The 57,671-nt window shown below is 38.4% G+C and carries 50 protein-coding genes, 14 tRNA genes, 3 rRNA genes and 1 pseudogene (1 of these 68 cut by a window edge); 52 read left to right on the forward strand and 16 right to left on the reverse strand.

Translation table 11 applies throughout. From position 1 onward, the window contains the following. From ACZ5OK_RS01325 to ACZ5OK_RS01385, 13 genes are all read left to right on the forward strand, one after another. Window positions 1-707 carry the 3' portion of a LolA family protein gene (locus tag ACZ5OK_RS01325; RefSeq protein WP_343843141.1) on the forward strand. The gene continues 316 nt to the left of window position 1, outside the view, so the window shows 707 of its 1,023 coding nt (coding positions 317-1,023); its start codon lies off the left edge, out of view; its stop codon occupies window positions 705-707. 194 nt (window positions 708-901) lie between these two features. Continuing rightward, the gene (gene alr / locus ACZ5OK_RS01330) at window positions 902-2,083 is read left to right on the forward strand and encodes an alanine racemase (RefSeq protein ID WP_343843142.1); all 1,182 of its coding nucleotides are present in this window, start codon (window positions 902-904) and stop codon (window positions 2,081-2,083) included. Between the two features lie 139 nt (window positions 2,084-2,222). Next, window positions 2,223-2,543, forward strand: a complete 321-nt coding sequence (locus ACZ5OK_RS01335; protein ID WP_464758278.1) for an antitoxin — start codon at window positions 2,223-2,225, stop codon at window positions 2,541-2,543. A gap of 6 nt (window positions 2,544-2,549) precedes the next feature. Then, window positions 2,550-2,900, forward strand: coding sequence for a type II toxin-antitoxin system PemK/MazF family toxin (locus ACZ5OK_RS01340; RefSeq protein WP_044164397.1), 351 nt, complete (start codon window positions 2,550-2,552; stop codon window positions 2,898-2,900). Between the two features lie 245 nt (window positions 2,901-3,145). Beyond that, window positions 3,146-4,012 (forward strand): RsbT co-antagonist protein RsbRA, encoded by an 867-nt coding sequence (locus ACZ5OK_RS01345; RefSeq protein WP_343843144.1) that lies wholly within the window; start codon window positions 3,146-3,148, stop codon window positions 4,010-4,012. A 4-nt stretch (window positions 4,013-4,016) separates the two neighbouring features. Beyond that, a complete protein-coding gene (locus ACZ5OK_RS01350) occupies window positions 4,017-4,373 on the forward strand; it encodes an STAS domain-containing protein (protein WP_044164401.1) in 357 nt (118 codons plus the stop codon). A gap of 1 nt (window position 4,374) precedes the next feature. Beyond that, window positions 4,375-4,785, forward strand: coding sequence for an anti-sigma regulatory factor (locus tag ACZ5OK_RS01355; protein WP_343843145.1), 411 nt, complete (start codon window positions 4,375-4,377; stop codon window positions 4,783-4,785). Window positions 4,786-4,795: 10 nt separating this feature from the next. Further along, entirely contained in the window at window positions 4,796-5,788 is a 993-nt protein-coding gene (locus ACZ5OK_RS01360; protein WP_343843146.1) for a PP2C family protein-serine/threonine phosphatase, read from the forward strand. Window positions 5,789-5,872: 84 nt separating this feature from the next. Continuing rightward, entirely contained in the window at window positions 5,873-6,202 is a 330-nt protein-coding gene (locus tag ACZ5OK_RS01365) for an STAS domain-containing protein (RefSeq protein WP_343843147.1), read from the forward strand. Further along, entirely contained in the window at window positions 6,202-6,681 is a 480-nt protein-coding gene (gene rsbW / locus ACZ5OK_RS01370) for an anti-sigma B factor RsbW (RefSeq protein ID WP_343843148.1), read from the forward strand. The genes ACZ5OK_RS01365 and rsbW overlap by 1 nt, the downstream gene beginning before the upstream one ends. Further along, window positions 6,653-7,444 (forward strand): RNA polymerase sigma factor SigB, encoded by a 792-nt coding sequence (sigB, locus tag ACZ5OK_RS01375; RefSeq protein ID WP_343843149.1) that lies wholly within the window; start codon window positions 6,653-6,655, stop codon window positions 7,442-7,444. The genes rsbW and sigB overlap by 29 nt, the downstream gene beginning before the upstream one ends. Then, window positions 7,441-8,043, forward strand: a complete 603-nt coding sequence (locus ACZ5OK_RS01380; RefSeq protein ID WP_343843150.1) for a SpoIIE family protein phosphatase — start codon at window positions 7,441-7,443, stop codon at window positions 8,041-8,043. Before sigB ends, ACZ5OK_RS01380 begins: the two co-directional genes overlap by 4 nt. 169 nt (window positions 8,044-8,212) lie before the next feature. Next, entirely contained in the window at window positions 8,213-10,384 is a 2,172-nt protein-coding gene (locus tag ACZ5OK_RS01385) for a Tex family protein (protein ID WP_343843151.1), read from the forward strand. 13 nt (window positions 10,385-10,397) lie between these two features. On the opposite strand, the gene cmpA is transcribed toward ACZ5OK_RS01385, so the two are convergent. Further along, window positions 10,398-10,529, reverse strand: a complete 132-nt coding sequence (gene cmpA, locus ACZ5OK_RS01390) for a cortex morphogenetic protein CmpA (RefSeq protein ID WP_343843152.1) — start codon at window positions 10,527-10,529, stop codon at window positions 10,398-10,400. A 764-nt stretch (window positions 10,530-11,293) separates the two neighbouring features. Between cmpA and ACZ5OK_RS01395 the strand changes: the two genes are divergently transcribed. The 23 genes from ACZ5OK_RS01395 (at window position 11,294) to tsaD (ending at window position 22,627) form a co-directional block, all read left to right on the forward strand. Then, window positions 11,294-11,737, forward strand: coding sequence for a SprT family protein (locus tag ACZ5OK_RS01395; protein ID WP_343843154.1), 444 nt, complete (start codon window positions 11,294-11,296; stop codon window positions 11,735-11,737). 189 nt (window positions 11,738-11,926) lie between these two features. Beyond that, window positions 11,927-12,001, forward strand: a tRNA-Asn gene (locus ACZ5OK_RS01400). Window positions 12,002-12,003: 2 nt separating this feature from the next. After that, window positions 12,004-12,094 (forward strand) — tRNA-Ser (locus ACZ5OK_RS01405). A 5-nt stretch (window positions 12,095-12,099) separates the two neighbouring features. After that, window positions 12,100-12,171 (forward strand) — tRNA-Glu (locus tag ACZ5OK_RS01410). 31 nt (window positions 12,172-12,202) lie between these two features. Further along, a tRNA-Asp gene (locus ACZ5OK_RS01415) sits at window positions 12,203-12,279 on the forward strand. A 10-nt stretch (window positions 12,280-12,289) separates the two neighbouring features. Then, window positions 12,290-12,364 (forward strand) — tRNA-Gln (locus tag ACZ5OK_RS01420). Between the two features lie 213 nt (window positions 12,365-12,577). Further along, window positions 12,578-12,650 (forward strand) — tRNA-Lys (locus ACZ5OK_RS01425). A gap of 113 nt (window positions 12,651-12,763) precedes the next feature. Then, a tRNA-Leu gene (locus tag ACZ5OK_RS01430) sits at window positions 12,764-12,848 on the forward strand. Between the two features lie 9 nt (window positions 12,849-12,857). Further along, window positions 12,858-12,944: transfer RNA gene (locus ACZ5OK_RS01435), tRNA-Leu, on the forward strand. A 67-nt stretch (window positions 12,945-13,011) separates the two neighbouring features. Next, a tRNA-Arg gene (locus ACZ5OK_RS01440) sits at window positions 13,012-13,088 on the forward strand. Between the two features lie 7 nt (window positions 13,089-13,095). Then, window positions 13,096-13,172: transfer RNA gene (locus ACZ5OK_RS01445), tRNA-Pro, on the forward strand. A 15-nt stretch (window positions 13,173-13,187) separates the two neighbouring features. After that, a tRNA-Gly gene (locus ACZ5OK_RS01450) sits at window positions 13,188-13,261 on the forward strand. Between the two features lie 5 nt (window positions 13,262-13,266). Further along, window positions 13,267-13,343: transfer RNA gene (locus ACZ5OK_RS01455), tRNA-Ile, on the forward strand. Window positions 13,344-13,484: 141 nt separating this feature from the next. Next, window positions 13,485-15,048 (forward strand): 16S ribosomal RNA (locus ACZ5OK_RS01460). A gap of 157 nt (window positions 15,049-15,205) precedes the next feature. Continuing rightward, window positions 15,206-18,135, forward strand: a 23S ribosomal RNA gene (locus tag ACZ5OK_RS01465). Window positions 18,136-18,417: 282 nt separating this feature from the next. After that, window positions 18,418-18,533, forward strand: a 5S ribosomal RNA gene (gene rrf, locus ACZ5OK_RS01470). The 16S, 23S and 5S rRNA genes sit together here with 14 tRNA genes alongside, the layout of an rRNA operon. A gap of 39 nt (window positions 18,534-18,572) precedes the next feature. Further along, a tRNA-Met gene (locus tag ACZ5OK_RS01475) sits at window positions 18,573-18,649 on the forward strand. Between the two features lie 75 nt (window positions 18,650-18,724). Next, window positions 18,725-18,801: transfer RNA gene (locus ACZ5OK_RS01480), tRNA-Asp, on the forward strand. Between the two features lie 201 nt (window positions 18,802-19,002). Further along, entirely contained in the window at window positions 19,003-19,968 is a 966-nt protein-coding gene (thiL, locus tag ACZ5OK_RS01485) for a thiamine-phosphate kinase (protein ID WP_343841537.1), read from the forward strand. 14 nt (window positions 19,969-19,982) lie between these two features. Beyond that, entirely contained in the window at window positions 19,983-20,438 is a 456-nt protein-coding gene (tsaE, locus tag ACZ5OK_RS01490) for a tRNA (adenosine(37)-N6)-threonylcarbamoyltransferase complex ATPase subunit type 1 TsaE (RefSeq protein ID WP_343841540.1), read from the forward strand. Further along, window positions 20,435-21,142 (forward strand): tRNA (adenosine(37)-N6)-threonylcarbamoyltransferase complex dimerization subunit type 1 TsaB, encoded by a 708-nt coding sequence (tsaB, locus tag ACZ5OK_RS01495; RefSeq protein ID WP_343841542.1) that lies wholly within the window; start codon window positions 20,435-20,437, stop codon window positions 21,140-21,142. The genes tsaE and tsaB overlap by 4 nt, the downstream gene beginning before the upstream one ends. Then, window positions 21,135-21,581: a ribosomal protein S18-alanine N-acetyltransferase gene (rimI, locus tag ACZ5OK_RS01500; protein WP_343841543.1), complete on the forward strand. Its 447-nt coding sequence runs from the start codon at window positions 21,135-21,137 to the stop codon at window positions 21,579-21,581. The genes tsaB and rimI overlap by 8 nt, the downstream gene beginning before the upstream one ends. Further along, a complete protein-coding gene (gene tsaD / locus ACZ5OK_RS01505; protein ID WP_343841545.1) occupies window positions 21,578-22,627 on the forward strand; it encodes a tRNA (adenosine(37)-N6)-threonylcarbamoyltransferase complex transferase subunit TsaD in 1,050 nt (349 codons plus the stop codon). Before rimI ends, tsaD begins: the two co-directional genes overlap by 4 nt. A 340-nt stretch (window positions 22,628-22,967) precedes the next feature. On the opposite strand, the gene ACZ5OK_RS01510 is transcribed toward tsaD, so the two are convergent. Continuing rightward, complete coding sequence (locus ACZ5OK_RS01510; RefSeq protein WP_343841546.1) at window positions 22,968-24,899, reverse strand: ABC-F family ATP-binding cassette domain-containing protein; 1,932 nt, start codon at window positions 24,897-24,899, stop codon at window positions 22,968-22,970. Between the two features lie 141 nt (window positions 24,900-25,040). On the opposite strand from ACZ5OK_RS01510, the gene ACZ5OK_RS01515 reads away from it, so the two are divergent. Beyond that, window positions 25,041-25,706, forward strand: a complete 666-nt coding sequence (locus ACZ5OK_RS01515) for a redox-sensing transcriptional repressor Rex (RefSeq protein WP_343841547.1) — start codon at window positions 25,041-25,043, stop codon at window positions 25,704-25,706. Between the two features lie 194 nt (window positions 25,707-25,900). Here ACZ5OK_RS01515 and ACZ5OK_RS01520 read toward each other — a convergent pair whose 3' ends face one another. Further along, the gene (locus ACZ5OK_RS01520) at window positions 25,901-26,110 is read right to left on the reverse strand and encodes a YdiK family protein (RefSeq protein WP_343841549.1); all 210 of its coding nucleotides are present in this window, start codon (window positions 26,108-26,110) and stop codon (window positions 25,901-25,903) included. A gap of 6 nt (window positions 26,111-26,116) precedes the next feature. Then, a complete protein-coding gene (locus tag ACZ5OK_RS01525) occupies window positions 26,117-26,824 on the reverse strand; it encodes a CPBP family intramembrane glutamic endopeptidase (protein WP_343841550.1) in 708 nt (235 codons plus the stop codon). A 386-nt stretch (window positions 26,825-27,210) separates the two neighbouring features. On the opposite strand from ACZ5OK_RS01525, the gene groES reads away from it, so the two are divergent. Both groES and groL read left to right on the forward strand, forming a co-directional pair. Then, window positions 27,211-27,495, forward strand: coding sequence for a co-chaperone GroES (gene groES, locus ACZ5OK_RS01530; protein WP_044164095.1), 285 nt, complete (start codon window positions 27,211-27,213; stop codon window positions 27,493-27,495). A 61-nt stretch (window positions 27,496-27,556) separates the two neighbouring features. After that, window positions 27,557-29,191: a chaperonin GroEL gene (groL, locus tag ACZ5OK_RS01535; RefSeq protein WP_343841553.1), complete on the forward strand. Its 1,635-nt coding sequence runs from the start codon at window positions 27,557-27,559 to the stop codon at window positions 29,189-29,191. A gap of 82 nt (window positions 29,192-29,273) precedes the next feature. Here groL and ACZ5OK_RS01540 read toward each other — a convergent pair whose 3' ends face one another. Then, window positions 29,274-30,485 (reverse strand): site-specific integrase, encoded by a 1,212-nt coding sequence (locus ACZ5OK_RS01540; protein ID WP_343841556.1) that lies wholly within the window; start codon window positions 30,483-30,485, stop codon window positions 29,274-29,276. Window positions 30,486-30,676: 191 nt separating this feature from the next. On the opposite strand from ACZ5OK_RS01540, the gene ACZ5OK_RS01545 reads away from it, so the two are divergent. Further along, entirely contained in the window at window positions 30,677-30,889 is a 213-nt protein-coding gene (locus tag ACZ5OK_RS01545; RefSeq protein ID WP_343841558.1) for a hypothetical protein, read from the forward strand. A gap of 105 nt (window positions 30,890-30,994) precedes the next feature. Here the strand turns inward: ACZ5OK_RS01545 and ACZ5OK_RS01550 are convergent, their stop codons facing one another. Both ACZ5OK_RS01550 and ACZ5OK_RS01555 read right to left on the reverse strand, forming a co-directional pair. Then, entirely contained in the window at window positions 30,995-32,188 is a 1,194-nt protein-coding gene (locus ACZ5OK_RS01550; protein ID WP_343841560.1) for a site-specific integrase, read from the reverse strand. Between the two features lie 100 nt (window positions 32,189-32,288). Further along, window positions 32,289-32,525 (reverse strand): helix-turn-helix domain-containing protein, encoded by a 237-nt coding sequence (locus tag ACZ5OK_RS01555; RefSeq protein ID WP_343841562.1) that lies wholly within the window; start codon window positions 32,523-32,525, stop codon window positions 32,289-32,291. Window positions 32,526-32,922: 397 nt separating this feature from the next. On the opposite strand from ACZ5OK_RS01555, the gene ACZ5OK_RS01560 reads away from it, so the two are divergent. Further along, a complete protein-coding gene (locus ACZ5OK_RS01560; RefSeq protein WP_343841564.1) occupies window positions 32,923-33,249 on the forward strand; it encodes a DUF771 domain-containing protein in 327 nt (108 codons plus the stop codon). A gap of 120 nt (window positions 33,250-33,369) precedes the next feature. Here ACZ5OK_RS01560 and ACZ5OK_RS01565 read toward each other — a convergent pair whose 3' ends face one another. Then, window positions 33,370-34,182, reverse strand: coding sequence for a site-specific integrase (locus ACZ5OK_RS01565; protein WP_343841566.1), 813 nt, complete (start codon window positions 34,180-34,182; stop codon window positions 33,370-33,372). Window positions 34,183-34,387: 205 nt separating this feature from the next. Here ACZ5OK_RS01565 and ACZ5OK_RS01570 point away from each other — a divergent pair, with 205 nt between their 5' ends. The 4 genes and pseudogenes from ACZ5OK_RS01570 to ACZ5OK_RS01585 all read left to right on the forward strand — a co-directional run bounded on the left by ACZ5OK_RS01570 (window position 34,388) and on the right by ACZ5OK_RS01585 (window position 41,050). Beyond that, the gene (locus tag ACZ5OK_RS01570; RefSeq protein WP_343841568.1) at window positions 34,388-35,905 is read left to right on the forward strand and encodes a type I restriction-modification system subunit M; all 1,518 of its coding nucleotides are present in this window, start codon (window positions 34,388-34,390) and stop codon (window positions 35,903-35,905) included. Between the two features lie 13 nt (window positions 35,906-35,918). Continuing rightward, window positions 35,919-37,157, forward strand: a complete 1,239-nt coding sequence (locus ACZ5OK_RS01575) for a restriction endonuclease subunit S (RefSeq protein WP_343841570.1) — start codon at window positions 35,919-35,921, stop codon at window positions 37,155-37,157. Window positions 37,158-37,170: 13 nt separating this feature from the next. Further along, window positions 37,171-40,323, forward strand: coding sequence for a type I restriction endonuclease subunit R (locus ACZ5OK_RS01580; RefSeq protein ID WP_343841573.1), 3,153 nt, complete (start codon window positions 37,171-37,173; stop codon window positions 40,321-40,323). Between the two features lie 82 nt (window positions 40,324-40,405). Further along, a pseudogene (locus ACZ5OK_RS01585) lies at window positions 40,406-41,050 on the forward strand (M48 family metallopeptidase). Between the two features lie 52 nt (window positions 41,051-41,102). Here the strand turns inward: ACZ5OK_RS01585 and ACZ5OK_RS01590 are convergent. The 5 genes from ACZ5OK_RS01590 to ACZ5OK_RS01610 form a co-directional block, all read right to left on the reverse strand. Further along, entirely contained in the window at window positions 41,103-42,032 is a 930-nt protein-coding gene (locus ACZ5OK_RS01590) for a PIN domain-containing protein (RefSeq protein ID WP_343841577.1), read from the reverse strand. A gap of 436 nt (window positions 42,033-42,468) precedes the next feature. Beyond that, on the reverse strand, window positions 42,469-44,070 hold the full coding sequence (locus ACZ5OK_RS01595; RefSeq protein ID WP_343841580.1) for a recombinase family protein: 1,602 nt from the start codon (window positions 44,068-44,070) through the stop codon (window positions 42,469-42,471). Next, window positions 44,063-45,496: a recombinase family protein gene (locus tag ACZ5OK_RS01600; RefSeq protein WP_343841583.1), complete on the reverse strand. Its 1,434-nt coding sequence runs from the start codon at window positions 45,494-45,496 to the stop codon at window positions 44,063-44,065. Before ACZ5OK_RS01600 ends, ACZ5OK_RS01595 begins: the two co-directional genes overlap by 8 nt. Window positions 45,497-45,503: 7 nt before the next feature. Then, a complete protein-coding gene (locus tag ACZ5OK_RS01605; RefSeq protein ID WP_343841586.1) occupies window positions 45,504-45,674 on the reverse strand; it encodes a hypothetical protein in 171 nt (56 codons plus the stop codon). Between the two features lie 71 nt (window positions 45,675-45,745). Further along, window positions 45,746-45,880 (reverse strand): hypothetical protein, encoded by a 135-nt coding sequence (locus ACZ5OK_RS01610; protein WP_343841588.1) that lies wholly within the window; start codon window positions 45,878-45,880, stop codon window positions 45,746-45,748. A gap of 583 nt (window positions 45,881-46,463) precedes the next feature. Between ACZ5OK_RS01610 and ACZ5OK_RS01615 the strand changes: the two genes are divergently transcribed. The 6 genes from ACZ5OK_RS01615 (at window position 46,464) to ACZ5OK_RS01640 (ending at window position 53,631) form a co-directional block, all read left to right on the forward strand. Next, complete coding sequence (locus tag ACZ5OK_RS01615) at window positions 46,464-48,188, forward strand: dsDNA nuclease domain-containing protein (RefSeq protein WP_343841590.1); 1,725 nt, start codon at window positions 46,464-46,466, stop codon at window positions 48,186-48,188. Beyond that, the gene (locus ACZ5OK_RS01620) at window positions 48,185-48,805 is read left to right on the forward strand and encodes an ABC-three component system middle component 1 (protein ID WP_343841592.1); all 621 of its coding nucleotides are present in this window, start codon (window positions 48,185-48,187) and stop codon (window positions 48,803-48,805) included. The genes ACZ5OK_RS01615 and ACZ5OK_RS01620 overlap by 4 nt, the downstream gene beginning before the upstream one ends. Continuing rightward, entirely contained in the window at window positions 48,792-49,379 is a 588-nt protein-coding gene (locus tag ACZ5OK_RS01625) for an AAA family ATPase (RefSeq protein ID WP_343841595.1), read from the forward strand. Before ACZ5OK_RS01620 ends, ACZ5OK_RS01625 begins: the two co-directional genes overlap by 14 nt. 108 nt (window positions 49,380-49,487) lie before the next feature. Next, window positions 49,488-51,044, forward strand: a complete 1,557-nt coding sequence (gene istA / locus ACZ5OK_RS01630) for an IS21 family transposase (protein WP_343841597.1) — start codon at window positions 49,488-49,490, stop codon at window positions 51,042-51,044. Further along, on the forward strand, window positions 51,041-51,811 hold the full coding sequence (gene istB / locus ACZ5OK_RS01635; RefSeq protein WP_343841600.1) for an IS21-like element helper ATPase IstB: 771 nt from the start codon (window positions 51,041-51,043) through the stop codon (window positions 51,809-51,811). Before istA ends, istB begins: the two co-directional genes overlap by 4 nt. Window positions 51,812-51,852: 41 nt before the next feature. Beyond that, window positions 51,853-53,631: a hypothetical protein gene (locus ACZ5OK_RS01640; protein WP_464758294.1), complete on the forward strand. Its 1,779-nt coding sequence runs from the start codon at window positions 51,853-51,855 to the stop codon at window positions 53,629-53,631. Between the two features lie 191 nt (window positions 53,632-53,822). On the opposite strand, the gene ACZ5OK_RS01645 is transcribed toward ACZ5OK_RS01640, so the two are convergent. The 3 genes from ACZ5OK_RS01645 to ACZ5OK_RS01655 form a co-directional block, all read right to left on the reverse strand. Beyond that, the gene (locus ACZ5OK_RS01645; protein WP_343842190.1) at window positions 53,823-54,623 is read right to left on the reverse strand and encodes an ExeA family protein; all 801 of its coding nucleotides are present in this window, start codon (window positions 54,621-54,623) and stop codon (window positions 53,823-53,825) included. Then, complete coding sequence (locus tag ACZ5OK_RS01650; RefSeq protein ID WP_343841606.1) at window positions 54,616-55,875, reverse strand: IS481 family transposase; 1,260 nt, start codon at window positions 55,873-55,875, stop codon at window positions 54,616-54,618. Before ACZ5OK_RS01650 ends, ACZ5OK_RS01645 begins: the two co-directional genes overlap by 8 nt. A 152-nt stretch (window positions 55,876-56,027) precedes the next feature. Beyond that, window positions 56,028-56,570 (reverse strand): DUF6431 domain-containing protein, encoded by a 543-nt coding sequence (locus ACZ5OK_RS01655; RefSeq protein WP_343841609.1) that lies wholly within the window; start codon window positions 56,568-56,570, stop codon window positions 56,028-56,030. Between the two features lie 111 nt (window positions 56,571-56,681). Here ACZ5OK_RS01655 and ACZ5OK_RS01660 point away from each other — a divergent pair, with 111 nt between their 5' ends. After that, window positions 56,682-57,311, forward strand: a complete 630-nt coding sequence (locus tag ACZ5OK_RS01660) for a hypothetical protein (protein WP_343841610.1) — start codon at window positions 56,682-56,684, stop codon at window positions 57,309-57,311. The last annotated feature ends 360 nt before the right edge of the window (window positions 57,312-57,671 follow it).

The following is a 57,671-nucleotide window of genomic DNA, read 5'->3' on the forward strand; positions in this document are numbered from 1 at the left end:
TTAAATTCCAGAGTGAGTGGCCTGATAACAGCAGCCAGCCGTACCTGTTCGGATCATTAATTCAAGATGTGGTCAGTGATCAGGAATCTGAATTTAAACAGACCGAAAATCATTACGTATTTACGACCAAAACAAACTATCAAAGCAATAATAACCTTCCGTATCAGGAAATCACATTCTCCAAAGAATCCTTAAAGCCGGTCATGGTAAAGGTGATGGATAAGGATTATCAGTCCTTAGTGGAGATTTCCTTCTCATCCTTTGAATTTGACCCTGAGTTTGCTGAAGATGATTTTGATACGCAAAAGAATCTGACAAGCAGTGTTATGAATGTACCAGCCATGGCAAGCTCAGAAGAAGAGAAGCCAATGGAAGTTCTTTATCCAGTGAATGTGCCTGAGGGATCTTCACTGGCTGAAGAACAAAAGACAGAATTTGAAAATGGTACAAGGGTCATTCAAACCTATGAGGGGGAGAAAAACTTCACACTGGTCCAGGAAAACTATGATTCCTATCCGACAAGCATTACTTCTCCGGTCAATACCGATGGAAGTCCGGTTAATCTGGGTGCAACTGTGGGAGTTATGACAGATTCTTCTGTTGAATGGAGTGAAGGAAATACCCGGTTCTACTTAGCCAGCAAAGATCTGACTCGTGACGAAATGATTGAGATTGCTTCCTCTGTCGAAGGAAAAGGTATCAAGTAATTGGTGTGTGCACAGACCTGCAGGGATGAGGCTGAGTGGCAGTATTTTGGCAAACTGCCCTCAGTCCGGATTCCCGCAGGTCTTTTTGTTTGCAGTTTCGTAGTTTCATTCACCAGTCGCCTTCGCTTTTACTCCTTGACACTTTTGATTTCAAGTTGAATAATAGAAAAAAAGTACGAGAGGGGTCTTGTGTTTTGTCATTACAGCCTTTTTACCGTGATTCCTGGTGTGAGGTTAACTTGGATGCGATTCAGTATAATATTCGACAATTAAAACTTGTTTTGGCAGAGGATACAAAAATATTTGCTGTTGTGAAGGGAAATGCTTATGGTCACGGTGATATTCAGGTAGCAAATGCAGCACTGGAGGAAGGAGTCTTTGGGCTTGCTGTTACCTTACTGGACGAAGCGTTAAAATTACGTCAGGCTGGGATAGAAGCCCCTATTCTCGTTATGAGCTGGGTACGGCCGGAGGATGTCAGGCTTGCGGCTGATCATGATATAGCGGTGACGGTCTTCCAGAAGGAGTGGGTGGAGCAGGCAAGGGATTTTCTTCATGGACAGACCCTTTCTGTTCATGTCAAAATCGACACCGGAATGGGACGTGTCGGCATTCGTTCGGAAGAGGAAATGAAGGACTTGCTTCACGTTCTCCATGATTCACGTTTTCAAATTACAGGTGCTTTTACCCATTTTGCTACTGCAGATGAAGAGGATGAATTATATTATCAAAAACAACAATCACGGTTCTCGGCATGTATCGACATGCTGAAATCCTCGGTTAAAGATGATTCGATGGTGGTTCATTCCGGGAACAGTGCGGCTAGTATGCGTTATCCCGAAGATATGTTTGATGGGGTCCGATTCGGAATCAGCATGTATGGTCTTTACCCGTCTGCGTATGTGAAACAGATAAAACCCATCGATTTGCAGCCCGCATTTTCCCTACACAGTAAACTGATTCACGTCAAAAAGGTGCCTGCAGGGGAAGGAATCAGTTATGGAAAAACCTATCAGACAAAAGAGGAAGAGTGGATCGGTACGGTACCAATAGGATATGCAGATGGCTGGATACGGAAGCTGAACAAACAGCATGTGATCATTAATGGCAAAAAAATGCCGATTGTGGGAAGAATTTGTATGGATCAATTTATGGTTAAGCTCGATGGTCCTTTTGAGGTAGGTGAACAGGTGACGCTTATCGGAAAGCAGGGAGAGGAAGAGGTCACTATAGACGAGGTTGCTGAAACCTTGGAGACAATCACCTATGAAATTCCTTGTACAATTAGTTACCGAGTTCCACGGGTCTATATGCACAATCATAAACTTACTGATGTGGAAAACAAATTGTATTCCGAAAAAATGTGTTTAAAATAAAACATAATTGTGTAAAATTGGAATAGATATGAAAATGGCTGGATGTTACGTTTAATCTTCGCGTGAATAGCGGTAATAAAAGTTCCAATCTATTTTTTGCAGGGCTTTGCAATGCAAGTCCCTTAATGGTATTATTGATATGGATTTATATGATTGTCACGATTTCATGGTGGAGGTGTATGTTGTGTCCGAGGGTTCACAGGAAATTGTAGTAAAACTACCACAACAAATGGTTGAAGAATTAGACAACTTGAGAAAGTATGAAGATTGCGACCGAAATGACTTGATTTGCCAAGCTATGAAGATGTATTTGCATGATAAAAAGAAACGTGATATCCGAGAGACAATGCGCCGCGGTTATGTGGAAATGGCTAATATTAATTTAAACATTGCATCTGAAGCTTTCCAAGCTGAAGAGGAGGCTGAAACTACCCTCGAACGCCTTGTGAGCGGGGGGTAAAATCTGTTGATGGTAAAAAGAGGCGACGTCTTTTTTGCGGATCTCTCTCCTGTCGTTGGGTCGGAACAAGGTGGCGTTCGCCCAGTATTAGTCATTCAAAATGATATAGGTAACCGTTTTAGTCCAACTTGTATTGTTGCCGCTATTACCGCACAAATACAGAAAGCTAAATTACCGACCCATGTTGAAATTGATGCTAAAAAGTACGGGTTTGAGCGTGATTCGGTAATATTACTGGAACAAATTCGCACCATCGATAAACAACGGCTAACGGACAAAATCACACAACTGGACGAGACTCTTATGAAGCGTGTTGATGAAGCATTACAAATCAGTCTCGGACTTATAGACTTTTAAAGCTGCTCGGATATGGGTAGCTTTTTTTGTTTTATAATTTACAGGATAGGATCACTTGTGCCTTAGAATTCAGGCATGGCCGCGTTCGGCTCCGGTGACTGTCGAGACTGTCTTTCCAAACGGAGCTTCCGCCTAGTTAATATTCTTTTCTTTTTTTATATTAAATGGTACATTATAAAATGGATAGTTATTTAATTATTTAAAATTATTACATATATTTCAAAATATCGAAGGGGGCCGGTGATTTGGATAAACTTCTAAGAGAAATAGTATTGGAAAATAGTGATCAAATTGTTAAAAAGTGGTTGGAGGAGATTGAACGTAAACAAGTACGTGCTTACTCCGCTTCTATTTCCGAGGAGTTGTTTGAAAGCACCAACCGGGAGTTTGTGAACGTTATTTTTTCAAGTGTGGAAAAGGAAGGGATGCTGGAAGATTTACATAACTTTTCCGAGCGTTTGATTCAGTTGGGGTGGCCTTTAAGCTATCTTACGGAGGGTATGCAGGCTTTTCGCAGAGTAACCGTTAATTTTATTCTGGAGAGAAGTGAAGAGGTTGACTCGAAACAGTTCGCTGAGATTCTTGAAAGTGTCGATCAATGGATTGATCCGATTGTAAACTTCCTTGTTACTGAATACTCGGGAAACTGGGAAAATACCCTATCGATTCAAAGAATGGCCCTGCAGGAGTTATCTGCGCCTTTGATTCCGGTCATGGAAGGGATCACAGTCATGCCGCTTGTAGGTACGATTGATACCGAACGGGCTAAGCTCATTATGGAAAATCTTTTGGATGGTGTCATTAAACATAATGCAGAGGTCGTATTAATTGATATTACAGGTGTACCTGTGGTTGATACAATGGTTGCTCATCATATCATTCAGGCTGCTGAAGCGGTTCGGCTTATTGGTGCATCCTGCATATTGGTGGGAATTCGTCCGGAAATTGCCCAGACAATTGTTAATTTGGGTATTGATCTATCAAACTTCCCAACGAAGAGTTCCCTGCAGAAAGGGTTCAGGTCAGCTCTCGAGATTACTGGACGCCGGGTTGTAGATGTAGGCAAAGAAGATGACATAGAGGACATTCTGGATTCTTTAGGTAAGGAGTGAAAATTTGAGAATACCAATTTTGAAGCTGCATAACTATTTGCTGATTTCCATACAAACGGAGTTAGACGATAAGACAGCTATTCAGTTTCAGGAGGATTTATTAAACAAAATTCATGAAACATGGGCAACTGGTGTAGTTATTGATTTAACTTCAGTGGAAATTGTGGATTCGTATATTGCTAAAATACTAGGTGACGTAGTGTCAATGTCTGATTTAATGGGGGCGAAGGTTGTGTTAACAGGCATACAACCGGCTGTAGCTATGACTTTAATTGACTTAGGAATACATTTAAAGGATGTACCTACAGCACTGGACTTGGAACAGGGCCTTATTAAACTTAGACAGGAATTGGAGGAGTAATATGATGAGTAAACACTTCCAATCCTGTATCCCGATACAAAAAGAATGGGATATTGTTGCAGCGCGTCAACAGGGCCGGGATATCGCAAAGAAAATCGGCTTCGGTTCTGTCGATCAGGCAAGAATCGCAACAGCAATATCCGAACTGGCGAGAAACATCTATTTATATGCCAATAAAGGACAAATCTGCTTTGATTACCTGGAAGATATGGAACATAAAGGAATAAAAATTCTCGCTTTGGATGAGGGCCCGGGTATCTCAGATATAAGTAAGGTTATGGAGGATGGCTATACAACATCTGGAGGGTTGGGAGCCGGACTTCCCGGGATTAAACGGTTAATGGATCACTTTGATATTGATTCAGAGGAAGGTAAAGGTACAGAGGTGATTATTGAGAAGTGGCTTCGGTAAGGGGGGATAAATGGTCTTGGAAAAATATAAAAACTTATTAAAGAATTATTTGCAATCAAAGGATGAAACGGCCTTATATCGGGCGGATCAATTTAGTAAACAGTCCCTGCAGCAGGAAATCTCACCGGATGAGATTGTTCAAATACATATCGATGCTATGCAGGATTTATATCCGGATTTGCCTGAGGATATGAGACTTTCTCTTCATTTCCTTCTGGAGACCATGATTTCATATGGTATTGCTCACCACGAGTTCCGTGCTTTGCGGGAAAAACAGCTCGAGCTAAAGTATGAAATTGAAGTTGCTGCGAATATGCAGAACACCTTATTGAATACGGTAATTCCCGATGTTGAGGAGCTTGATATAGGAGCTGTATCTGTTGCGGCTCAGCAGATGAATGGGGATTACTATCATTTTATACAGGACCATCGTAATGTGGGGGTTGCCGTTGCGGATGTCATTGGAAAAGGAATCCCTGCAGCCTTATGTATGTCCATGATTAAATACGCGTTAGATACATATCCTGATAATCTTTCGAGTCCGAAGACCATTTTAAAATTATTAAACCGTGTTGTCGAACGTAATGTGGAACCTGGAATGTTTATTACGATGTTCTATGGCTTCTACAATGATGAGGACCATTCCTTTCACTATGCGTCTGCCGGTCATGAGCCGGGCTTATTTTATGATGCATCATCGGACAGCTTTGAGAAAATGGAAACAAAGGGGATTGTGCTGGGGGTAGAGGAAAATACATCCTATCAGCAATATTCCAAGATCCTCTCCGTTGGGGACATGATTATTTTGTTTACAGATGGTGTGACAGAATGCAGACGCGGAGATCAATTTATTCAGACGGAAGAAATATTGGATATTATCAAGCAATACATACATATGTCGGCACAGGAAATCGTTGACCATGTCTATCGGTATTTCGAACGATTACAGGATTTTGATTTACGTGATGACTTTACATTAATTATCTTAAGAAGGAATTCTTGAAAAACTTTAAAATAAAGGTTTAAAGATTCCTGTGAAAGGGAATGAACATAGAAGTTAGTAAAAATTTTTTTGGGGGTTCGGAACATGAATTTAAGTATTGATGTTTCTCGAACAGATGATATTCATCATGTGAAACTATCAGGTGAAATTGATGTGTATACCGCACCAAAACTCAAAGAAACCATCCTTCCGCTAACAAAGGAAGAGGGTGTTTCAATCAAGGTGGACCTTGAAAAGATCAACTATATGGATAGTACGGGTCTTGGTGTATTTATAAGCGGGTTAAAATCAGCAAAAGAAAATCATTCGGAGCTGATTTTGATGAATTTACATGAGCGTGTATATAGATTGTTTGATATTACCGGCTTAAAAGAAGTCTTCAAAATAGAAAATACGGTTCGGGGTGGAAAGTAATGCAGGAACCTTTTGACTTTATTGAGATTAAAATACCAGCGAAGCCGGAGTACGTTGGGATTGTACGTCTGTCTATTTCGGGGATAGCTAATCGTTTAGGATTTTCTTTTGAAGAGATTGAAGATTTAAAGGTTGCCGTATCGGAAGCAATCACAAACACAGTCCAGCATGCCTATCGGGGGGTGGAAGAAGGAGAGGTCACCATAGGGTTTGGTTTATACCATGATCGATTGGAAGTTATGGTAGCCGATCGTGGAGGCAGCTTTGATTTATCTGAGATCAAACAGGATATTGGTCCTTATAGACCTGAGGAATCCATTGATGGGCTTAGGGAAAGCGGATTTGGACTATTTCTGATTGAAGAACTGATGGATAAGTTAGAGATTAATAATGATTATGGTGTGATTGTGATTATGACCAAGCATCTCCATAAAAATGGGGTGGAACCTAATGACGGCGAAATCTCAACCACACAATGATTATGATGAAGAGGTTTATCAATGGATAGAAACCCTTCAAAAGAATCCGCAAAACGAAACTGTACATGAGAAGCTGGTTCTGGAATTTGAAAATTTAGTTCACTCCATTGCCAGTAAATATTCCAAGAACAGTTCCATCCATGAGGACCTTGTACAAGTTGGTATGCTGGGTTTGATGGCTGCCATTAAACGTTATGATCCTTCTGTAGGAAAATCCTTTGAAGCCTTTGCTATACCTACAATCGTGGGTGAGATGAAGAGATTTATCCGGGATAAAACATGGAGTGTACACGTCCCTCGACGAATTAAGGAGCTCGGGCCAAAAATTAAAAAAGCCGCGGAGGAATTAACTTCGAGTCTCCAATATTCTCCGTCTGTAAAGGAAATTGCTGAGCATCTTGGGGTCAGTGAAGAGGAAGTGCTCGAAGCGATGGAAATGAGCCAAAGCTATCGTGCTTTATCGGCTGATCGGAAAATGGAGTCAGATTCAGATGGGGGAAAGGTTTCCATTCTTGATTTAGTGGGTGCAAAAGAGGACGGATATAACCAGGTTGATTACAAAATGCTTCTGGAGAAATTAATGCCTGTTTTATCTCAGCGTGAACGTCAGATTATCCAGTTCATTTACTTTGAAAATAAAAGTCAAAAGGAAACTGGAGAACATCTTGGTATTTCACAAATGCATGTTTCCCGACTGCAAAGGCGTGCCTTGAGAAAGCTTCGAGAGGCCTTACAGTCGGATAGTCCGGAGGTTTTATTTTGAATGCAGAAAATCATCGTATGGAGGTATCTGTTTTCCAGGAAGCAAAAGGTGGAAATCATTGTAATGGAGACTGCTTCTTCTATAAAGAGACAGAACATCAATTTATTTCGGTTTTAGCAGATGGCCTTGGAAGCGGAATGGATGCAAAGGAATCTTCAAATGCTGTTATAGAAGTTATCGAAAATCATTATACAGAGTCTATTGATCAATTAATTAAACGGTGCAATGACAAGCTTATCCATAAGCGTGGGGCCGTATTAGGTGTTTTGAAATTGGATTTTAAAAATCATACGTATTCACTGACATCTATCGGGAATGTTGGTATCACCTTAATCCCTTTAAATGGCCAGAAAAAAAGGACCATTCCAACCCCTGGGTATTTACCGAGCTATGGTTATCCCTATAAGATTAAACGGGAAAAACTTGAACAGGGAAATGTCTTTTTAATGTACTCAGACGGGGTAGATGAACGAAAACTCTTTACGAAAATGACCAATTTTAATGATGTAACAGGAATCACAGATACTTATGCCAGGCTGCACAAGGAAACGCAGACGGATGATACAACTTTAATGGCCATGCGGTATAAGGCAGTATAAACGGAGGGGACCCTTTTATGGAAGGGTCTTTTTGTTTGTGAACGATTCTAATCCCTGTGACTTTAGACGGTTTTCGCTTTTTGCAGATCTTTTGGTAAAATGAGTAGGGTATAATAAAGAAAGAACCTGGCCATGAAGGCGGACTTATAGAAACCAAGGAGGAAGCAATTTGAAGGAAGCAACAAATGAACAAGTGATTGTTAAGGAAGTAAGCCAATCGTTGAAATTACGTGAACAGACCACTGAAAAAGTTATACATATGCTTCAGGAAGGAAATACGGTTCCCTTTATCGCCCGTTACCGTAAAGAAGCTACAGGTGGGCTGGATGAGGTTCAGATAAAAGAAATTGAAGATAAATATGAATATCAGGTACAGTTACATAATCGAAAAGAAGAAGTTATCCGGCTGATAGATGAACAGGGAAAGCTGACAGATGAACTGAAACAGGAAATTACAAACGCCAATCAGCTTCAACGGGTAGAAGATCTTTATCGTCCGTATAAGCAGAAGAGAAGAACCCGGGCCACCATCGCTAAAGAAAAAGGTCTGGAACCATTAGCAGAACAAATCTACATGAATCAATCCGGTGTAGATATCCAGGCAGAAGCTCCGGGCTACTTTTCGGATGAATATGAACTTGCCACAGTTAAGGATGTTCTGGGCGGCGTTAATGACATTATTGCTGAATGGATTTCTGATGAACCTAAATTCAGAGAGAAAATCAGACAGGATACCTTCCAGCGGGGTTTATTGGAAACGAAGGGTAAAAATGAAGAGCAGGATGAAAAGGGAATTTATCATATGTATTACGATTTCCAGGAATCTGTGCGTAAAATTGCCTCCCATCGTGTACTGGCTGTTAACCGGGGAGAAAAGGAGGACATTTTAAAGGTTTCCATCACTCCCCCTGAGGAACATATCCTGGCATATCTGCAGGATCAGGTGCTGGATAAGCCTAGTGTAGATGTCAAAGAAGTCCTGGTGAATGCGATACAGGATTCATACAAACGTTTGATTGGTCCATCCATTGAAAGAGAAATTCGCAATACACTAACCGAAGAAGCAGAAGAGCATGCCATTCAGATCTTTTCAAAAAACTTAAGGAACTTGCTTTTACAGCCACCGTTAAAAGGCAAAACGGTCTTAGGTGTCGATCCTGCTTACCGGACAGGCTGCAAATTAGCGGTGGTGGATGAAACAGGAAAAGCAGGGGACATTGCTGTCATGTACCCTACTCCTCCTAAGAATGATAAGGATGGCGCCGAGAAAATCTTTATGCGTATGATTGAGGCTTATCCGGTAGAGATCGTTGCGATTGGAAATGGAACAGCCTCCAGGGAAACGGAACAATTTGTAGCAGATATGATTCAGAAGCATCAGTTGGATATTTCCTATATTATTGTTAATGAAGCGGGAGCCAGTGTATATTCAGCTTCAAAGCTTGCCCGTGAAGAATTTCCGGACTTTCAAGTAGAAGAGAGAAGTGCTATTTCAATAGCAAGACGACTTCAGGATCCGTTAAGTGAGCTCGTAAAAATCGACCCGAAATCGATTGGTGTCGGTCAATACCAGCATGATGTCAGTCAAAAGAAATTAAGTGAGTCGCTTACCTTTGTTGTTGAAACCGTTGTAAACCAGGTAGGGGTGAATGTGAATACAGCCTCGGCATCTCTTCTGCAATATGTGTCAGGATTAAACAAAACCGTAGCAAATAATATCGTTAAATATCGAGATGAAAATGGCAAGTTAAACAGCAGGAAGCAATTAAAGAAGGTTCCCCGGTTAGGGGCCAAAACCTATGAACAGGCGATTGGCTTTCTGCGGATAACCGATGGCACAGAGCCTTTGGATGGAACACCGATTCATCCGGAGAGTTATGATCAGACAAAAGCGCTCCTGCAGCAATTAGGTTTGACTACAGATAACCTGGGTGAAGCTGATTTGGTAGATGCTTTAAATCAAATCGAAGTAAAAACAATGGCCGACGAGCTTCAAATGGGTGTACCGACACTTCAGGATATCATTGAAGCGCTGAAAAAACCGAAACGTGACCCGCGTGATGACCTGGAGAAACCAATTCTTAAGAAAGATGTTCTTTCAATGGAGGATCTAAAGCCTGGAATGGAGCTGCAGGGAACTGTACGAAATGTAGTTGATTTTGGTGCTTTTGTAGATGTTGGAGTAAAACAGGATGGCCTAGTGCATATTTCAAAACTGTCGAATAAGTTTGTTAAAAACCCACTGGATGTTGTTGCCGTCGGAGATATTGTGACAGTCTGGGTCGATGAAGTGAATATGGACAGAGAGCGTATTGCTCTTACCATGATTGAACCTCAGTAAATGGAAACACTGATTATGTTTGAGATTTTTCGTTATGGACAAATCTCCGTCGATAAAAAAACCAGCATTGGTTCAGCATTTTAATTTGATAAATATCCTTTTTGCGAAAAGCGTTTTGCATTTGCTTTAAAAACCAATTCGGCATAATACCCCCTCCGTATTTAATTGGTCTATTCTTATCTTATGCAAAACGACGGTTCAGGTTTATATGTATTTTATAGAATTGATAAAAAGCCTTCCCATGATTGGGGAGGTTTTCTTTTTACCTGAATTGGTATGAGTCACTGGTTTACGGTTTACGCCGGTCATGCACACATAAGCAGCTTGATCACGCATGAACTGGCCGTAACACCTCTAATTCAGGTTTTGAGGGTAACCCGACAAGACTAAGAGGGGGCGGCCAGTAAATTCCTGATAAGTTCAACTAATCATCAGTGGAGAACCCCTGATGGTTAGATTCCCTTTATGATAGTAAAAGGAAGAAGGGTCCGAACCATAATTTGATGCCTGTGAACAAATCATCCAGTAATTACCATAGAAATTGAGGCTAAAAAGGTATATAATCAGTAATTGTTGTTGAGAAGGACAAGTTTTGCCGGTACAATAGATTTATCACGTATTAACTGGCCGTAATACCCCTACTTCAAGTCTTGAGGGTACCAACAAGACTAAGTGGGGGATAAATGGCCAGTAAATCCCTGATAAGTTCAACTAACAAGAAAAGCGGAGGCGACCGGTTAGGCCCGACGGCATAAGCAGAATATCCGGAGTGGCTGTATTTTGGCCATGGAGGGTATTCTGCTTATGACCGCTTGGGCCTGGGAGCCGCAGCTGGCCAAATCAGTGGGGGATGGAGAAAACCCCCACTGATGGAAGTTTCACTTTATATGAATAAATTGAGGTTCCATTATGGATAATACCGAGCTATTGCATTTAGTGAAACAAATTTCAATAAAATACTTTAAAAAACCCTTTCCTGACGATGCAATCTTTAATAATCGTTTGCGAACCACAGGTGGAAGGTATCTGCCTTCAAAGCGCAGGATTGAAATTAATCCTAAATATCTGCGTGAATTAGGGATAGATGAGTTAACAGGGATTATTAAACACGAACTCTGTCACTATCACTTACACATTGAAGGTAAAGGGTATCAGCATCGGGACAGAGACTTTAGGGAATTACTTAATAAGGTCGACGCTCCCCGTCACTGCCGTGCGCTGCCTTCCAAGGAAAATGAAAAACGGCATCATTATAAATGTACGCAATGCGGGTTACTTTATAAAAGAAAACGCCAGATAAATCTTAGCAGGTATAGATGTGGAAAATGTAAGGGAAGGCTAAAAAAGGTTTAAAAAAGATATTGACGCAGGCTCCGAAAGCATGTTAAATTATATAAGCCTTAAACAAACAGCGTGTTCTTTTGAAACAGCGAATCCTCTTAGAAAAAAGCGAATAAAAAAGTTATAATAAGGGTTTGACAAAAAGAACGAAACGTTGTATTATGTTTAACGTCGTGATAATGACATTACATTTTAAAACATTCCACCGTAGCTCAGTGGTAGAGCAATCGGCTGTTAACCGATCGGTCGTAGGTTCGAATCCTACCGGTGGAGCCAGTGGAGAAGTACTCAAGTGGCTGAAGAGGCGCCCCTGCTAAGGGTGTAGGTCGCGTAAGCGGCGCGAGGGTTCAAATCCCTCCTTCTCCGCCATTTATGGCCCGTTGGTCAAGTGGTTAAGACACCGCCCTTTCACGGCGGTAACACGGGTTCGAATCCCGTACGGGTCATTTTCTCTTTTTATTGTAAATAAAGCTTATAGGTCCGGTAGTTCAGCTGGTTAGAATGCCTGCCTGTCACGCAGGAGGTCGCGGGTTCGAGTCCCGTCCGGACCGCCATTATAATTGTTGGGCCATAGCCAAGCGGTAAGGCAACGGGTTTTGATCTCGTGATGCGCTGGTTCGAATCCAGCTGGCCCAGCCATTTTTTATTTTGCAATAAAATAGCAGAAAGAGTTAAGACATTACTAAATACGAGCCATTAGCTCAGTTGGTAGAGCACGAACGAATAGGCTTCAAAGCAACACATCAGCGTACTGATCGAGAAGCATCCAGAATCATCTTGCTGAGATTAGGACGTCGTAGATGCATAATGTACGAAGATCCTTATCAAGACGAACCACTCAATTATAAATACGAGCCATTAGCTCAGTTGGTAGAGCATCTGACTTTTAATCAGAGGGTCGGAGGTTCGAATCCTCCATGGCTCATCAAGGAAGTTGTGGTAGGATTCTCACTTGCGGTTCCCCTTGCTTTTATTTTATAGAAGAAGGAAGTAAGGACTAGCCAAAGGCGTCGGAATCCTCCATGGCTCACCATCCTCGCGGGTGTGGCGGAATTGGCAGACGCGCTAGATTTAGGATCTAGTGTCTTTCGACATGGGGGTTCGACTCCCTCCACCCGCACCATTTTATTTTGCGGTCGTGGCGGAACGGCAGACGCGCTAGGTTGAGGGCCTAGTGGGGGTTTACCCCGTGGAGGTTCAAATCCTCTCGACCGCACCAAAAAGATTTAAAAAAACTTCTTGCAAAGATATTGTGGTTGTGTTATAATAAATCTTGTCGCAAAAAAGCGCCCGTAGCTCAATTGGATAGAGCGTCTGACTACGGATCAGAAGGTTAGGGGTTCGACTCCTCTCGGGCGCACCATTCGACCCGGGAAGTAGCTCAGCTTGGTAGAGCACATGGTTTGGGACCATGGGGTCGCAGGTTCGAATCCTGTCTTCCCGACCAGTAAAAATCAAATATGCGGGTGTAGTTTAGTGGTAAAACCTCAGCCTTCCAAGCTGATGTCGTGGGTTCGATTCCCATCACCCGCTCCATAATGGGGCCTGTAGCTCAGTCGGTTAGAGCGCACGCCTGATAAGCGTGAGGTCGGTGGTTCAAGTCCACTCAGGCCCACCATTAAAAATTACTATTTCGAACCTTGAAAACTGAACAAAACAACCAGTACGTCAATTCGCTATTTAAATAGCATTGATTTATGAGTGACAGGAAAACTTGTTTCTCAGTAATAGTTGAGCACTTTATGTGCGATGACAACATTTATTGGAGAGTTTGATCCTGGCTCAGGACGAACGCTGGCGGCGTGCCTAATACATGCAAGTCGAGCGCGTGAAACAAGTTGATTCCTTCGGGATGAAACTTGTGGAACGAGCGGCGGACGGGTGAGTAACACGTGGGCAACCTGCCTGTAAGATCGGGATAACTCCGGGAAACCGGGGCTAATACCGGATAACACCTCCGACTGCATGGTCGGAAGTTGAAAGACGGCTTTTATGCTGTCACTTACAGATGGGCCCGCGGCGCATTAGCTAGTTGGTGAGGTAAGAGCTCACCAAGGCAACGATGCGTAGCCGACCTGAGAGGGTGATCGGCCACACTGGGACTGAGACACGGCCCAGACTCCTACGGGAGGCAGCAGTAGGGAATCTTCCGCAATGGACGAAAGTCTGACGGAGCAACGCCGCGTGAGTGATGAAGGTCTTCGGATCGTAAAGCTCTGTTGTCAGGGAAGAACAAGTACAAGAGGAACTGCTTGTACCTTGACGGTACCTGACCAGAAAGCCACGGCTAACTACGTGCCAGCAGCCGCGGTAATACGTAGGTGGCAAGCGTTGTCCGGAATTATTGGGCGTAAAGCGCGCGCAGGCGGTTTCTTAAGTCTGATGTGAAAGCCCACGGCTTAACCGTGGAGGGTCATTGGAAACTGGGAGGCTTGAGTGCAGGAGAGGAGAGTGGAATTCCACGTGTAGCGGTGAAATGCGTAGATATGTGGAGGAACACCAGTGGCGAAGGCGACTCTCTGGCCTGTAACTGACGCTGAGGCGCGAAAGCGTGGGGAGCGAACAGGATTAGATACCCTGGTAGTCCACGCCGTAAACGTTGAGTGCTAGGTGTTAGGGGGTTTCCGCCCCTTAGTGCTGAAGTTAACGCATTAAGCACTCCGCCTGGGGAGTACGGCCGCAAGGCTGAAACTCAAAGGAATTGACGGGGGCCCGCACAAGCGGTGGAGCATGTGGTTTAATTCGAAGCAACGCGAAGAACCTTACCAGGTCTTGACATCCTCTGCTACCTCTAGAGATAGAGGGTTCCCTTCGGGGACAGAGTGACAGGTGGTGCATGGTTGTCGTCAGCTCGTGTCGTGAGATGTTGGGTTAAGTCCCGCAACGAGCGCAACCCTTGACCTTAGTTGCCAGCATTAAGTTGGGCACTCTAGGGTGACTGCCGGTGACAAACCGGAGGAAGGTGGGGATGACGTCAAATCATCATGCCCCTTATGACCTGGGCTACACACGTGCTACAATGGATGGTACAAAGGGCAGCGAAGCCGCGAGGTGAAGCTAATCCCATAAAACCATTCTCAGTTCGGATTGCAGGCTGCAACTCGCCTGTATGAAGCCGGAATCGCTAGTAATCGCGGATCAGCATGCCGCGGTGAATACGTTCCCGGGCCTTGTACACACCGCCCGTCACACCACGAGAGTTGGCAACACCCGAAGTCGGTGGGGTAACCTTTTGGAGCCAGCCGCCTAAGGTGGGGCCAATGATTGGGGTGAAGTCGTAACAAGGTAGCCGTATCGGAAGGTGCGGCTGGATCACCTCCTTTCTAAGGAAGATAAGGTCACTTCGTGACCAAAAAAGAGCGTACTCGGTTGTTTTGTTTAGTTTTGAAGGATCGAAGGATTCTTCAAATAGCACCTTGAAAACTAGATAAGAAAGCAATCAAGAGCAGACAACGGACAATGATGTCCGTGTGCGTTATAAGTTAAGTGAATAAGAGCGCACGGTGAATGCCTTGGCACTAGGAGCCGATGAAGGACGGGACAAACACCGATATGCTTCGGGGAGCTGTAAGTAAGCTTTGATCCGGAGATTTCCGAATGGGGAAACCCGCTGTCCGTAATGGGGCAGTATCCTTATCTGAATCCATAGGGTAAGGAAGGTAACCCGGGGAACTGAAACATCTCAGTACCCGGAGGAAGAGAAAGCAAACGCGATTTCCTAAGTAGCGGCGAGCGAACGGGAAACAGCCCAAACCAGAAGGCTTGCCTTCTGGGGTTGTAGGACACTCCATACGGAGTTACCAAGAAATCAGGTAGATGAAACGGTCTGGAAAGACCTGCCGAAGAAGGTAACAGCCCTGTAATTCAAACCTGGTTTCCTCCGGAGTGGATCCTGAGTACGGCGGAACACGTGAAATTCCGTCGGAATCCGGGAGGACCATCTCCCAAGGCTAAATACTCCCTAGTGACCGATAGCGAACCAGTACCGTGAGGGAAAGGTGAAAAGCACCCCGGGAGGGGAGTGAAAGAGAACCTGAAACCGTGTGCTTACAAGTAGTTGGAGCCCGTTAATGGGTGACAGCGTGCCTTTTGTAGAATGAACCGGCGAGTTTCGATTTCATGCAAGGTTAAGCAGAAGATGTGGAGCCGCAGCGAAAGCGAGTCTGAACAGGGCGTATGAGTATGAGGTCGCAGACCCGAAACCGTGTGACCTACCCATGTCCAGGGTGAAGGTAAGGTAACACTTACTGGAGGCCCGAACCCACGTACGTTGAAAAGTGCGGGGATGAGGTGTGGGTAGCGGTGAAATGCCAATCGAACACGGAGATAGCTGGTTCTCTCCGAAATAGCTTTAGGGCTAGCCTCAAGAATCGAGTTTTGGAGGTAGAGCACTGATTGGACTAGGGGCCCTCATCGGGTTACCGAATTCAGTCAAACTCCGAATGCCAACAACTTGAGCTTGGGAGTCAGACTATGGGTGATAAGGTTCATAGTCGAGAGGGAAACAGCCCAGACCGCCAGCTAAGGTCCCTAAGTATACGTTAAGTGGAAAAGGATGTGGAGTTGCTTAGACAACCAGGATGTTGGCTTAGAAGCAGCCATCATTTAAAGAGTGCGTAATAGCTCACTGGTCGAGTGACTCTGCGCCGAAAATATACCGGGGCTAAACGTATCACCGAAGCTGCGGATTGTACCGTTGGTACAATGGTAGGAGAGCGTTCTAAGCGCAGCGAAGTCCGATCGGAAGAACGGGTGGAGCGCTTAGAAGTGAGAATGCCGGTATGAGTAGCGAAAGACAAGTGAGAATCTTGTCCACCGAAAGCCTAAGGTTTCCTGAGGAAGGCTCGTCCGCTCAGGGTTAGTCGGGACCTAAGCCGAGGCCGAAAGGCGTAGGCGATGGAAAACAGGTTGACATTCCTGTACCACCTTTCATCCGTTTGAGCAATGGGGTGACGCAGGAGGATAGGGAAGCGTGCTGATGGATATGCACGTCCAAGCAGTGAGAGTGATGAGCAGGCAAATCCGTTCATCGTAAGCTCGGGCTGTGATGGGGAGGGAAATAGAGTACCGAAGTTCCTGATTTCACACTGCCAAGAAAAGCCTCTCGTGAGGATGAGGGTGCCCGTACCGCAAACCGACACAGGTAGGCGAGGAGAGAATCCTAAGGTGAGCGGGATAACTCTCGTTAAGGAACTCGGCAAAATGACCCCGTAACTTCGGGAGAAGGGGTGCTCGTTCAGGCTTCGGTCTGGATGAGCCGCAGTGAAAAGGCCCAAGCGACTGTTTATCAAAAACACAGGTCTCTGCGAAGCCGAAAGGCGAAGTATAGGGGCTGACACCTGCCCGGTGCTGGAAGGTTAAGAGGATGAGTTAGCCCTTTGGGCGAAGCTCTGAATCGAAGCCCCAGTAAACGGCGGCCGTAACTATAACGGTCCTAAGGTAGCGAAATTCCTTGTCGGGTAAGTTCCGACCCGCACGAAAGGTGCAACGACTTGGGCACTGTCTCAACGAGAGACCCGGTGAAATTATACTATGCGTGAAGATGCGCATTACCCGCGACAGGACGGAAAGACCCCGTGGAGCTTTACTGTAGCCTGATATTGAATGTTGGTACAGCTTGTACAGGATAGGTGGGAGCCATCGAAACCGGAGCGCTAGCTTCGGTGGAGGCGCTGGTGGGATACCACCCTGGCTGTACGGACATTCTAACCCAGAACCGTGATCCGGTTCGGAGACAGTGTCAGGTGGGCAGTTTGACTGGGGCGGTCGCCTCCTAAAGAGTAACGGAGGCGCCCAAAGGTTCCCTCAGAATGGTTGGAAATCATTCGCAGAGTGTAAAGGCAGAAGGGAGCTTGACTGCGAGACCTACAAGTCGAGCAGGGACGAAAGTCGGGCTTAGTGATCCGGCGGTACCGAATGGAAGGGCCGTCGCTCAACGGATAAAAGCTACCCCGGGGATAACAGGCTTATCTCCCCCAAGAGTCCACATCGACGGGGAGGTTTGGCACCTCGATGTCGGCTCATCGCATCCTGGGGCTGTAGTCGGTCCCAAGGGTTGGGCTGTTCGCCCATTAAAGCGGTACGCGAGCTGGGTTCAGAACGTCGTGAGACAGTTCGGTCCCTATCCGTCGTGGGCGTTGGAAATTTGAGAGGAGCTGTCCTTAGTACGAGAGGACCGGGATGGACACACCGCTGGTGTACCAGTTGTTCCGCCAGGAGCACGGCTGGGTAGCTACGTGTGGAAGGGATAAGTGCTGAAAGCATCTAAGCATGAAGCCCCCCTCAAGATGAGATTTCCCATCATTTTAAATGAGTAAGATTCCTCAGAGACGATGAGGTAGATAGGTCCGAGGTGGAAGCGTGGTGACACGTGCAGCTGACGGATACTAATCAATCGAGGACTTAACTTATACGAAAAGCGTAGGCGAGCGCTTAGGTACGACTGCATAAGCAGAAGACACGGAGTGACATGTTTTTGCCACGGAATGGCTTTGGCTTATATCAGCCTGGACCTAGGAGCCGGTGCTGGACGACACGAAAAGCGCAGGCGGACTAACAAACCAATGTCTGCTCACATGATTGCCTTTCTTATCTAGTTTTGAAGGTGCTAGTCACCTGAAATGAATAATGATAAGGAAGTTCTGCTAAGAGCACTCATGTCATATGAGCAAAGCAGAACGACCATGCCAAAGTCCAGTGGTGATGGCGGAGAGGTCACACCTGTTCCCATTCCGAACACAGTAGTTAAGCTCTCCAGCGCCGATGGTAGTTGGGGTTCTTCCCCTGCGAGAGTAGGACGTTGCTGGGCTTGGGTTAAAATATTATAGTTGTGATTTCACAACACTATCGCGGGGTGGAGCAGTCTGGTAGCTCGTCGGGCTCATAACCCGAAGGTCGCAAGTTCAAATCTTGCCCCCGCAACCAAAATACTTATCCAAACTACATTGATAATCTTCAATGCGAGATGAAATTAGTAGTGCCCTTTAGGGTGCAACCAATGGTCCGGTAGTTCAGCTGGTTAGAATGCCTGCCTGTCACGCAGGAGGTCGCGGGTTCGAGTCCCGTCCGGACCGCCATTAATTAAAAATATAATTACATAAAAACTTACGTATACACAAACCTTAGGATAATCCTAAGGTTTTTATAATGCAATATGAACTATTGTTTCTGTACGTCGTTTACATAATAAAGTCGTCTGTCTCATGTTTGTCTTTTGGAATCCTTCCCTTTTCTGCTATTATAAGGATTAAAAGGTTGCTTTTAAGGAGACTTTGAAAATGGATGAGTTTTCATTTATTGATTCCATCATGCAGAAATATTATCGCCAGTCTTCTATTATTAAAGGTATAGGAGACGATGCTGCTGTTGTCCGGCCTGTAAATGGGTTTGATATGATTACAGCTTCGGATACAATGGTAGAAGATATCCACTTTCGTTTAGCTACCATGACCCCCTATCATATTGGTTACAGAGTATTAGCTGCTAATATAAGTGATTTGGCAGCAATGGGGTGTGATCCGGCTTATTACATGGTTTCTATTGTGATTCCAAAAGACTGGTCGAAACAGCAGCTGCAAGAAATATATGCAGGTATGCAGGATCATGCCCGGGAGCATCAAATGGATTTAATCGGGGGTGATACTGTTTCAGGTCATCAGTTTGTGGTAACCGTGACGGTTTATGGATATGTTCCAAAGGGTTACGCAAGATACAGAAGCCAGGCTCGCGAGGGTGATTATGTATTTGCCACAGGATACCTTGGTGATTCAGCATATGGCCTTCATTTATTACTGGAACGGGGTAAAAGCACAGATAACCCATTTATCAAGCGACATCAAATGCCGCAGCCAAGGGTTCCCTTTGCTCAGGCCCTGCAGCCTTTAAAGCGGGTATGTTTAAATGATATCAGTGATGGAATTGCCAGTGAAGCCAATGAAATAGCTCAGGCTTCGGGGATCGACATTGAGATAAACTTTGGAGACCTGCCTGTACGGCCGGAAATTAAGGACCATACATTGAAAGACCACAAAAAATGGGTGCTCTCGGGTGGAGAGGATTTTGAATTGCTTGGTACAGTTTCAGAAGATGATTGGCCAAGGATACAGGCCGCGGCTGAACAGACGAACACTAAGGTGACTAAAATTGGAACAGTCAAACCATCAACAGAAAATCCTTGTGTAATTTTATGCTCAGATGGACGCAGAGAGAAACTGTCTAAGTCGGGCTATGTTCATTTACAATGAGATAGGTGATATACATGAATCCGTATCAAATTCGTTCAAAAAGTGCCGATGAGACCATGGCATTTGCCAGCCGTTTAGCAAAACAATTACAGCCTGGTGACGTGATTACATTAGAAGGAAACCTTGGAGCCGGGAAAACAACTTTTACCAAAGGATTGGCAAAAGGTCTTAATATTAAACGAACGGTCAATAGCCCTACTTTTACTATTATAAAAGAGTATGAGGGTGTTTATCCTTTATATCATATTGATGCTTATCGATTAGAGGATCATGAAGAGGATTTGGGTTTTGATGAATATTTTGAGGGTGATGGAATAACCGTTGTTGAGTGGGCGAAATTTATTAAAGAGGAATTACCAGAAGAGTATATCAACATTCAGATTCGTTATACAGAGGATGATGGGAGAGTCATTGAGTTAAATCCCATAGGAGAAAGATTTGAAAAACTGTGCAGGGAGTTAGTGGAATGAAGGTACTAGCAATGGACACATCCAATCAGGTGATGAGTGTCGCCGTATTGGACAATCAGCAAATAGTTGCCGAAATCACAACGAATGTGAAGCGTAATCATTCTGTACGTCTGATGCCGGCCATCGATGAAGCTATGAAAGAGGCAAAAATGACTCCAGCTGATCTTGATCAAATTGTGGTTGCACACGGTCCTGGTTCGTTTACTGGAGTGAGAATAGGAGTAACAACAGCGAAATCCCTCGCTTACAGCTTGAATATTCCAATTATTGCTGTATCCAGCCTGGAAATGGCAGCATTTAATGGCTTGTATTTTAACGGGAGGATATGCTCCTTTTTTGATGCTAGACGAGGTCGAGTGTACGCAGGCCTGTACAAAAATGAAAATCGTCAGTTAACAGCTGTCAGAGATGAAGAAAATGTTTTATTTACGGATTGGCTGGAGGACTTAAAGAAGCAGGATGAACCCATTTTATTTATCAGCAATGATTTGCATATACATAAAGACAATATTAAAGCTGTATTGGGGGAACAAGCGGAATTTCCGCCAGACTTTTTAGCAGTGCCACGGGCATCAGCACTGGCTCAAATAGCCCAAACGAAAGCAGCAGAAGATGTACATGCTTTGACTCCGAATTATTTGAGGCTGGCTGAGGCTGAGGCGAAATGGTTAGAAAAAAATCAGGAGAAGAGAAGCCATGAGTGATGTCTCGATTCGACCAATGAGGATAAGTGATCTTCATCAGATCATAAACATTGAGCAAAAAACCTTTAATACTCCATGGGATGAAGGCTCCTTTAAGAGTGAATTGGAGCAGAACAAATTTGCACATTATTATGTGATAGAAGATGAGGGAATTCCCTTTGGCTACTGTGGTTTGTGGGTGGTGTATGAATCTGCGCAAATTACAAACATTGCTATTTTACCGGAATACAGAGGGAATAACTATGGGCAGGAGCTTTTTTCATATGCATTGGATGAGGCGCGGGCCCTTCAAGCACGTGAAATGTCACTGGAGGTACGAACCTCCAATATTATTGCACAGAAAATGTATCGGAAGTTTGGCTTTGTTCCAGTAGGGATTCGAAAAAATTATTATATTGATAATCATGAAGACGCAATTGTAATGTGGGTGAAATTATGAGCGAAAATGAGCATCAGTTAATTCTTGCAATTGAAACTAGCTGTGATGAGACAGCCATGGCCATTATTAAAGATGGACGTGAAGTATTATCGAATGTTGTGGCCTCGCAAATTGAAAGCCATAAGAGATTTGGCGGTGTTGTACCGGAAATTGCTTCACGTCACCATATTGAACAGATTACCGTCGTACTCGAAGAAACCCTGAAGCAGGCAGGTATTACTATGGATGACGTGGATGCCATTGCGGTAACAGAAGGACCGGGGCTTGTAGGGGCATTGCTAATAGGAGTGTCTGCAGCTAAATCCTTGGCGTTTGCTCATCAAAAGCCGCTGATTGGAGTCCATCACATTGCCGGTCATATTTACGCGAATCGACTATTAAAAGAATTTGAATTTCCTTTACTATCTTTGGTCGTATCAGGGGGTCACACTGAGCTGATTTTAATGGACGAGCATGGACAATTTGAAGTCATTGGGGAAACCCGGGATGATGCAGCGGGTGAAGCTTACGATAAAGTAGCAAAGACCTTGAATCTGCCTTATCCTGGAGGTCCTCAAATCGATCGTCTGGCGCAGGAAGGAGAAGAGCGATTCCCTTTTACAAGAGCCCTAATTAATGAGGACACCTATGACTTCAGCTTTAGTGGGTTAAAAACAGCCGTAATGAATACGCTCCATAATGCACAGCAAAGAGGGGAAGAGGTCTCTTCAGCGGATATGGCAGCGAGCTTCCAGGCGAGTGTGGTGGATGTGTTAGTGACAAAGACCTATCGTGCAGTGAAAGAGTATGGGGTGGAGCAATTAATTGTAGCTGGAGGCGTTGCTGCAAATCAGGGTCTTCGGAAAGCACTCCATGAAAAATTCACCAATGAGGATGTTGAGGTTTTAATTCCGCCCCTGCATTTATGTACAGATAATGCAGCTATGATTGGGGCGGCTGCCAGTATTGCCTACGAGCAAGGTCATCGGGCAGGGCTTGATTTAAATGCGAATCCCTCTTTAAGTATTGAAAAATATAGGAAGCGTTCCACTGTAACAAAAGGATAAACAAAACAGGATATTGATAAACAAAAGCCGGTACCAGATTAAGGCATGGTATCGGCTTTTGTTTATCACGCATTAACTGGCCGTAATACCCCCCCACTGATGGAAGCTTACTTTATCCACAAATAAAATCTGGTGATGTGAATAGAATCGACAAAATTCGATGATAGCAGTCCTGTGGATGTGAGTAAAAATTGTGGATAACCGAGCATAAAGCTGTGGATAATGTGGGTAAGTCCATTCAGTGGGCATATTGTCACGTGTTATATGTGCATAAGTCTGTGAATAACTGTTGATAACTACAATATAGGTAAAAAGGAGCTGAACAAAAGTCGTTCAGCTCCTAAATATCCGCCAGCTTCTCCTGAAGATTCGTCCATTCTTCCATCAGTTCATCCAGTTTGGCGCTCATCTGTTCATTTTCGTTTGTTAAGTCCTGCAATTTTCCATGATCCTTTAAGAATTCCGGCTGTACCATGTGCTGCTCATTTTCCTCTATCTTACCTTCTAATTCATGAATTTGACCCTCCAGCTCTTCCACACGTCGTTCCAGCTTTCTGATTTCCCGTTTTTGTGCTTTATCCTGCAGGAACTGGTTTTTGTCTTCCTGTGAATGAGTGGTTTCATCTTGAGCAGCGTTAAGCTCTTCAATTTCTTTCTCTTCCTGTTTTTTCATGAGGTAGTAATCGTAATCGCCTAAATAAAGGTTCGTTCCCTCTTCTGACATTTCTACAATTTTGGTTGCAATCCGGTTAATAAAATAGCGGTCATGTGAAACAAACAGAATCGTGCCTGGGAAGTCCATTAAGGCTGCTTCAAGCACTTCCTTACTATCCAGATCCAGATGGTTTGTCGGCTCGTCCATGATTAAGAAGTTCGCCTTTTGCAGCATTAATTTTGCCAGAACCAGACGTGCCTTCTCACCACCACTCAGGGAAGGGATTGTTTTTAACACATCGTCTCCTGAAAACAGGAAATTTCCTAAAACGGTCCGGATTTCTTTTTCAGGTTTTAGCGGATATTCATCCCACAATTCATCAAGAACGGTTTTGTTACTGGAAAGATTGGTCTGTTCCTGATCATAATAACCAATTTGAACATTGGTTCCGTAAGCAATGTTCCCATGGTGCGGATTCAGCTGCCCGATAATCGTTTTAAGCAAAGTAGATTTCCCGATTCCATTAGGTCCGACTAACCCGATGCGATCCTCGCGATGTATGCTGAGATTGACATGCTGAAAAATGTCAGGTTTATCCGGATGATAGCGGAACGATAAATCTTCAAGCTTTAACACATCATTTCCGCTTTGACGTTCAATTTCAAAGGAAAATTTGGCGGATTGATTTTCGAGCATTGGTTTGTCCATAAGCTCCATTTTTTCAAGCTTTTTCCGTCGGCTCTGGGCGCGTTTTGTAGTGGATGCCCTTACAATATTTTTCTGGATAAAATCCTCTAACCTTTTGACTTCAGCCTGCTGTTTTTCGTACTGTTTTACATTTTGCTCATAATCCTTGGCTTTTTGCACAAGGTAGTCACTGTAGTTTCCTGTATATCGATTGGATGTCTGAAAGGAAATCTCATAGACTACGTTTACCGTTTTATCCAAAAAGTAACGATCGTGGGAAACAATGACAACTGCACCCTGATAATTCTGCAGATATTGCTCAAGCCAATTAAGGGTTCCGATATCCAGGTGGTTGGTAGGTTCGTCCAAAATGAGGATATCAGGTTTAGATAAAAGCAGCTTACCGAGAGCAAGCCTTGTTTTCTGTCCACCGCTCAGTTCACTGATGGATGTATCCACATTGGAAAACTGCAATCCGTTGAGGACGGCTTTTATATCCGCTTCATATTCAAAGCCGCCAAGCCGCCTGAATTCCTCCTGTTCTGCATCATAACTTTCAAGAATCTCTTCGTAAGTGGAATGGTCCTCCAAAAGATCTGGATCAGCCATTTGTTCTTCCAGTTTTCTGAGCTCCTTTTCTCTTTGTTTGAGCTCGGAAAAAACCTGTTCCATCTCTTCCCATATCGTTAATGATGACTCCAGTCCGGTGTTTTGAGCCAAATAGCCGATGCTGGTATCCCTCGGCCTGATCATTTCGCCCTTATCGTACGTGTATTCTCCGGACATAATTTTAAGCAAGGTGGATTTTCCTGCTCCATTTCGTCCTACGATGGCAATCCTGTCCTGGCTATGTACTTCTAATTTAATATTCGATAAAATAAGGTCAGCGCCAAAATATTTTTCTATATTATTTAACTGCATTAATATCATTTTTTATTCACCTCAACTTGGTTAAGTGTATCTTATCATTAAGCAGGATAGCAAGATATAGAAAAACTTCGTGAAGTGGGGAATATTTCTTCAACTCAGGAAATGTCTATTTTTCATTATAGTATAAGTAGGGGGATGAGTATGGCGAATCATGATCAGCACAAAATACCGCAGGCAACAGCGAAAAGGCTTCCACTATATTATCGTTTTATCAGTAACCTCCATAATCAGGGGAAATCCCGTGTTTCCTCAAAGGAATTAAGTGAGGCGGTTAAAGTAGATTCAGCAACCATACGTCGAGATTTTTCTTATTTTGGAGCTTTGGGAAAAAAGGGATATGGCTACAACATTAATTATTTGCTTTCCTTTTTCAGAGAGGCGCTGGAGCAGGATATTTTTACGAAAGTAGCCCTAATCGGAGTGGGAAATTTAGGAACAGCTTTTTTAAATTATAATTTCACCAAAAATAATAATACGAAAATCGAGATGGCCTTTGATGCCGCTCCTGAGAAAGTAGGAACCAGGGTTGGGGGAGTTCCGGTTTATCATATTGATGAGATGGAGAAAAAAATCGGTTCTGATATTAATATAGCTATTCTGACTGTACCGGCACAGTCTGCACAACCGATTACCGATCGCGTTGTAAATTGTGGAGTGGAGGGCATTTTAAACTTTACGCCCGCCCGTATTACGGTTCCACCTCAAATACGCATTCATCATATTGATTTATCCATTGAACTGCAATCGCTGGCTTATTTCTTAAAGCACTATCCATTGGAGGAAGACATAACAGAGGATCCTCATTAATACATAACTCCCCTTGTTTCGAAAAGGCAAGGGGAGCTTCTTTATCACGTATTAACTGGCCGTAATACCCCCACTTCAAGTTTTGAGGGTAACCCAACAAGACTAAGGGGGATAAACGGCCAGTAAAAACCTGACAAGTTCAACTAACCATCAGTGGGGATGGAGAAAACCCCCCCACTGATGGAAGTTTCACTTTATTTGTTATTATTATTTTTTGAGTTCTTAATTTTTATATGAAGATTGATTAAGCGAACGGCAACAGCAAAATCAAAGGTTGCCACTACAGCCAGAATAATGGTAGTGAAGTTCCATAAGGTTTCCTCAACACTCTGGGCTGCAATATACGTAAATAGAATCCCCATAAACAAGTACAGGGTGGACATAAATAATGGTGATGCTCTCATAAATGTTTAGCCTCCGATTAAGATAGTCTGGAGCTCTTCCAGTTGTTTCTGATATCTTTCCAGGTCTTCTTCTGTTACTAAATAATTGATGATAAAAACGAACGTGTTAATGGAGATATGTGTAAGGATTGGTACAAGGATCGTTTTTGTTTTGACATATAGAAAAGCAAAAACCATACCAACAGATGTATAGATTAACATATGCTCAGGCTCTCCATGTAGTATTCCGAAAATCAGGGCAGAAATAATGGCAGCAATAAAAAAGTTATATTTTTGATAAATGGAACCAAAAATCACTTTTCTGAAGATCACTTCTTCCAATATAGGGGCCAAAATAGCCGTTACAATCAGAAATAACGGAAAGCTTTTTGCTATATTCACTAAATCAGCCGTATTTTCTGAGCCAGGCTGAATACCGACGGCCATCTCAATATAGGCAGCTAAATAATTGGCAAACAGGACAAAGAAAAATCCGCCAATCACCCATAAAATGATTCGACCGGCTTGAAAGGAACGCTGATTTCGCGCCTTTTGCATATCGGTTTTTAATAATCGCAGAACAATAATTGTCATGATAGGGAAGATGATGATGGACCATATGCCGGGGATATCTTCCCTCGGGACCCCGAAACTGCGTAACAGTGGTCCCCCGATGATTCCCGATAGTTGTCCAATAGCATAAGTTAAAATAACATACCAGTATCTTCTAGGCAATTAAGACGACTCCTTCTCCGTAAATTCCTTTATGAAATTCTCTATAAACAGAATATATTTTCAAAGGTTTAAACATATTCTTTCATGGATACTCTAAAGTAGAGTTTTTCATATTTCGATCATACATTAAAATGATTTGTAACCAGCACGTTTTACCGTTTACCCTTATCCTTGTCCATATTTACGCAGGATTTTTGGGTTGTATGTATATCGTTTTAATGAATGGAACTCTTTACTTATTATAAACGAAAAATTCATAAGAAAAAAATCATTTCATTTACTTGCAAAGTGGAAGGAAATTCATTATTATAATAATTGGAATTAGCACTCACTGAAAAAGAGTGCTAACAATATCAAAATAAAAGAATTTGAGGAGGGTATCTGATATGTTAAAGCCGCTAGGTGATCGTGTTGTCATTGAAGTTGTCGAGCAGGAAGAAACAACTTCAAGCGGAATTGTACTTCCAGATTCTGCAAAAGAAAAACCACAAGAAGGAAAAGTAGTAGCTGTTGGTTCCGGTCGAGTAACCGACAATGGTGAACGTGTTGCACCTGAGGTTGCTGAAGGAAACATTGTTGTCTACTCAAAATATGCGGGAACAGAAGTGAAATATGAAGGTAATGAATACTTAATTCTTCGTGAAAGTGATATTTTGGCTGTCATCGGCTAATATCACGGAGGAACGTTTGAAATATCATAACCTATTTAAAATATAAGGAGGGCATCTATTCATGGCTAAAGAGATTAAATTTAGTGAAGACGCTCGTCGCGCAATGCTTCGCGGAGTAGATTCATTAGCAAATGCAGTAAAAGTTACTCTTGGACCAAAAGGACGTAACGTTGTTTTAGATAAGAAATTCGGATCTCCATTGATTACAAACGACGGTGTAACCATTGCAAAAGAAATTGAACTTGAAGATCATTTCGAAAACATGGGTGCACAGCTTGTATCTGAAGTAGCATCCAAAACAAACGACGTAGCTGGTGACGGTACAACAACGGCAACAGTACTTGCACAGGCAATGATTCAGGAAGGACTTAAAAACGTGGCTTCCGGAGCAAACCCTGTAGGTGTACGTCGTGGTATTGAACAAGCGGTTGAAGTTGCTACAGAGGAACTTAGAAAGATTTCCAACCCAATCGAGGGAAGAGAATCGATTTCTCAGGTAGCTTCCATTTCTTCCGGCGATGATAAAGTGGGTCAATTAATCGCAGAAGCCATGGAGCGTGTAGGTAACGACGGTGTTATCACTGTTGAGGAATCCAAAGGCTTCAACACTGAGCTTGAAGTTGTAGAAGGTATGCAGTTTGACCGTGGATATGCATCTCCATACATGGTAACCGACCAGGATAAAATGGTTGCTGAACTGGAAGATCCATATATCCTCATTACAGATAAGAAGATTTCAAACATTCAAGAGGTCCTTCCTGTATTAGAGCAGGTTGTACAGCAAAGCAAGCCAGTTCTTATCATTGCTGAAGATGTTGAAGGTGAAGCTCTTGCAACTTTAGTTGTGAACAAGCTTCGTGGAACATTCAACGCTGTAGCGGTTAAAGCTCCAGGCTTCGGTGATCGTCGTAAAGCTATGCTAGAAGATATTGCAACGCTAACTGGTGGTACTGTAATCACAGAAGACCTTGGCTTTGATCTGAAGAGTGCTTCCATTGAACACCTAGGTCGTGCTTCTAAAGTTGTTGTTACAAAAGAAGATACAACTGTTGTTGAAGGTGCAGGGAATGCCGACGATATTTCTGCACGTGTAAACCAGATTCGTGCTCAATTAGAAGAAACAACTTCTGAATTCGATAAAGAAAAACTGCAAGAGCGTCTGGCTAAGCTTGGCGGCGGTGTAGCTGTAGTTAAAGTTGGTGCGGCTACTGAAACGGAATTGAAAGAGCGTAAACTGCGCATTGAAGATGCCTTGAACTCTACTCGTGCAGCAGTAGAAGAAGGTATTGTAGCTGGTGGTGGAACAGCTCTTGTGAACATCTACAATAAAGTAGCTGAGCTTGATCTTACGGATGACGAGGCAACAGGTGCCAGCATCCTGCTTCGCGCACTTGAAGAGCCCGTACGTCAAATTGCTCACAATGCCGGCCTTGAAGGCTCTGTAGTCGTCGAACGCCTGAAGAATGAAGAAGTAGGCATCGGCTTCAACGCTGCCAATGGCGAGTGGGTAAACATGATCGATGCAGGTATCGTAGACCCTACAAAAGTTACCCGTTCAGCACTGCAAAACGCAGCATCTGTAGCAGCGATGTTCTTAACTACAGAAGCAGTTGTCGCTGACCTTCCAGAAGAAGACAATGGCGGCGGCGCAGCACCTGACATGGGTGGCATGGGCGGAATGGGCGGCATGATGTAATAAGCCGTTCCAACCCTTGATATGAGTGGGTTTTTAAGTAAGATGAGAGTGAAATGCTCACATTTTGCTCACATTGAGGATATTAACGGAGGCTTCTCATTAGTTCACTGAACTTTTGAGAGGCTTCTTTTTTCATTTCTTGGGTTACATGGAGATACACATTTTTGGTAATTTGATCGTCTGTATGACCGAGCCGATCCATAATTTGTTCGAGTGAGACACCTGCCTCAGCAAGAAGTGACGTATGAGTGTGTCTTAAACTATGAGGAGTCAATTCTTCCTTTAGGCCAGCTATTCTAAGCAGCCTTTTCATACGGTCTCGAACGTTTTTTATCACAATCGGATAACCAAACTGTCGCTCCATCTTTGCAAAGATAAAATCTTTGTTGTAATAGTCGTCACCTAATCGCTTTATTACTTGATTTTGATCTTCCTTGTGATCTTGTAAAGCTTGAATAACACCTTCATCTACTACAATTTTACGCCTTGATTTTCGGGTTTTCGGTGTGACTAATTGGTACTCCACGGCATTATTATTTGGATTATAATACGTCTTGGTAATACTTATCGTGTGGTTTAAGAAATCGACATCCTTCCACTTGAGAGCAACTAATTCTCCAACTCTAATACCAGTATAGGCTAGAATTAAAAACGCCAAATAATCATGTTCCAGCCCATTTTGTTTTGCGGTTTCTAAAAACAAGGCAAGCTCTTCTTTTTCAAGATACTTTGGTCCTTCTTCTTCCTCTAATTGTTCAATCGTTTTCTTGTCTTTTTTAACATAAGCGAATTCAGTCGGATCTTTCTTAATTAGATCCATTTCTAATGCTTTTCGAAAAATCATTCTTGCCGTTCGATTGATCCCCTCCCTTGTGCTAACAGATAACCCTTGATCTTTTAAATCATTGAGAGCATCTTGATACATTTTTCTTGTAATGTCTCTTAATTTTAATTGAGCAAAGTAGGGTAACACTTTTCCAATTTCATGGAGACGGACTCGAATTGTTCCGGGCTTTACATCTTTTGACTCACTGTAGATGGGAAGCCACTCAATTGCAAAGTCGCTGAAGGTTTTATCTGTTTCCTCTAAATATGTTCCTTCGTTTAGTTCATGGATTAGAGTAGCAACAGCTTCTTCAGCTTCCTGCTTCGTGTTAAACCCGCTTTTAACTTTTTGTCTTCTTTTACCGGTAACTGGATCGATTCCAATATCAACGGTAAAAGCCCACTTTGCACCACAAGAGCATTTTTTCTTTTTGCACTTACATCCTCTTCTGTAAAAATATCCTTTCATTTCATTAAAAAACCTCACTTTCTTTGTTATTTTGTTACAAAAATTCATTATTCCCATTTTGGTCACGGATAATCGTTTCGTTAGGCTAGAGAGAAGGATTGTTTTTTAATTTTTAACTTTTTGGTAAGGTTTTTTCAGAGGTGTGTTAAACTAATAAAACATATAAACATTTAAGTATAGGAGGAAGGGGAATGAAGTTTATTTATTTTAACGATACTGGAAGAAGGGTGGCAGTACATCCAGCGACATTCTCGGATGGGTGTATTGGATCAAGAGAACCTATCCAACCGTTGGAACAAAGGCTGTTCGAACTTCCAGATGGTACATTTCCTATGGTTAAAATGTGGGATAATGGGGAGATAGGTCTGAGTATTTTAATAACTCCTATGAAAGAAGCTGAATAAATTATTGTTACATTGGCTGAAAATACTTTCGGTTACCGAAGAATATAAAATTTATAATTATGTATTTGAAAGCGAAATGTTAACATTTTGCTTTCAACTTTAATATTACTTACCTCGTATAAAATCGCCAAATTTATCAGAAGCATCTTTTTTCATCTCAGGAGTTATGTGAAGATATACCTTCCTAGTTACATCATCATCATGATGGCCTAATCGATCCATAATTTCTTCTAGATCCACTCCAGCTTGGGCAAGTAGTGATGTATGAGTGTGGCGAAGTGAATGTGGTGTAAGATTTACATTTAGTTCTGCCTTCTTTAATAATCTCTCCATTCTGTTTTTAACAAACTTTTTTAATACAGGGTAGCCGGGATATTTTCTAAAGTTTGCAAATATAAATCCCATGTCAGTGTATGAATCTCCTAAATGCGAGATTAATTTATCTTGCTCTTCCTTATGTTTTTTTAGAGTTATAATTACACTTTCGTCTACCGTGATTTTACGACGAGATTTTAGTGTTTTCGGTGGAACCAGTTTATATTTCAAGGTATTATTCTTCTTGTTGTAATACGTTTTAGTAATTCGGATTGTACAATTTTCAAAATCTATATCCTTCCACTTGAGAGCAACTAATTCCCCTATACGCATACCAGTAAAGGAAAATGTAGTGAATATGGCTTCATCCATATAAAGTCCTTTTTCTTTAATAGTATCCAGAAATAAAAGAAGTTCCTCTTTTTCAAAGTAGTTCGGGAGTTCTTCTTCATCATCCTCAATTACTTTTTGTTCATCCTTTTGGATACTAGCATATATTGTGGGATTTTCAGTGATTAATTTTTTCCTCATTGCATATTTAAAAATCATTTTTCCGGTGGTATGAATGCCTTCTAACGTACTTCTAGATAAATTTTTCCTTTTTAAATCATCCAATGCTTCTTGATACATACTATCTGTAATGTCCTTTAGCTTTAGATAAGCAAAGTAAGGCATTAATTTTTTGATACTATATCGCCTATTGTCTAAAGTTCCGGGCTTAGGTGCGTTTCTGTGAATGTAATGGGTTAACCATTCTTCGGTAAAATCTTTAAATGTAGTCTCGTCTTCTTCGACTTGATCTCCTTCTAAAAAGGCTATTGCAGCCATTTGAGCTTCCTGTTTTGTGTTGAAATTCCCCTTAGATTTCTGACGCCTCTTGCCAGTTTCAGGATGAACCCCATTATCAATAACAAAAGTCCATTTGCAAGTGCATACCTCCATATCATCACACTTGCACCCTCTTTTTTTAAAATGTCCTTTCATAATTTTTTATCCTCTCTATATTATTATTTATTAAAATTTAATGAAGGAAGAGGGCTAAGTTTCATGTATTAATTATTCCTACTCTTCCTCCCTAAAACTTTTATAATTTAAAGTTTGTTTTTTCTTCTTTTCTCCTAACTATCCATTGCTTAAAATCTTCTTTTTGAACTCTTTTTGTTATACCAATGGAGAAGTACGGAATTCCCCCATGCTCAACAGGTAATTTGAATAATTCATAAACTCTTCTTCTTGAGATAATTAGGAAATCTGCAATTTGCTGAGCAGTTATAGTATCTGGTAATGACTCCCAAGTGGTATATTCTTTTTTTCTAGCCATAAAAAGTCCTCCTAAATAATTAGTTATTAAACTTGTTGTTACATATTTGAATAAATTAATTTAAATTTCCTTTTGTAGAATTTACCGATTAAATTCTGAAATATTATAGCCGCTATTTTTTGGCGTTTTAAGTACTTAGAAGAAAAAAATATTTTTTTATAAAGTAATTTTAAATTGGGTAAACCTTCGTTAATTAGTTAATGAATAAGAGTATTATAATTTGGGGATAATTAATTATTAATAAGTCGTTTATGAGTTGTCTGATGAAGCAGGACTAGCCGTCACTCTATATAGTAATGGCTGGTCTTGTTTGTGATTAGAATCATATTTATTAGACTAGAACAAGTTTCCCTATAAGAGTTATTAATAAAGAAGAATGAAATTAAGGTGGATACTTATGCAAAAACTAAATGTTAATTTAAGCATTCCAGTACCCTCTGAATCTGTTATTATTTCAAAAGTTGAATTAGAAGAGCTTAAAGAACAAGAACTGTTAGGAGTTTATTGGAATATGAAAGATTTAGAAAAACGTGTTAATCGAAAGTCTGAATGGATTAAAGATAATATCCTCTATCCATCAAGGTTTCGAAAAACTCTAGATTGTGAAAATAATGGATTTGTCTTTTACCCAAAAACAAAAGGACAAACTTGGAGTTTTCAAGCGAGTAGGATGGCAAAATTTTTAGATGAAAATTTTAGTTTGATTTTTCAAAAAGCTGATTAGGTTATTCATTAAGGAAGAGTAGCAGATATAAAAAAGCAGCGAATTCATATTGAATTCGCTGCCCTTTTAATTTGTTACTGATATTTTAAATATCTGTAGAATACAGACTCATGAATTACTTTAATCGATATCAGTCCAAAGGTGTGAATAAAAATTTAATACTGATTCAATGGATGGATGACCCAATTTATCTTTAACTATGGCGAGATTTGTACCATTTAGTATTAGAAGACTTGCATGAGTGTGACGTAAATCATGAAAGGATATTTCTTTCAAGCCAGCCATACCTATTAGTTTTTTAAATTGGGAATCTAATAGTCTAGGGTTAAGAACACCGCCAGTAGCACTTGTGAAAACAAGATTAAATTCGTTTATATAAATTTCACCTAGTTCAGCTCTTAGTTTTTTCTGTCGTTCTTTATGCACTGATAATTTTTGTATAATATGATCAGGTAACTGAACTATTCGTCGGTTTCGTGCAATTAAGGGAGTGTATTTCCTCCCTTTTTGTTGGGGAGAAATATATTTGTTAACTGCTAACGTCCCCTTTGTAAAATCAATATCCGACCATGATAAAGCAAGAACTTCGGCTTTTCGTAATCCTGTATTTAGCACAGTATCATACAATACATCTTTATCTTCTTTTTCGGCTAATTTTATAAATTGCTCAACTTCAGAATTGTTCCATGTATTCAGCTTGTAAGGTTGATATTGATCTGCCCCTTTAGAAGCTATTGAATTTCTTTCTATTGAATCGTATTTCTTTGGTGTGTCACCTTTTCCAATTATTCCTGATTCCTCAAATGCTCTAGCTTCTTCTAATGTATTAAAAGTCCACTGTTTCAGAATACGCGTACCATTTGCGCCTCTTCCTAAATCGTTTATAACCTTATAATTTGTGTGTTCTCCTATTCTTATCTTTCTAATTGTCATTTTGTATTTCCTCCTACTTACTTATTTTTTAAAGTTACTAAAAGCTAAATCTGAAACATTTTACTCGCTGTTTTTTCTCGTTTTAAGTAGTTTAAACAAATTTTATTATCTTTTTATTAAATTGTATGAAAGTAGAGTTCATTAAAAGAAATTAAGAATATGTGTTATATTTTAAATATGAAGCTAGAAACTTGGAGGTAACAAAATGAGCAAATTGACGTTACAGGAATTAGAAAAAACATTATGGGACGCTGCGGATATCCTTCGCGGGGAATTAAATGCAGCTGTATATAAAGATTACATATTTGGTTTAATGTTTTTAAAACGAATGAATGACCAGTTTTCAATGGAGTGTGAAAATAAAAAACAGGAATTCACAGAGCAAGGAATGGACAATGAAGAAGTTGAGATGTTATTAGAAGAGCCAACCATGTATGAAACCTTTTTTGTACCAGAAGCAGCTCGATGGGAAAAGCTAAAAAATTTAACTCTAAATATTGGACCTGAATTGGATAAGGCATTTAAGGCCATTGAAGATGAACCTAAAAACGCGGAATTAATAGGTGTTCTGACTACTGCTAATTATAATGATAAAGAACGAGTTCCAGATAAAAAGTTATCACAACTATTATTACTATTCGATAAACATAACTTAGCATATGAGAATCTTGAAAATCCTGATGTACTTGGTGATGCTTATCAATACCTCATTAAAGAATTTGCTGATGATGGTGGAACTAAAGGTGGAGAATTCTATACACCAAGAGAAGTTGTAAAAGTACTTGTAAATATATTAAAACCAGAAGAAGGAGATCGTATCTACGATCCCACTGTTGGAAGCGGCGGTATGCTTATTGAGTCCATGCAATACATAAAAGACCATGGAGGAAATTCAAAAAATGTTTCCTTATTTGGTCAGGAGATAAATCTTAGTACATGGGCGATATGTAAGATGAATATGCTATTCCATTTCGCTAAAGGCGCAGATATTCGTAAAGGAGACACCATACGAAATCCAATGCATACAGAAGGTGGGGCATTAAAAACATTTGATAAGATCTTAGCTAATCCGCCATTTTCTTTAAAAAATTGGGGGAGAGAGGAAGCCGAGGGAGATCCTTATAACCGATTTATCTATGGAATACCTCCAAAATCATATGGGGATTTAGCATTTGTTTCACACATGGTTACTAGTTTGAATCAAAAAGGCAAAATGGGAACAGTGGTACCTCATGGTATTTTATTCCGTGGAGGGGCAGAAGGTAAGATTCGTAAAGGATATATAAAAGATGATCTTATTGAAGCTGTAATTGGTTTACCATCAAATGTCTTTTATGGAACAGGTATTCCAGCTGCATTATTAATTCTTAATAAGAATAAATCGGTTGACCGAAAGAATAAAGTAATGTTTATTGATGCAAGTCAGGGTTATGAGAAAGCTGGAAATAAAAATAAACTTCGCGAAGAAGATATACAGAAAATAGTAAATATATTTAATGATTTCAAGGATAAAGAGAAATATGCAACATTAGTTGATATAGAAACTATTAAAGATAATGATTATAACCTAAGTGTGAGTCGATATGTAGATATTACAGAGGAAGAAGAACAAATTGATATTGATTTAGTTATTAAAGAAATTAGGCAAATCAAAGATAAATATAATACAACAGAAAATAAACTAAATAATTTCTTAATAGAAATAGGATACGAAAGAATATAAAGTAGGTGAGGAAATGGTCCAAGAATTTCAAAAAACTGGAATTGGAAAGATACCAAGTGACTGGCGTATTGAGACACTATCAAGTATAGCCGAAGTAAATCCTGAGTCGTTATCACCAAAAACTCCGGAGAATGAAATTATAGAATATATTGATATTGAAAGTATAAAAGAAGGAAAAATTAAAGGTACTAAAATATTAGCATTTAAAGAAGCACCTAGTAGGGCAAGAAGAATTGTGAGAAAAAATGATGTAATTGTTTCGACTGTTAGACCATACCTGAAAGCATTTACTTTAGTAGAAGATTCAAGAGAAAATTTAATTTGTTCAACCGGGTTTGCAGTTTTACGTCCAAAAAAAGGGATAAGTGCAAGGTTCATTTATCACTATACATTTAGTAATAAATTTTTAAGTCAATTACTTAGGAAAATGGTTGGTTCTAACTATCCTGCAGTTAATAATACAGATGTATCTAATGCATTAATACCAATTCCTTCATTTAGAGAACAGCAAAAGATTGCTGAAATTCTTACCACTGTTAATGAACAAATTGAACAAACAGACCAACTTATTACAAAAACAAAAGAATTACAAAAAGGTTTAATGCAAAAGTTATTGTTTAAAGGTATAGGGCATTCAGAATTTAAAGAGACAGTAGTTGGTAACATACCTAACGAATGGCGATTAGTAACTTTTAAGGATATTTCCACAATTAGTCAGGGACTACAGGTAGCTATAACTGACAGATATAAGGAACCCGGACATAATAGATATTTTTATATTACTATACAATATCTTAATGACAAAAATAACAAAGAAAATACTTACTTTATTGAAAATCCTCGAGAGAGCGTATTGTGTAATAAGGATGATATCCTAATGACTAGGACAGGAAATACTGGTGTAGTAATTTCAAACGTAGAAGGTGCTTTTCATAATAATTTTTTTAAAGTAGATTATGATAAAAAACTTATCAATAAAGATTTTCTCGTTTACTATTTAAAATCAAATATTATTCAAAATATTATAAAGAGATTAGCAGGAACTACCACAATTCCAGACCTAAAACATGGAGATTTTTATAATATCCCAGTCGTACTTCCTGAACTTGATGAGCAGAAGAACATTGCGAGTATTTTATCATCTACAGATAAGCAAATAAAACAATACAGTGTAAATAAACAAAAATTTATTGATCTAAAAAAAGGCTTAATGCAAAAACTTCTTTCAGGTAAAATTCGTGTAAAGGTATAAAGGGGAAATTCAAATGAGTTCGTATTTAGGAAACGAAGAAACGCTTGTTGAGCTACCCGCCATAGATTACCTTCAGGACAAGCTAGGTTATAAATTCGTTCATGGTGAAAAATTAACACCAGACTATAACGAGAGAGAATCGTTGAATGAGGTGATTCTCGTTCAACGATTGAAAAAAGCAATACAACGTCTAAACCCGTGGATAGATGATTCTAACTTAAATAAAGCTGTTAGATTTTTAACTAGGCCAGAGCATCTTGGAACGAATCTACTTGAAATCAATGAGCGGATATATGAGGCTCTTGTGCATTTTAATTTTACTGTTGATCAAGACATCGATGGAAAAGGTAAGAAAGATTACCATACGGTGAAGTTTATAGACTGGGAAAATGTTGAGAACAATGACTTCTTAGTAACAAGACAGTTTGTAATTCAAGGGCCTAACGAAAAAATCATTCCTGACATCGTTGTTTTTGTAAATGGAATACCTGTAGTTGTTTTAGAATGTAAGTCTCCCTTTTTAGAAAAAGGCAAGAATGAGAATATCGGTAAAAAAGCAGCTTATGAACAATTACGACGTTATATGGATTTGCGAGATTCCAATACTATCGAGGGCGCTCCCCGTCTTTTTTATACTAACTTTTTCACCGGTATTCTAAATAAGTACCGTGCTTATGTTGGGACAATTAGTTCGGGATACAGTCACTATGTTGAGTGGAAAGATCCATATCCATTTACGAAGGAGCAAATAGAAGATGTAGGCAACAATGGTCAAAATGTCTTTGTACAGGGGTTACTGGAGAAACATAATTTATTGGATATCCTTCAAAACTTCTTATTGTTCGAAGTGGATGTTAACACGTCTATGAAAATTAAAAAAATCTGTAGATATCAGCAATTCAGGGCTGTTAATAAAGCACTGGACCGTCTAGTTTACGGGAGAGATTCTGTTTCTAGAGGCGGGGTTATTTGGCATACGCAAGGTTCAGGTAAATCTCTAACGATGGTTTTTCTTGCGAGAAAAATTCGCCGGTTACAAGAATTATCGGATGCTACAATAGTTGTTGTTACAGATCGAATTGACTTAGATAAACAAATTTATCAAACCTTTCTTAGAACTTTATCAACTATCACAACTCCAGTTAGAGCTGATAAAGTTAGTGAAATGAAAGAGTTGTTATCTAATGCTCAACCGCAAATTATTATGACAACAATACATAAGTTTCAGAGTGAAACAGAGGAACAAGATACATTAGAAGATTCTTCTCAAACTTCGACTTTAACATTCGAAAAAGAGTTTCCTGTATTAACACTTAAATCGAATGTAATTGTAATGGCTGATGAGGCTCACCGCAGTCAATATAAAGGATTTGCTAGAAATATGCGTCATGCTTTGCCAAATGCAGCCTTTATAGGTTTTACTGGAACACCAGTTGAAAAGGAAGATAAGTCAACGCCAAGAACATTTGGTTCCTACATTGATAAATATGGAATACAAGAAGCAGTTGATGATGGTGCCACAGTTCGAATCGTCTATGAAGGCAGGAAGCCAGAACTTCAAGTTAAGGCAGATACGTTAGAACAGTTATTTGACGAGGCTTTTGAACATCGTACGGATGAGGAAAAGGAAGCTATCAAACAAAAATATGCTAATAAAAAGGCTATTGTTGAAGCCGATGAACGAGTCGACGAAATTGCTAAAGATATGCTTAAACATTATAAAGAGTATATTTATCCTAATGGTTTCAAAGCCCAAGTAGTTTGCGTTTCTAGAGAAGCAGCTGTGAAATACTATAATGCTCTCAAGAAACATATGAAGGAAATCATGGGTGAGGAACTTGATGCTAAAGTTATTTTTTCAGGAAACCTTAATGATCCTCCACACTTAAAAGAACACTTTACGACTAAAGCGGAGCAAGAAGAAATTATTAATAGATTTACAAAGCCCGTTTCAGAGAGTAAGTTATGTTTTATCATCGTGAAGGATATGCTTTTAACTGGTTTTGATGCCCCTGTTGAACAAGTCATGTATTTAGACAGACCGTTAAAAGAACATAATCTATTACAAGCTATTGCACGTGTAAATCGGACTTACGGAGAAAGAAAAAAATGCGGCTACGTAGTTGATTATTATGGTATATCCAATCATCTTGAAGAGGCACTAAAAGTGTTTGACAAAGATGATGTTGGAGAGCCAATGGAGTCATTAGATGGTGTTCATAAGCAGATGTTGTCATATAGAGAATCCGTAATGGGGATGTTTAGGGGAATTGATAAAGATAACTTAGATGAACTTGTAAAACAATTGGAAGCTGAAGACAAAAGAGCAGAGTTTGAATTAGCTTATAAACGATTTGCCGGGGCGATGGAGCAACTAATGCCCGGTCATGTAACTACAGAAAATACGAACGATTTACGCTGGCTATCTTATATACGTGCAGCAGCTAAGGCAAGATTTGAACCTGATAAGAAACTAGATATTGCAGATAGTGGAGAAAAAGTTCGCGAAATCATAAATGAACATTTAACATCTCTTGGTGTTAAGCAATGGATCCAACCGATTACTTTGTTTGATCAGGATTATCAATCTAAACTTGAAACATTGCAATCAGACGAAGCAATAGCATCAAACATGGAACACGCTGTTAAGCATGTAATAAGTGTAAAAATGGATGATAATCCAGTTTACTATACTTCTCTACTTGAAAAACTCCAACAGATTCTGGAGGATACACAGAACGATTGGTCAGAAAGAAAAAAGCAGCTAGAGAAATTTATAAATAACGATATGGAGACTGGTGAAACAGAAGAAGCGGAACGACTAGGGTTATCTAAAAGAGAATACGCCTTTTTTGAAGTGGTTAAGAAACATTTGGAACCAGAAGAAACGACATCTACATCTCAAGTCAAAGAAGCATCAGAGCAGTATATAAGTCAGGATATCATTGACTTATCAAAAGAGATTGCCCAGAATGTTGCAGACATAGTGGCGGAATCTTGGGTAGTAGATTGGACAACAAATCCGTCAAAAACGGCGGATATTGAGCGATCTATCTTTTTGATGTTAACAACAAAGTATTTTAAACAAATTAAAATAGAAGTCAGAAAACAACTTGTAGGTCCGCTTCTTCAATTAGCGAAAAAGCACTTTGCAACTAGAGAATAAGAGGTTGAGATAAATGATTCGTTCCATAGAATATGGTACTAAGACAATTGAGTTTTCTGTAGAGTTTAAAAAGCGCAAGACGATGGAGATCAGTGTAGAGCCACCTGATAATGTATGTGTTGTTGCTCCCTTTGATACTTCAGAAGAAATGATTACGGAAAAAGTGAAAAAGAAAGCATCTTGGATTGTTCAAAAGTTATATTTATTTAGAGATATCGAGTATCAAAAGATAAATAGGGAATTAGTGAATGGTGAATCGTTTATGTATTTAGGAAGAAATTATTCACTACAAATTATTATTGATGAGACGGTTAAGAAACCGTTGGTGAAATTATTCCAAGGGAAGTTTTATATTAAGTCTCCATCTAAAGAACAAAAATTAATGAAACAAGCGCTAGAAAACTGGTATCGCCAAAAGACGCTTGAAAAGGTTATGGAAAAAGTAAAATAATATCAACATTACTTTAATAGAAAACCTAACGATATCAAGGTTAAAGAGCAACAAAAAAGATGGGCAAGCTGTACAGCTAACAATGATCTCTTATTTAATTGGCGTTGCTCTATGGCACCATCGTATGTTTTAGATTATATTGTAGTACATGAAATGTGTCATATGTATCATATGAACCATTCACGAGAGTTTTGGGATATGTTGGCTTCGGTAATGCCTGACTATGAAAGTAGAAAAGAATGGTTGAAGAAGTATGGAGTAAGGATGGATTTATGAAAGGATTTCCTCAAAGGAAATCCTTTTTGGGATGTTACCGTTAATAATAAAATTAGTAGTAATCATGAACTAAATCCCCAGTATCCCATGTATGTTTACATTGCTTACATTTTAACCAATATGTTTGAGTGTGAGGAGGTCCACTACCTACATATGAATCAGCATTTAAATGAACTTCCGCATCACAATTAGGACAATTAGTGAAATATCTATCAATTAGGAATTGGTTCATGGATTCTTCAGAGTCAAATAAATTCAAGATTTCCTCATCTGTACTAATCAATGATTCAAGTACTTCTTTTAGATTATTTGAAAATATCAAATTTACTTCTTCGGCAAACACGCTTAAATTATCATGGATTTTAGAGGGGTTTGCTGGATCGCTAAAATCCTTCTTATTATCCGTAACAAAGTATATGTTGTCATAGTTTATCGTACCGCATTTTATATGATCGTATAAAGTGAAAAAAATAGACGCATCTGCTGATTCATTTTTCACTTTACTATTACTTTGCGAAAACTCATTATAAAAAAAGGGAGCCTCCTTATCTATAGACTTTTCGACTAATATTTTCTCTGCTACATTAGTACGGTTGACTACTTTGGTATAGTTAGAATCAGACATGAGTTCATTCAACTTTTCTGCCCTGTTTCCATAATTATATTTATATTTTCTATTTTCCATTCTTTTAATTTTTTCTAGAATTCCTTCCATTTCCCTTATTTCTTGCTCACTATCCAAATATTCTATTAGAGTTTTATATTCGTCTATGTTTATTTTATTTTTTTCTATAAAATCTTCCTGAGTTTTATTTACGTGTCGTTGCCATTCAATTAATACTTGGTCCGTAACTATTAGATGGCACCTATATGTTAAAACAGCTGTAAGGAATTTGTTGAAAGTCACGGTTTCGTATCGACCCGGTTCGAATAAATTTAGTAGAATATTGGTATCTAGACATAGTGCCGTGTTAGTGTTCATTTCATTCTCCCTTTCCTAATTTAATTCACATAATAAAAATTATTATTAAATGTATTACTAATTCATACTATATTATATTATATCATTATCAAAATTCCTTTATCACAACGTACTGATTTTTGTCTATAATTTTATCATTAGAATAAGTAAAAACAGTAAAGCTGTTTTTTGGATTAGAGATATGTTTAAACTTCGGTAAAGTGGGCAGTATTGTAATATAAGTTCTCGGCATTATAAGCATCGAGGAATCCCTAGATACTCTTAAAACCGAAAATAAACACATGAAATCCCTTGATATCAAGGGATTCAGTGTTCAATTAATTTTTAAATAGAACTAGATAACAGAAAACTTCGGTATTATGAGCAGAACTAAATGATTAAATTCGGTAAAGAAAGTAGTCAAAAAAATACTGCTGCTCATCAGAGCAACAGCTAGTTATGAGGAATCACTGTTAGAATCTATTAATGATTCTATTTCAACATAAGGTGTTAGACGATATTCAATAGATGGGTTAGCGTTTTGAGTGAAATCAACTTCAATTCTTTTAATGGCAAGCAGTAATAATGATCGTTTTTCTTCCGTTGAATAACTGAATATCTCTTGTTTAAACCTATCTATTATTTCTATTTGCTTGGTATCCTGTTGCAATAACTCCAGCTTTTCACTTATTTTGGCTAGGGATACTTTCTCTCTTTCAAGGTTATTTAATTGTAATTCAAAAGCTTCCTTAATATCTTTAAAATACTCATGTTCTTGTGTCAAAGTGTTTAGTTTATAACGGAGCATTTTAATGGATTCATTTGATTTACTTTGATTTTTTAAAATGGATTTTTTCCATTTATTTAATATCTTTTGTAGGGTATCCTTATAGTTTAGGATATCTCTTGACCACCTATGAGAATAATCTTTAAGAACTATCGAGTGTAAAACGTCAATGTTCACCTTTTTGGTACAAGAAGGACAGCGATAGTATAAATATTTCTTCTTTGACTTAGAAGGTGTCATATTTTTAGTTTTCAACTTAACACCACATTTAACGCAATAACAAAGATCTCTCAACATAAACGGACTATTCATACGATCTTTGTTATTCTTAAATGAACGGAAATACTGTGTAAGCTCCCAAAGGTTGGGTCCTATTAATGGCTCATGATGTTCTTTGATTAACGTAACTTCGTCTAACGGTTTTCTTTTGCTTTTTTCATAGCTAGTTCTTGCAAACCATGTAAGGTCGCCAACGTACCATAAGTTATTTAGTATATACCTAACAGACGAATCGGACCATGAGATTGCATTCTTAGTTGGTAATGGTGTGTTTGCTTTATTTAAAAGCTCTGCTATCTTTTTATCGCTATGCCCAAAACTATATAGATAGAATATGAACATGACAATTGGAGCATACTCATTGAGTTCAATATCATCATTAGTTAAAGAATAGCCATATGGGTTTCTAGATTCCGGACGTTTGCTAGACTTATTGATTACTGTTGCATGATAGTCAAAAGCTCTAAAAGATTTTTCTTCGACTTCTTCATTGGCTAGTGCTAGTTTTGCTTGAACAAATGGATTATTTTCGTCCCATACACCTTCTGTCTTTGTTGAATAAACTTTAAAATTAGGTTTTACGTCTTTAATAGGACCAAGAATATTTAATACGAAATCTTCTATTAACCGAGTTACGCGACTTTCCTCATAGAAAATTGTTGCTAGAACATTGGAATAACTTAATATATATTCTTTCATATTAAGCATTTCTGGGCGCTTTTGTGCAGGAATATGATAGGCAGATTTAGCTTGATCTACAAACAAAATTATTACTTGAAAACCTTCTTGTTTAGCACGAGCTACTACTTCATTAACTTGAATTTTTAAAGAGTTTCTATCAGTTTGATATATATCAGACCAACGTACATAAGCAGTAGTAATTTTCACACCGTCTTTATAAACATTAAAGGGAAGCTCACTTTGCTCAACATCGAATAGTTGATAATCAGTTAAAGTATAGGTGCCATTTATTTTATAGCAAAATTTATACAATGATATCACCATCCTTAAAGTACTTTGTTAATGCCATGTGGTAAATTAATGAATGATTAGATACTTCAACGTCTTTATAAAAAAGTTTGGCAAGAAAATATAAATCGTATTCTTGAAGTACATTTGAGAGATTGTTTTTGATTAAATCAATATGTTCTTTTATACCAACTCGTGCTTCATCTATTTTTAAAATCTCTACATAAATAATTTCAATTGCTTTTTTGATATTCCTTGATTGTATTACAAGTTGTTTGAAATCTTTTGAGCAATTTGGCGAATACTTTCTAGTGATCTGTTGATGAACTGAATCTAACTCATAGTTTAAGGAAGATAATTCCTGTTTATATTTCACTTCAATTTTTCTTAAATAGGAGAAAAGATCTCCTTTCATTGCATCGGTATCTATTGCATGAATAATAGGATTTAAATGTTCTGAAATAATTTGATTAAATTTGTCTACCTCAATTTTTATTTCTTTATGTTTTCTTTTGCATACAAAATACCCACTTTTTCCAAGTTCGGATGATCGAAAAATCATGGGTTTCTTGCACTCACAGCATGTTGGATGAATGACTGCGCTGTTCGAAGCTTTTATAATGGCATCTTTTGTAGCTTGTTCCATTTCTTTAACTACTTCTTGTATTCTCATAAACTCTTCGAATGAAATGAGCGGTTTTACATGATTTAACTTTTCATATCCATATGGCGTTGACATATAGCCGCAATAGAAAGGATTACAGAGATATTTTAATAAATTGTGGTAGCTTTTATTCCTGAACAACTTTTTGTATTTTAAAAGAATGTCAAAAAAATCATTAGTAGTTTTAGTATTCATTACATCTTTGAAAAAGGACGTAAGTTCTTTTATAAGAGTAGGATTGGGCATGTACCTAACATTCTTTTTCTTTCCTTCCCGGATATAACCAAATATTGACGAGGGAAACTGCTTTTGTGTGTCACTTTTTCTACTCGTAATATTCTGCCCCTCACTTTGAGCGAAAATTCCATATAAAGCTTCAATTGCTAACTTTTTGGAAAACGCAGGCTGTTTTGTTGAGGTGAATATTACATCTACGTTATGTTCATAGAATTCTTTTACGAGTGCTACATATTCATAAAAGTTGCGTGCTAAACGATCCCGACTATAAACAATAATTGTTTTCACCTGTTTTTGCTTAATCTTTTTTCTTAATTCTAGTAATCCATTTCGCTCATCTAACCCAACTTTGTTTGCAGATACATCATTATCATTTAACCAAATGACATTTTCTTCTGGAATCCCGTGATTATTAATATAAGCTTCAGCAAGACCAATTTGCTTTTGAATATCTTGTTGGGCCGTACTAACACGGCTGTAGACAGCAATAAAATCTTTGTATATCTTTTCGTAATCAAAATACATTAAGTTATTCTCGGGTTTACTCATTTCGTTTTTACTCCTTTTCGATAATATCTCTACTTTCCATCAACAACAATCCTTTGGTTTTGGGGTCTAAATCCAGTTGGTCTAAAAGCATTTTTTCTATTAACCTCTTAATAAAATGGTAGGATTCTGCTTGTTGATCTTCATTAAAAGATACTTTTAACACAGCTTTTCTCGACATCTAATACCTCCCGTCACATATTATTAATTCAATATGGACGAGAGGGATTTGATTTATACTTAGTAAATCTCTTAATCATCTATTTTTAGTTCTAACTGATATGCTAGATCCTTATTAGATTTTTGGTTATCAATCGGAACGATAATGATTTCTGGTTCACTTTGAGGAACGTTCAGATCTTGTAGAAGTTGTAATAGATTTTGCACGAACTCCCCTCCCTTCTTTCATATAAAATTTATAGAACCGTTCAATAATGTGTTTAGATACACCTACTGATTCACAATTATCCTGCAGCCGTTTTAACCACTCATGGCCAGAAAAGTTCCCCTTCATTCTACTTACTCCTTTTGCATATAACCTCGAATTACGTAAAAAGTCCGCAGTACATGAATATCTACTTTTTGGTAGATAAATCATGTAACCTGCGGACTTCGCTTATTATGGTTACTTATTATGATTAATTAACCGGTTAATCTGAAATCATTATATCTTGGGATTTTGATATTTGAAGAGTCAAAGGAAATTTTTTGGAGTGTTGAAAGTTAGTTAGAGGTTTAACAAAAGGAAGAGGTGTTGCTTATACCTCTTCCCTGTCTGACATACAAGTTGCACTAACAACTGCTAATTATTATTGGCGAAAAAGGGGAGTTTTATACACTAATTTAATAATTAATAATTTAGGAATAAAAATAGGATAGAACCAATAATTGTAAAAATTAATTAAAATGGCTTTAGGATTTTGATATAATTGTCATATATAGTTGAATTAAGGGGAAATGTGGAGATGCATTGGGTGAAAATATTATGAGAATTACTACTGATGCTGGCACTGACACTCGTGCTAAAAGAATAAAAGAGTTAAATGATTTTTTAGAGAAAGAAAATATATCGCTTGAAGAAACTTCAGAAGATATAATAGATAAGTTAATGACGGGGAAGATTAGAGATATTGGTGGCCTTACTGCAATTAGAGGATTTTTATATCAATATTATGTTGCAATCTATTATATGGTAAGTATGATTTATCCTAAAAAAGATGCATGGTGGAATATTGTAGTATGGGAATACTTTGATGATGTTACTCTATTAAGTGAAGATAAAGTTAGGTTTGTTCAAGTGAAGACTATTCGTGAAAATGTTGGTAAAAGGTTAACTCCTTCTGATTATTATAATAGAAAACATCCAAAGGATGATGAAACGAGTGATTTTTCTTCTTATTTTAATAGTTGGATAGATAAGCTGTTTTATAATTATGATTATTTTTTAGATAATCATTTAAAAGATGAGGATGATGAAAAGTACACCCTACCAGAATTCGAATTAGCAACTAATTCACCATTCTATGATGGATTAACATATTCCACTAATTACAATTTTAATCTTAATTCTAAATTTCCAGATGATGATAAATTTTTAAATCACCTTTCTAGTGTAAAAGTAAATGATAATGAAGAAGTTACTTTTAATCAAATAATGAAAAAGGATCTGGAGTATTATTTAAATCGATTATTTATTAATCACTTAGGGTCTTCTATAGAGCTTAAACAGACAATTCTTGACATGATTACTGAAACTATCGGTTTTTCAGATTTAGAAAATCGTTCAATCGCTTTTCATATATTTAATAAATTTTTTGACAAAGTATTTTCGGGTACATCGAGTGATGCACCTAATATAACACTTCAAGATTTGACCTTTAGTAAAGAGTTCGTTCAAGAATTATTTGACGAAGGAAAGATAGAAGGAAGAGAAATACTGGCAAGTAACGTAAATAATAGTAGTGTTTTTTCTATGTTCAAACGAGCGGTAAATTCATCGTTTATCGATATTAATACTATTTATAAAAATGAAAATATAAGGAAGGATTTATTAGACACTCTAAGTTGGTTTTATAACTCATGTCAAGAAGAATTTGATCGAGACCCTAAGTTTTTAGTGGTTTTTTTAAATAAACTGTTTGAAATGAATAATGAGTTACCAAGTGAAGATTATGTTAACAGTGAAAATGAATATTTTCTAAAGAATTCAATAATGTATATTGTTAACTGTCTTGCATTTTACTTTGATAAGAAAATTGAATTTAAAAAAGCAAAATTGTTGTTTCATTCTGGCGAGCATAGTAATGAACCAAAATTACTTTTCACTATCTTTAATGCACAGAATAGAAAAGACGTAATACGAGTTAAGAATGATATTGCTACTACAATACAATATTGCAATATAACTAATAGTGTAAGTGAGGAATTCTATTGTTTAGTCGTGGATGAAAAAATAACTGGCGGAAGTGAGAATGACGATGAAATTGCAGCGATACTTGGTATAACTACTATAAAAGAAGAGCAACCAAAACTGATTGACAGTGTCCATGATTTAAAATTCTTTAATAAAGTGAAGATGGATGAATTTATTTCAAAATTAAAAGTAATTGATGACAGTCAAGTGTCAACATTGAAAAACGAAAAAATTGTGGAAGGTTGGAGAAAAATGGTTGCACCTATGGAGAGTTTTAAATGAAGATTGAAGAAGTAATTAGCATACTAATAGAGCAGAATTATGAAAACGTTACAATAGAAGACACTGAAAATGCACTTTATGGAAGTAATTTGCAATTATTTATAAAAAGTGAAAAAGTAATTTTCTTAAAAGAGTTTAGAACTGAATCTTCTTTTTATAAGTGGGTAAATGATCAATCTATCATTGCCTCCTATTATGATTATTTTACAGGTAAACAGAAGAAGAATTTATATTTCTTTATAGTTCTTGATTTCAATTTTGAAGGTGAAGACTTATCACTGGAAATAAATAAAATTGAAAAGGATTCTTATGTTTGTAAAAAATATATTTTACAAAATACGGCTGATTTATCTAAAATTCCTTTTCTGATAAATCAAATTACTGGGGAAGTTAGTTTTGATTATATAAAAACTTTTAAAGAAACAATTACTAATATTGAAATACTTCATAGAGACGAACCGCTACTTGAGCATCTAAATAGATCGCAGTATGAAAAAACTATTAATAGTTTAGTTGATTTATATTTTAAACAAGATTTTGTTGATTATGAAGATGAAGTACTACATACAAAAATCTTAGAGGCATTGGAAATAGGTGATGGTTATGATAATAAGTAAGTTAATTTTAAGGAATTTTAGAGCCTTTAGTGGATACCATGAATTTGACTTTACCAATAAAAAGATAATACTTATTAATGGTCCAAATGGCCATGGGAAAAGTACTATTTTTGATGCTCTTAACTGGTGTTTAATGGGGAAGTTAAATCGTTATACGGGGTCAATTGAGCATAAAAGGTTTAGTTATATAGTTAATTATAATGCAAGAAAACAAGGTTCTTATATAACATTTGTACATATAGAATTTATAGATGAAAATGGTAGGTCTAGGTCTGTAAAAAGAGAAATAAAACATAATAGTTCAGAAAAGGTCTTCATAGATGGTCAACAAATACAACTTAGTGAAGCAACAAAATGCATTGCGAATATATTAATCAGTGATAAAAATATGGATGTTTCTGAAGATGAAGACATTGATTTAGCCTCTCTGGTATCATCTACGCAATTACTATCGCAAGAGGACCTAGATGAATTTGTGCGGGGAAACAAGCCGGGAGAAAGGTATAAGAAGTTAGAAAAAATATTAGGATTTAAGAAATATGGTGAAGATTTTAAAGCCTACTGTAACTGCTAAATTAAAGTAGACCATTTTTGCTTGATAAAAATGAACACTTTTCAATCAAAAATATCACCTTCCATAGTATGATAGATATGTGAAATCTATCAGATGGAGGGAAAAAAGGTGGAAAAGTGGAAAATGTACATGGAAATTTATCAATTGAAACAACAGGGATTCAAGATCAGAAGAATTGCAAAAAAATTAGGTCTCTCACGAACCACAGTTTATAAATATCTTGAAAAATCACCAGAAGAGATGAGTGAATGGATGGCTTCCACTCAAAGAAGGCGGAGGAAATTAGACCAATATGAAATGCTGATTCACACATGGCTCAGTGAACATCCTGATCTTTCTGGAGCACAGGTTTATGATTGGCTTAGTGAGCGATTTCCAAAACTGGAAGTCGGGGAGAGTACGGCTCGCAGTTTTGTTCAGGAATTGAGAGAAAAATATGCGATTCCGAAGGCTGCTTCTCCTCGTGTTTATGAAGCCATTCCCGATCGTCCGATGGGGCAACAGGCTCAGGTAGATTTCGGGGAGACGAAACAGAAAACGACAGAAGGAAGGTGGAAAAAGATGTATTTTATCAGTTTCGTTCTTTCCCGCTCGCGTTATAAGTACGCGGAATGGCTAGACAAGCCTTTCACTACTCAGGATGTCATAAGGACTCATGAGAATGCCTTTGAATACTTTGATGGCATCCCCTACGAATTGGTCTACGACCAGGATTCCTTGATTGTAGTGAGTGAGAATGGTGGAGATCTTATTTTAACGGAAGCCTTCCAAAAGTATCATAACGAAAGAGAATTTCAGCTTTTTGTATGCCGGAAGGCTGATCCGGAGAGTAAAGGAAAAGTGGAAAACACGGTGAAATTCATTAAGCAAAACTTCGCTAAAAATCGTGTATTCAGTCAAATTGATAAGTGGAATGAATTATGTTGGTCATGGTTGGACAGGACAGGCAACGGTAAAGTTCATAACACCATAAAAAAGAGACCGGTTGAAGTGTTCTCCGTCGAAAAGAAACACCTTAAGCCGATCACTAAGAAAATAGTTCTTTCAAATATCAATTCAAGTATAACAAGGATAGTCAGAAAGGACAATACAATTTTACACGAATCAAATCGCTACTCCGTACCATTGGGAACGTATCAGAAAGATAAGAATGTGTTTATTAACACAACAGAAGATGGAAGACTGCAAATACGTGAAGAAAAGGACGGACCCCTGCTGGCAGAGCATAAACTCTGTGAAAATAAAGGGGAGCTTATCCAAGATACACAACATCGGAGAGATCGTACTAAGGGAATTGCTTCCTACATTACAACCATTTCGCAAGAGTTTAGGAACACTGATAAAGCTCTTTTATATCTACAGGAAGTTCACCAGAGATACCCTCGGTATATTCGGGATCAACTGGAAATTATTTCACATGCGGCAAAGTCTGTTTCTTCGGACATTCGACAAGAAGCTTTAGACGAGTGTGTAAAGCGTAGTCTGTATAGTGCCACGGAATTCAGGGATGTCGTCTCCTTCCTGGAAAAACAGCTTACATCCATTAAAACGGAAGTAGAGATACCAAAAGAAATCAATGGGAAGGAAGCAGATTATGAAAGTATGACACCGGAAAAAAGAGATCTGGCACCTTATCTCGAAGTGTTGGAAGGGGCAGTAAAATGAAGAAATCCCTTGAACAATTACAACAACAGTTAAAAACATTACGCTTATCAGAAACAGCCAGTTATCTTCCAGTTTTGATACGACAAGCAGAATCGGAAGATTGGACCTATCAGTCTTTCTTACATGAATTGACTGGTTATGAATTAAAGAGGCGTGAAGAAAAGCAAGTGGAGAGACGGCTGAAGTGGGCAGCATTTCCCGCTCATACGACTCTAGATATGTATAACCTGGAGGAACAACAAACCCTAAGCAGAAAACAGATGAATCAGCTTAAAGAGCTGACTTGGATTGACCAATTATACAACTTGGTCCTTCTTGGACCAGCCGGGGTCGGGAAAACCCATTTGGCAACAGGGCTTGGTATAGAAGCGATTAACCAAGGTTACCGGGTCATGTTTATTACAATGGAGGAACTGATTCGTACCTTGAAGTCTGAAGACATTACAAAAAAGGCACAGACTAAAATGAAACGTATCAGAGATTCTAATCTGGTTATAATCGATGATCTCATGTTCATGGCAATGGAACAACGTGAGGCAAACCTCTTTTTCCATTTAATTAATGATTTACATGATAGTGACTCGGTTGTTTTAACTTCTAATAAAGGGCCATCCGAGTGGGGGCAACTATTAGGCGATCCTGGCATAACGGCAGCTATTTTAGATCGTATCCTCCATCGTGTGGAAGTGATTCAGTTTCGTAAGGAAGATAGTCATAGAATGAAGTATCGAACTTCTATTTTTCAGACAGAAAGTGTTCAGAGTTAATTAGCAAAAAGTGTTCATTTTTACTTGACACTTACACCTACTTGAATAGTTCTAAATCTTTGTTAGATACAAAAATAAAAGAATTAGAAGAGAAGAAAGCTACTGTAGATAATAAGAAGAATATTATTGAAGCTAAATTGTCTGAGAAAAAGCATTTGTATGATAATTTAGGTGGTATGACTGAGAAGAAATTGCTAGAAAGTCTTAAATCCATAATGGAAAAAAATAAATTCTTACCAATAAACGATGTATCTCAAGAAGTAAAAGAAATCAATCAGCAAAATCTTGATAAATTATTAAGTTTTAAAGAGGAACTGGCTATAAAGATAAACAATTTAAAAAGTATTCAAGATAGCGGTTTGACTAAAGGTCTAAATAATGAAAATTTATTAAATGTAAAAGCGAACATTGAACTGCTTAATAATCAGATTGAGCTTACAAGAGATAAGATTGAAATAAAAAAACTGTTTATTGATAAGGCTCATCAAAGAATGAACACTTTAAACCAAGTGAGAATAAAAATTACGAAGAGTTTAGAAATTAATGATGATATAAATGAACAACAGATAAGTATTAAAGAGTTAAATAATAACATAGAAACACTAATATATACTGCAGATATAAATGAAATTTGGAATGGGAAGGGTTTAGAAGAGTTTCAAAGATATTATAAGAATCAGCAGGAAAAACTTGATGATTTTAGTAATTTGATAAAAGTAAATGAATATGAAGGTAAGGTTGCAAAATTAAAAAATGAATTAAAGAAATTAGATAAGATACATAAGGAAGAGAACGAAGAAATTCAATCTATTAAAAAGCAGTTATTAAATTATGAAGGTAAACTAGAAAAAGTAAATAAAGAACTTAAACATGAAGAAGATTCAAAGATAAACCAGATTATTTATAATGTTCAAAAACATATTTTAAATGGAGAACATACAAGTAGTGATTGTCCTGTATGTGGGACTGATTTTAAATCATTTAATAATTCATTACAAGCGCAAGTGAAAGAGACACTTTTAAAGTCAGAAAAAAAGTTAGATGAAAAACAACAAAAAAAGTTAGAGCTTGTTAGTCAATATAATAAATTTGAAGATAAATATGTTTCTGTTTCAAGTAAAATTGAAGGAATGGAAGAAAATAGAAAGAATATATCCAAGAACATTAATAAACTTATTGAAAAGATAACAGAAATAAAATCAAACCTAATTGGTGTACAAGAAGACAATGGCTTAGTTAAAAACAAAAAAAATCTTGAATCAATCCAAAAGTTTTTACATGACTATGAGCAAACATTTAATAATATTAGTGTTATACAAAATAAGAAGAAACAAAAGAGAAAATTAGAAGATTCTCTAAAAGAGTTAAAGGTATTACAAGAAAGCATTATTAGGAGCATACCTTCAAGGTATAAAATATATAATGATTCAACTGAGAAGATTAATGAAAAGGTTTCTATGTATAGAAATTATATTGACCTAGTTGAAGAAAGAAATAATTATTTAGAAGAAATTCTTGATAATAAAATAAGTAATCTTAATTTGTTGAAGCAACGAGAAATTGCAATATTAGATTTAGCTCAAAAATATCAAAATGAGCTTAATTACAGTCATTGTATTTTAGATGAGGAATTATTGATGAAGAGTATCCAAAATACATATTCTAATTTACAGAGTCTTAATTTCGAAATTGATAATATTACCCAATCTATATACTCTTTCATCAATGAGGATGATTATATAAAATTAAAGAAAGAAAAAGACAAAGTATTGTTAGACCTTAATGATGTGAAACACCACATTATTTCAGGTCAGCTTTAGCACATTATTTGAGTCTAAAATCTGAAATAATTTGGATACATTTTCACAATGTATCAGATTTGCACATTATTCCATCTCCTTTTTCAAAATTTTTAAGTTGTTATACTTTGGAAAATGGCCCCTTTGCTTCACAAAGGGGCCATTCATGGTCTATAATCAATCATATAGATATGAATTTGTATTAAGCTTTATCATAAGCCACTCTCTTCTGCGGCCAAACGAACGACTTCTTCATCAATATTTTCTTTTTTCATTTGATAGCCTAATAATAGGCTATTGGTCGCTAAAGTATTAATAAGACGTGGCCAACCTTGCGAATGTAAAGCGATTGCCTCAAGCGCTGGTTCGGTAAAGATGGGCATCTTAGCTCCAGCTGCTTTGAGGTGATGTGCTACATACTCCGAGACTTCATCTTTATTTAACGCCTCCATTTGATATCGCATGATTAATCGTTGAGCTAGTGGTCGGTTTTGGTTTAAACCTAACCGCATTCGTAAATGCGGTAATCCCGCAAGCACTAGAATAAATGGATTAAACGCATCCATATGGAAGTTAAATAGGACACTCAAATCATTCAGAAAAGCATCTTTGGCCATATGCATTTCATCAAGGATGAATACTGGGGTGATATTCCTCCCTTTATACATACGCTCAATGCCACTTTGAATTTGACGAAATAAATCCACTTTACGAAAGTTTGGTTCTTCCCCCAATCCATACGCAATCCCCCGGTAAAAATCCATAACACCTCCCGTTGATAAGGGAAAATAAACGACATGATATAATGAAGGATTCAAGGACTCTTGAAAGGACCTTAAAGCGAATGTCTTCCCTGCGCCCGGTTCTCCCACGATAAGCCCCATACCCCTCGCTTTTTGTAAATAATCCAAGCGGGCAAGGGCCTCTTGATACGGAGAAGAAGTAAATGCCTCGGAGGTGTTTGCCTCTTTTGTGAAAGGCTCCTGGGCTAATGAATAATAGGATTTATACATCAATCTCATCCTCCTTTTCCGTCATTTTTGAGAAAGAAAGTGATGATGATTGCTGTCTCTTCACGTGGGCATTATCCTTTAAGGATACGGGAGTGATCTCGGTTATCACTTGACCTTCCTCGTAGATGTACACACGTGAATCATCCAGACGGATGTCGATGGTTTGACCTATAAATCGAGGTGGAACCTCATATAACTGCTTGTTTAAAGAAATGGTTCCATCAGCCTTCACCTTACGATGTTCTCGCTTTAAGAAAATCGTATCAAGAATCGAAGGATCATCCAGAAATCGAACACGATCAATTTGTGAGTGAAATACCGCATGAGGTGTGTCACCATCAAGGGAGGCATGTTCCCTCCGATGATAATCTTCTTCTAACCATCTCCAGAAACGTTCATTCAGATCCTCTAATGAGAGTGCGGGATTCGCTTTTAATAATGGGTAAAAGCGCGTCTGTACGGTTTGGAAAAATCGTTCAATTTTGCCCTTACTTTGGGGGTCATATGGCTGAGTGTGAGTCAATGTAACCCCCAATTGCGCACAGGCGAACTGAAGGGTTTCAGAACGATAAATCTTCCCGTTATCCGCATAGATCATTTTTGGCAACCCTCTCCGTAAAAAGGCCTCTTTGGTGACTTCTCTAAGACCATCAAACTTTTCGGAAGAAAAGAATTGCGCATACGGAACGAGTCGTGAACAATCATCAATATATGCAATTAAAAATGTCTTTTTCTTTTTCCCTTGGACTGGGACATATGGCCCGTGAGACAAGTCTGCTTGCCATAAGACATTGATTTGATTGTGTGAAAAACGCCTTCGTTCAGGTGATGATGAGCGATGACTTTTCAATTGATGCTTATTGATTAGTCTCCGTATGGTTGAATAAGAAACCTCATTAGCTCGGATTTCACCGTTTTTGATCAACTGCTCATAAAATACGGTAACCGGCATTTCAGGGGTTTGTTTGCGTAACTGAATAATATGATCCTGTTGGTCAGGTAATAGTCTGCGAGATTGACCACGATCATTGCGTTTACTTGGTTTTAATCCTTCAAATCCATATCTCCGATAGGTTGACAGCCAACCTTGAATCGTCTTGGCAGCTACTCGTTTTTCGCCATAGTAGGGAATATCATGCGTTTTGCCACTCTGCTCAGCTAAATAATCTTTTGGCTCTACTATTTCATTTAATAATGGTGTAATCATTCCATATCTAAATAGTGCTATGGATTCTCTTGTTTTTTCATCCATATTTGGATACCTCCTTCTAAATAAGAAGGACGGCCGGCCATCCATATACCTCTATTCTACTGCCAGATTTCAAGCCTGCCTATGCAAAAGGTGTGTGGAATGGCTGAATTAAATAACCATCCCCCATCATTTCCCCAAATAATGTGCTTATGCTATGATGGAGGAGGAGCCATAAAATAAGATGATAAATGACCCTTTGACCTTCGTAAGAAGGTGGATTCGCCAAAATCTCGGATCATTGTCATATATTTTATGGCTTTTGTTTTTTGTTGATGCACCTCTTGAAAATCAATGATATTCCCCCAGTCAGCCAAGCACATATGAACCCAAGATAGTTGGCTAAAGAATCGTTTGACATAGAAGTCTACTAATTGTCTATAACTCTTCTTCTTATTATTTACTAGTTTTTCATGAATCATATCCATAACAGTCTCTAAAGTGTGTTGAAAATAAGGAATAAAAAAGCTGGGCAGGACTGAAAATGTCTTTTTGCAGTTCCGGCAACGATACCGACATATAGGAACTCTCTGCGTAATAATACCAGTCACACCATACCTCCAATAAAATCCATGACGAGACAATCGATCTTTAGAATGGCACTCAGGACAAGAATCGTAGTCAGGAAAACAATTGTTTTGGCCTAATCTAGCGTAAGTTTTAAAATCAACTTCGAAGTTATGATATAACTGAGCCATAAAAATTCCCCCTGAAATAATCTGCTTAAAATTTAGCACATTATATCAGAAGGGCCTAGAGGACTATCTTAAAAATTTTGATTAAATTCGGGCGGTTTTGTATGAAACAAAATGCTGATTCACATTAATGAATTAAATATAAAACTCGATGAGAACAATAATCTATTAGATCAGATTGACCTATTTTTAAAGGGGCATAAAAGAGTACAAACAAGTCTCTTAAATAAGTACCTTGAAGAACAAAGCAAGAACATTAACTATTATTTTAAGCAAATTTCACCGCATGCTTTCTATAAAAAAATTAAGTTAGTTGCAGCAAAAGGTGAACTATATATTTTACTTATGGAACAAGATGGAGAAATTATAAATGATGATCTTGAAGAATTAAAGCAAGAAGTAAATGCAAGTCTTACTTTTAGTGCTGCACAATCAACCATTTTGGCTCTAAGTGTATTTTTATCACTTAATACTACGCATAGTTGGAGTGACCTTAAAATATTAGGTATAGACGATCCATTTCAAAATTTAGATGATGTAAACATTTATTCTTTTGTGGATGTGATTGGTACACTTATAAATCGAAATCAAAAGCAAATTTTTTTAAGTACACATAATAATGATTTTTTTAAACTAATTAACTCTAAATTAAATATAGAAGACAATGAAATTGGTAATATCACGTTCTTATCGTACAACAAAGATAAAATGTTAATTAGCTCTAATGTACATTCCTCTAAGTAATAACTGTAAAATTCAAATTAAGTGAATTATCATCTAAAAAAACTAATTTTTATATAGTAGTTTAAAGGTAATCATAACCCAAGTATATTTAGTTTTGTCAATTGATGTTAATAAAAATGCTAACATTTTGCTAACGCAATCTCATAAAAAACGGTAAATCACCGTTAAAGATGTTACAACCAACAACATCAAAAACGTTGATTTACCGCGATTTTCGCACCCCACGTTAAAGATATTACACACTTTCAACTTACGGGCGGCATGATGTAATATCGCCCGTAATCGCTGATGTGACAATGTTTGTGGCAAGTGTTATTTCATAATATGATGCAAAAAGTCACATAAAAATCACATTTTTTA

The organism is Salinibacillus aidingensis (assembly GCF_055393355.1).

Excerpts from the sequence above, each read along its gene's own strand:
- ACZ5OK_RS01335 (WP_464758278.1), top strand. The coding sequence starts at position 2,223 with ATGGATTTATATGATTGTCACGATTTCATGGTGGAGGTGTATGTTGTG.
- ACZ5OK_RS01355 (WP_343843145.1), top strand. The coding sequence starts at position 4,375 with ATGATGAGTAAACACTTCCAATCCTGTATCCCGATACAAAAAGAATGG.
- ACZ5OK_RS01360 (WP_343843146.1), top strand. The coding sequence starts at position 4,796 with ATGGTCTTGGAAAAATATAAAAACTTATTAAAGAATTATTTGCAATCA.
- ACZ5OK_RS01365 (WP_343843147.1), top strand. The coding sequence starts at position 5,873 with ATGAATTTAAGTATTGATGTTTCTCGAACAGATGATATTCATCATGTG.
- rsbW (WP_343843148.1), top strand. The coding sequence starts at position 6,202 with ATGCAGGAACCTTTTGACTTTATTGAGATTAAAATACCAGCGAAGCCG.
- sigB (WP_343843149.1), top strand. The coding sequence starts at position 6,653 with ATGACGGCGAAATCTCAACCACACAATGATTATGATGAAGAGGTTTAT.
- cmpA (WP_343843152.1), bottom strand. The coding sequence starts at position 10,529 with ATGCCGAATTGGTTTTTAAAGCAAATGCAAAACGCTTTTCGCAAAAAG.
- ACZ5OK_RS01395 (WP_343843154.1), top strand. The coding sequence starts at position 11,294 with ATGGATAATACCGAGCTATTGCATTTAGTGAAACAAATTTCAATAAAA.
- thiL (WP_343841537.1), top strand. The coding sequence starts at position 19,003 with ATGGATGAGTTTTCATTTATTGATTCCATCATGCAGAAATATTATCGC.
- tsaE (WP_343841540.1), top strand. The coding sequence starts at position 19,983 with ATGAATCCGTATCAAATTCGTTCAAAAAGTGCCGATGAGACCATGGCA.
- tsaB (WP_343841542.1), top strand. The coding sequence starts at position 20,435 with ATGAAGGTACTAGCAATGGACACATCCAATCAGGTGATGAGTGTCGCC.
- rimI (WP_343841543.1), top strand. The coding sequence starts at position 21,135 with ATGAGTGATGTCTCGATTCGACCAATGAGGATAAGTGATCTTCATCAG.
- tsaD (WP_343841545.1), top strand. The coding sequence starts at position 21,578 with ATGAGCGAAAATGAGCATCAGTTAATTCTTGCAATTGAAACTAGCTGT.
- ACZ5OK_RS01510 (WP_343841546.1), bottom strand. The coding sequence starts at position 24,899 with ATGATATTAATGCAGTTAAATAATATAGAAAAATATTTTGGCGCTGAC.
- ACZ5OK_RS01515 (WP_343841547.1), top strand. The coding sequence starts at position 25,041 with ATGGCGAATCATGATCAGCACAAAATACCGCAGGCAACAGCGAAAAGG.
- ACZ5OK_RS01520 (WP_343841549.1), bottom strand. The coding sequence starts at position 26,110 with ATGAGAGCATCACCATTATTTATGTCCACCCTGTACTTGTTTATGGGG.
- groES (WP_044164095.1), top strand. The coding sequence starts at position 27,211 with ATGTTAAAGCCGCTAGGTGATCGTGTTGTCATTGAAGTTGTCGAGCAG.
- groL (WP_343841553.1), top strand. The coding sequence starts at position 27,557 with ATGGCTAAAGAGATTAAATTTAGTGAAGACGCTCGTCGCGCAATGCTT.
- ACZ5OK_RS01540 (WP_343841556.1), bottom strand. The coding sequence starts at position 30,485 with ATGAAAGGATATTTTTACAGAAGAGGATGTAAGTGCAAAAAGAAAAAA.
- ACZ5OK_RS01545 (WP_343841558.1), top strand. The coding sequence starts at position 30,677 with ATGAAGTTTATTTATTTTAACGATACTGGAAGAAGGGTGGCAGTACAT.
- ACZ5OK_RS01550 (WP_343841560.1), bottom strand. The coding sequence starts at position 32,188 with ATGAAAGGACATTTTAAAAAAAGAGGGTGCAAGTGTGATGATATGGAG.
- ACZ5OK_RS01555 (WP_343841562.1), bottom strand. The coding sequence starts at position 32,525 with ATGGCTAGAAAAAAAGAATATACCACTTGGGAGTCATTACCAGATACT.
- ACZ5OK_RS01560 (WP_343841564.1), top strand. The coding sequence starts at position 32,923 with ATGCAAAAACTAAATGTTAATTTAAGCATTCCAGTACCCTCTGAATCT.
- ACZ5OK_RS01565 (WP_343841566.1), bottom strand. The coding sequence starts at position 34,182 with ATGACAATTAGAAAGATAAGAATAGGAGAACACACAAATTATAAGGTT.
- ACZ5OK_RS01570 (WP_343841568.1), top strand. The coding sequence starts at position 34,388 with ATGAGCAAATTGACGTTACAGGAATTAGAAAAAACATTATGGGACGCT.
- ACZ5OK_RS01575 (WP_343841570.1), top strand. The coding sequence starts at position 35,919 with ATGGTCCAAGAATTTCAAAAAACTGGAATTGGAAAGATACCAAGTGAC.
- ACZ5OK_RS01580 (WP_343841573.1), top strand. The coding sequence starts at position 37,171 with ATGAGTTCGTATTTAGGAAACGAAGAAACGCTTGTTGAGCTACCCGCC.
- ACZ5OK_RS01590 (WP_343841577.1), bottom strand. The coding sequence starts at position 42,032 with ATGAACACTAACACGGCACTATGTCTAGATACCAATATTCTACTAAAT.
- ACZ5OK_RS01600 (WP_343841583.1), bottom strand. The coding sequence starts at position 45,496 with ATGAGTAAACCCGAGAATAACTTAATGTATTTTGATTACGAAAAGATA.
- ACZ5OK_RS01605 (WP_343841586.1), bottom strand. The coding sequence starts at position 45,674 with ATGTCGAGAAAAGCTGTGTTAAAAGTATCTTTTAATGAAGATCAACAA.
- ACZ5OK_RS01620 (WP_343841592.1), top strand. The coding sequence starts at position 48,185 with ATGAAGATTGAAGAAGTAATTAGCATACTAATAGAGCAGAATTATGAA.
- ACZ5OK_RS01625 (WP_343841595.1), top strand. The coding sequence starts at position 48,792 with ATGATAATAAGTAAGTTAATTTTAAGGAATTTTAGAGCCTTTAGTGGA.
- istB (WP_343841600.1), top strand. The coding sequence starts at position 51,041 with ATGAAGAAATCCCTTGAACAATTACAACAACAGTTAAAAACATTACGC.
- ACZ5OK_RS01645 (WP_343842190.1), bottom strand. The coding sequence starts at position 54,623 with ATGTATAAATCCTATTATTCATTAGCCCAGGAGCCTTTCACAAAAGAG.
- ACZ5OK_RS01650 (WP_343841606.1), bottom strand. The coding sequence starts at position 55,875 with ATGGATGAAAAAACAAGAGAATCCATAGCACTATTTAGATATGGAATG.
- ACZ5OK_RS01655 (WP_343841609.1), bottom strand. The coding sequence starts at position 56,570 with ATGGCTCAGTTATATCATAACTTCGAAGTTGATTTTAAAACTTACGCT.
- ACZ5OK_RS01660 (WP_343841610.1), top strand. The coding sequence starts at position 56,682 with ATGCTGATTCACATTAATGAATTAAATATAAAACTCGATGAGAACAAT.